The organism is Acinetobacter pullicarnis (assembly GCF_006352475.1).
In the GTDB taxonomy this organism is placed as follows: domain Bacteria; phylum Pseudomonadota; class Gammaproteobacteria; order Pseudomonadales; family Moraxellaceae; genus Acinetobacter; species Acinetobacter pullicarnis.
Genome location: NZ_VCMZ01000001.1, coordinates 3459469 through 3517139, shown reverse-complemented (window position 1 = coordinate 3517139; position 57671 = coordinate 3459469). Strand labels below are relative to the sequence as shown.

The following is a 57671-nucleotide window of genomic DNA, read 5'->3' as shown; positions in this document are numbered from 1 at the left end:
TTTTGTCAATCTACTACTCTGCTTGGGCTGGGATGCATTAAGCCTTATTTAAAGTGTTTTATCACGATGGTATCGCTTATTTTTCAACATGCTAGGTTTTATAAGCATTGATTTCTTTAGCGTTAAGGTGAGCTACAAAATGGTTATGAGGTTTGGTCTACCGCATCAACAAAGTTTCCGTTGGTGTCTCACCAAACAGTCGTTTGTAGTCTGTCGCGAATTGCGATAAATGCCAAAAGCCCCAATAGCCAGCAGCATCACCAATTGAAATCTGAGCTTTGGCTTGCTGCAACATGCGACGCACCCCATTAAGGCGCCAATATTTTAGAAACAAAGAGGGGCTTTGGCCTGTGACTGCTTCAAAATAATTTTGTAGGGTGCGTTTCGACATCTGGGTGAGCTCACAGCATTTATCCAGTGAAATCGGTTGATCTCGATGTTCAATCAAATAATGGATCAGGTATTTCACCACTTGATTGGCTTTAATTTTTGCCTGCGGTTCAATTTGTTTATTTTTTTGCCCGGCATGAATATAACGATAGGCCAAATCAATCAGGTCTGACTTTAGGTAGCTACGTGCCAGATCGGTCAGTTTTAGCTGCGTACTGCGTTGAATCACGGTAATCATTTCCATCATCTTCTGATAGAGCTGAATATTTAATTTTTTATTTTTTAGGGTATGCATCTTGCTGTTGAGTGATTGTTCTTCGAGTTCCATTAAGAGATTTAAAGGGAAGTGTAAGGCATAAAATAGAGAGTCTTCAGGCGTCTTGATGATGACTTCATTGTTGGGGTAGATACAAATAATATCATTTTCATCAATGGCTTCCCCCATCCATAAAACTGGTTGCTGAATACGTCTAAATACACCAATGCAGACCACATCGTCTTTGGCTTTGCCTTGCTGAAAAATACAAGGTGAAAGGTGTTCTTCATAGATCCCAATCTCATCTAGCCAGAAACTATTCAGTTGACTGGTAAATTTTCCTGAAGAGACCTGATGGTAGAGAAAGTCCCATTCATTGATGAGGGTGGTATGCAAAGAAAGATTATTGATATTGGAATGTGACTGGTAGCCAAACTGGGTCGTTTGATTTTGTTGTGTCATGACCATCTCCATGTGAGTGCAGTAAATTCATCCTAAATTTACATTGACGCGATTGGAATGTTAAATATTCTAAATACTTAAAGTATTCTAAAGGCTTATGGTGAAACCACCATAAGCCTTTTGTGTAAGAAAACTAAGCTTGGACTTGATCAAAGGCCGATTTCAACGCATTAATCAGCACATCACAACCCGCTTGATCAATCGTCAGTGGTGGCGCTAAACAGAGTTTGGTGCCAATCGGGCGAATCACCGCACCGGCACTGCGACAGGCTTCTGTGAGGCGTGCGGCAATATCACCTTCTGCATCAATCGGTTCGCGACTATTTTTATCTTTAACCAAATCGAGTGCAATCATTAAGCCTTTGCCACGGACTTCACCAATTAGAGGATATTGCGCTTCGAGTTTTTTCAGTTCCGTGAGTAAATATTGCCCCATTTTTGCTGCATTTTCTGGAAGATTTTCTTTTTCAACAATATCCAATACCGCCAGTGCAGCTGCACAACCAAGTGGATGCCCACCATAGGTATAGCCGTGCATAAACAAGCCTTTATGGTCGTTGTTGTCATGGAATGCTTGTTCAATGCGTGTATTTAACAGCGTGGCAGACAACGGAACATAACCGGAAGTCAGACCTTTTGCCAATACCATGATGTCAGGTTTAACTCCCCAGCCACGTGAGCCGAACATATGGCCTGAGCGACCAAAGCCAGTGATGACTTCATCTGCGATGAGTAAAATTTCATATTTATCACAGAGTTTTCTGAGGGATGGCCAAAATTTTTCAGGTGGCACAATAATACCGCCTGCACCTTGAACGGGCTCTGCAATAAAGGCTGCAACGGTATCTGCGCCATAATATAAAATTTCACGTTCAAACTGGTCAACTACCAAGCGCGCCAACTCATCTGGATCTTCGCAATTCCACGGATTACGATACAACCAAGGGGATTCAATTTGATTACATTGTTCCAATAATGGCCCGTAATTCATTTTAAAAACAGGCATTCCATTTAGAGATGTACCACCTAAGTTCACGCCATGATAGGCATTTTTCAATGACATGATGCGGGTTCTTTTCGGCTGATCTTTGAGCACCCAGTATTGACGCGCAATTTTAATCGCGGTCTCTACGGCGTCTGAACCACCACTGCCATAAATGACTTTTGCCATGTCTTCTTCGGCCGTCATTTCAATCAATTTATTGGAAAGTTGTTCAGCCAATGGGTGGCTCACGCCTGCAAATAGTTGATAGTAAGAGATTTCATCCATTTGTTTTTTAATGGCATCTTTAACTTCAGTGCGATTGTGACCGACATTGACACACCATAGGCCTGCAAAACCATCCAACATTTTATGGCCTTTGTCATCCCAAACATAAAGGCCATCACCTTTGACAATGCGCAATGGTTCTTGGGTACGCCACTCATTTGGATGAGAGAGTGCGTGCCAAAATTTGTAAGTGTTTTCAGTCTTGTTTTCAACAAATTGATTCATAGTGTCCGTCCTGAGCTCTATTTTTTTTGGTTGATCGCATGCTGTTTATCAATCGCGACTCATTTGAGCATATGAAATAAAAAGCAGGAGGGTTATCGAGATGTTGCAAATAGCGAGATAAATTTTCGCATGAAAAATGCTCTAATTTTAGTGGGGACTTTCTTGTGGTGTGGTGTGGTGCTGGGCTGATGGCTGCGGATATTAACTGCCGTGTTTGGGGAAGTGCCGTTGTAATTGTGCAGGGCTTAGGCTGAGAGCAATTAACTCCTCGGCTTCATCCGCGGCAATGGCGATGAAATCGGGGCTGACAAGAGCAGCGTGTATCAAGCTTTCACTGGCGCATTTAGCCGCCCGAGGAAAACAGGCCAAGAATAAATTATATAGTTGTTCCCATTCATCAAAATCTTGGGTCTGACTGGCAACAGCTGTGAATGCATCGGCGCAGGCCGCTTCTGCTGTACTTGGCTCAGCACTGTAAATCAAGTCTGGGCCAGACCAACGCAAGGATGCAGTGAGTTTATTTATTTTGTGAGTTGTCGTATTTTCAGCTACGCGATAGCGTTCGACCAGAGTATTGAGACTTTGCTCGGTCCCGATGGCAACACTGGGCCAATAGGCCGCGCTGCCATCACCATAGAATCCAAAAAAGAGTGCACCGTAAATCTGTTCATGCGGATGTTGCTGATGAACATCGGTGACAGCTTGAATGATTTGTTGGGTTGCAAAGGCTTCAACCATTTGCCAGTCAAATTGTATAGGACTCATGCGAGAAGGGGCTATTTGCCCATCCGCCACATTGCCAAAATACTTGCCAACACGATTAGGGCAGTCGATACATACCATGGACTAATAATGGCAATGGTGAGTAGTACCGCAATGATGCTGCCATAAATCCAGCTGCGACGTTGTTGGAGCTCCATATTCAAACGTAGACTCTGTATTTCACGCAGTTGTTTGTCATGCCAGTAAGACTGGTTTTTTAGACCATTTAGGCTATCGACCAATAGTCCCGGTAAGTCGTGTGCACCGAGTAATAAATCTGGAATTTGTTGACCAATTTCTTTGATGTTTTTGACTGGATTCATGTTGGCCTTGATCCATTCGGTCAAAATGGGTTTGGCCAGTTTCCAAATATCCAATTGTGGATAGAGATCTGTACCTAAGCCCTCAACGTGCACCAAGGTTTTTAACAGCAGCATCAGTTGCGGTGGAATTTCCAAATGGAACCGTCGTGCAATATCCATGATTTGAATGAGGATACCGGCAAAGTCCAATTGATCCATTGGTTTAGATACCATTGGTCCAACCGTACGGCGCATTTCACGAGACAGCGCATCTTGATCTGTACCGGGTGGAATCCAGCCTGCCTGATGCACAATCTGAATCAGCTGCATGAAGTTGCTGTTCATCACCGCCAATAACATGCGGGCTACGGTCATTTGGTCGTGCTTGGAGAGCTCGCCCATAATCGCGCAGTCCAAGGCAATAAAGCGTGGATTTTGCGGATGAATAGTTTCAACAAAAACGTTGCCCGGATGCATGTCAGCATGGAAAAAGTTATCGCGGAACACTTGAGTGAAGAAAATGGTTAAGCCTTTTTCTGCCAAGTCGGCACGGTCCATCCCCAAAGCATCAAAGGTCGCAGTATCTGAAATCGGCACACCGGTAATCCGTTCAGCCACCATCACATCTTTACTGTCCATATAAACTTCAGGCACATACATCATGCTGGAGCCGGTAAAGTGATGGCGCATCCGACGGGTGTTGTCGGCCTCTAAAGTTAAATCGAGTTCATTTAAAATAATATGGCGATAATTTTGAATAATCTCAGATAAATGCAGTGCGCGTGCCGCTTCAAGCCGTTTCTCTAAACTGATGCCCAGCCATTCTAAAATTTCAAAATCTTGCAGAATTTGCTGGCGAATATTGGGACGTGTGACTTTGACGACGACTTCACGACCATCATGCAAAGCGGCAGTATGCACTTGTGCAATTGATGCAGCAGCCAATGGCTGTTCATCAAAACGGGCAAATAAGGTTGTAATGTCGGCTTTAAGTGACTGTTGAATGCGCACTTTGGCAACATCAACAGAAAAGGGTTTGACTTGGTCTTGTAACAACACCAATTGCGATAAAATTTCAGGTGAAATCAGGTCGCGACGGGTTGAAAGCAATTGGCCCATTTTAATCGCCAACGGGCCCATATCTTCTAAAGCTTGTTTGAGCTTGAGTGGGTTTTTACGTTCACGGCTCGACCAAGCCGCAGGGTGCAAGCGGATAATCGCCAAAATATGCCGAGCTTTTTCTGGAAGTTCTTCCGCAGGAAACAACGTGTCGAGTCTATAGTGCGCAGCGATGCGCCAAAGTTCTAATAAACGTGAAACGTGCGGAATCATATGGGCATTTACCTAGTCTTGATTGGAGTTAAGCTGCACTTGAAGCTGTTGAATTTTAGCTTCAAGCCGATCAATGTTTTGATTGAGTTGGCGGGTGTGCTGCTGCAGATCGTCCATTTGCCAGCGTGGGGCAAATAGTCCGCTGTCTTCTTTAATAAAATCTTCTGCAAAAAATAATTTACTTTGCAAAGAACGTTTGAGGTGTTTGGGCAGGCTTTGTAATTTGCCAATTTCATGCGCCAAACTTGGGCTAACCCAACGACTTAAGTGCGCAGCCACATCAGGCTCTGCCTGTTGCATTATCCGCTGAATATCTTGCAGCAGATGGTAATCGCCTTGCACTGGAATGGTACCGACTTCATCGCTCATCAGCAGCTTAAACAAAGCAACCACATTGTTCACATGCAAGGTAGCTGTTGCTTCGCGAATAACCAAGGCCTGATCAAACGGACGTTGTTCAAAAACAGACGGTTTTTCGGCTTGACCAGTGACCGTAGGTTCTAAACGAACCTTATTGTCATCGAAGAATACATCGACAGAAAGTTGGGGTGAATCAAGGATTACGCGCAACATTTTGCCTTGCAATTGATTGAGTTGGACGCGAGTAATCGCATCCAGATCGATACCATGGTGAATTAAACGTTCTGCTGCACCAAGTGCCAAAATTGACCACATAGAACTAGACCTTAAAGTTTAAAGCCACGGTGTACAGCAACAATACCTGCGGTTAGGTTGTGATAATCACAGTTTTGGAAACCCGCCTGTTCCATCATACCCTTTAAGGTACGTTGGTCTGGATGCATACGAATCGATTCAGCCAAATACTTATAACTTTCAGCATCGTTAGCAATCAATTTACCCATAATTGGCAGGGCAGTGAATGAATACAAGTCATAGAGTTTTGAGAACGGTTCAAATACAGGTTTAGAAAACTCTAAAATCAGTAAACGGCCACCTGGCTTTAAGACGCGATACATCGCTTCGAGAGCTGCATCTTTGTCGGTCACATTACGTAGACCAAAACTGATGGTAACTAAGTCAAAGCTATTGTCGGCAAAAGGTTCAAGGGTTTCAGCATTGGCCAAAACAAAATCGACATTGCTACAGCCGGCGTCAATCAGACGATCACGGCCGACATTGAGCATGGATGCATTGATATCAGAAAGAACGACATGGCCAGTTGGACCGACTTCACGGCTAAATACTTTGGCTAAATCACCTGTGCCGCCTGCGATATCAAGTACATGTTGACCGCGACGTACACCCGACATATTAATGGCAAAACGTTTCCAGAGACGATGGATACCAAAGGACATTAGGTCATTCATGATGTCGTATTTGGCCGCAACCGAATGGAAGACTTCTGCGACTTTCTGGGCTTTATCTTCACTGCTTACAGTTTTGAAACCGAAGTGAGTGGTATCACCGACATTGCCGGTATTGGCGCCACGCGGCAGATTATATTTTGGGACATTTGCGGAAATTGGTGCATCTTGTGTGGCTTGGTCTAGGCTTTGTTGTTGGCCTTGAGCCGTCCCTTGAGGAAGGGGCTCGGTAAGGAAAGGACTCTGATTGTCTGTTTTTACAGCTGCGGGGATCGCGTCAGGCTTTTGATTTTCAGTAGACATTCAAGTCGCTCCTCAACACAAAAAATTAATTTACATTGCCATGCATCATGACAGATTCTGGCACTTTTTACAGCTTCGATGATGCAATTGTTATGAATAATATACGGAAAAATGGATTTATTCGCCGCAAAAGGGATTTGCTTGACCCGCATGTACCGCATACACGATTTGGCGTTCTTTTGCGGTGAAGTGTTGTAGGAACTGCGCCGTGGACTTCATTGGCTTCATTGCGATAAAGCCTTCTCCAATAAAATCGTACATCAATTCAAAACGATATTTGCTGGCAACGGCTTTACACATTTTAAAAGCAGTATGTAACATAAACGAGCGCATATATTTATCTAAATAGCCCCCAAGTTCATCGAGCAGATCTAATTGTTGTAGGCGAGTTTGTTCTTGGTCGAGTTTAATCAAGGTGAGGCGCATCATTTCATTGTCAATGGTTTGATCGGCAGGGTAGTCTTTAAGCAATTGCACCGCCACTTGTTCATCGAGTTGCATGGCAAGTACCGCCAGTTGTACTGATTTTAGGCCAGTTTGAATGGCATTGGCTGGAATGATTTTTTCTGCTTTGTGTGCATATTTTAATAGGCGTTCAATTTGTAGCGAGAGGTCGTCAAATTCAGGGCCACCGTATAAGCGATTCATAAAATATTGCGCCATACGTTGATTTTCACTACGTCTAAACAGGTCTTGATGGCTTTCTTGAATACGTTGCTTGAGCCAATATTGAGCCTCAAATAAGCGTACTTTTAGGACAGGATCTTGGTGATAATTAAGCTGATGATATTGTACTAAAAGATCTTCAAGTGCGGCTAGTTTAGACATTGCATTACTCAGTCTGAAAATGTGCTGACAGCATATCGTCAGTTGCAGTTGATCTCCATGGCAAATAGAAAAAAACCAAAGGAGATTTAGCCAGTGTCTGTCTAGATTTAAAACGAGACATACTTTCTGTACAGAAAAACGTCATCTGGTGGATTCAAATCGTTATAATCAAAACAAATTTTCATTTTAAATAGAATGTGTGCGCCCATGATCGAGCCAACCGAACCTTTTATGCTGATGGACCCTGTCCAGTTGACGATGGACTTAATTGAAGCACAGTACACCTTAAAAGATACCTGCGATAAAAATAACGCCAAAAGCCTGGTGGTCTTGGTTAGTGGGATTGAATTGGCTGGCAAGGGTGAAGCGGTCAAGCAATTACGGGAATGGGTTGATCCACGTTATTTACATGTCAAAGCCGATGCGCCCAATTTATTTAAGCCACGAGAGACCTATTGGCAGCCTTATGCGCGATTCATTCCAGCAGAAGGGCAGATTCAAATTATGTTTGGCAACTGGTATAGCGATTTACTTGAAACCGCAAGCCACGTGTCACAGTCCATCGATGAAACTATTTTTGATACCTATGTTGAGCGGATGCGTGCCTTTGAACAGGATCTTAAAAATAACAACTGTGATGTGATCAAAGTTTGGTTTGATTTATCATGGAAATCCCTGCAAAAACGCTTAGATAGCATTGATCCATCCGAACCACGTTGGCAAGAACTGCATGCGCTCGATTGGCGTAGTAAAAAACAATATGATGTTTTACAAAAGCTCAGACAGCGTTTTACTGACGATTGGCTGATTATTGATTGTGAAGATGAAGCAATACGGGATCAGCAGTTTGCTCAGTATATTCTGCAGGCACTCAAGCATTTACCTAAACATAAAACCAGCATACGCAGTAAATGGCAGCAGGCCAGTGTGCCTGACGTATTGGCAACCCCTGCGACCCAAGCGATGGACAAAGCCGAATACAAAGCAGAGTTGAAAAAACTCACCAAAAAAGTCGGCCTCGCATTAAGCAATGATCCACGTAATATTGTGATTGCTTTTGAAGGTATGGATGCAGCAGGGAAAGGCGGTGCGATTAAACGTATTGTGAAACAACTCGATCCACGACAGTATGAAATTTATACCATTGGTGTGCCAGAAAAATATGAATTGCGTCGACCGTATTTGTGGCGGTTTTGGACCAAACTCAATAGCAGTGGTGAGATTACGATTTTTGATCGGACTTGGTATGGACGGGTATTGGTAGAGCGGATTGAAGGCTATGCGCATCCGATTCAGTGGAAACGTGCCTATGATGAAATTAATCGTTTTGAGCGAGAGCTATGTGACAATCAAACCGTACTGATTAAGTTTTGGTTGGCCATTAGCAAAGAGGAACAAGCACTACGTTTTCAATCACGTCAACAAACCCCACATAAACGCTTTAAAATTACCAAAGATGATTGGCGTAATCGCAATCGTTGGGATGAGTACTTAAGTGCCGCTGCAGATATGTTGGAACGCACCAATACCGATTATGCACCGTGGCATGTAATTGCAACCGATGATAAATATACTGCCCGGATTGAAATGCTTCACGCCATTCTGAAACAACTCAAGGCCGTTTAACGGCCTTGAGCAGTAGCCCTCTGCTTTTTAAGCATAGGTATCTACACAAATATTTAAGAAATATATGTAGTCGAAATATGTAATCTATTTGAGCTTAATACAAGGTATTTAAGTCCTGTTTAGATTTGGAATTTGGGGCTGAATGCAAATTTCATTGAATTTCAGAAATACCCAATCTCCCCTCTTACGCCATATATGGCTCATCTTTTCCAAAGAGGGGGACTTTTTGGGGAATTCAAAGCCTAGTATATGCTACACAACGCTCCTTCCTTAGAAAAAGGAAGGTTGGGATGGATTGCTTTGAATCGTAATCCATATATCAAAAGATGTGTAGATACCTCTCCTTTTTAAGGAGAGGCTGGGAGAGGTTATTTTTAATGTGTAAGCAGAGGCCGCGAGAGGTCACTTAAACGGCATTAACTGACGGTGTTAGCATGTTGCTCGGCACGTATTTTTCGAGCCAATTTATAACATTCGTCTACATGCGTTTCTGCGACTTTTTTCATAATAAAGTAGCCCAGTCCTGCAGCCACCAATTGCCCACCCAAAGGAATAAACTTGGTCACTTGTTTGGTGACGATCTTGGTTGCAAAATTATTAATTGATTTTTTAATCGCAGTACGCGCAAGAACAAAACCTGAAAACTCAACCCCACGTTTACGCAGTTCATCCCAATGGATTTTTTTGGTAGCCGCATCGTAAACCGTGATTTGATCAGGGGCCAAGCCGAAACGTGCACTAATCTCTGGGATCAAGTAAGACAACATACTCACATCAATCACCACATCAAAAAAAGGAACGGGCACAATGGCCGCACCTGCTGACACATAAGCACGCTTTCGAACCAGGTGCAGGCATTCTTCGCGGATGCGTTCTAAGTCTAAACTTGGATCAATTGAATCAGGAATTTTATCTATTTTCATGAATATATCCATTGCCTCGGTATTATACTAAGATCATTGAAGCACAGCTTCACACATTTGATCAAAAATTTTTAAAATCACGATAAGTGAAAAGTACAGCAACAGTATCAGTTACTGTAGCTATATTTTTTATGTTTTTGTTCACGTTTAAGTTTTTCACTTTGTTGCTGGTTGTATTTTTTGCTTTATTTTCGCGAGATGTGGTTGGTTGTTTATGGGAATTCATGTCATTCAGAGTCAGCGGATAGAAGTCTTGCTGCAAGGGGTTCTGCAGATGACTGCCCGAACCTCAAGCCAACCTTTTCAGGTGCTCAATACCCAGCATTTTGTGGTGCCGACTGCTGCGGTTCAACAGTGGCTGACGCAAAAGATTTCAGAGCAACAAGGGATTAGTGCCAACCAACACTTCCATTTGGGGATTCGTGGTTTTCAATGGTCTGTCTACCAAAGTGTGCTGGAAGATAAAGATAAAGTACGTAAGGCCAATATTCCGCGCTTGATTATGAAATGGCGGATCTATCAAGTGCTCAAGAGCTTTATTGAACCCGATCAAATCAGTCTGACGACAGCGCATCCGCTGCATAGTATTGTGCAACGGATCTATGACAGTGCGGCCTTGCTCGAAGATCCGGTTGCATTAAAACTCAAAAAACAAAGCATGCTGTACTGGGTCTCTGAACAGGTCTCAAAACTGTTTAGCCACTATATGTTGTATCGCGGCTATTGCTTAAAAGGCTGTGGCAGCAACTGTAGCTGTCCCACCAATTGGTTGCAGGCGTGGGGACGCAATCAGGCGCTCAATATTGAACATTTATTTTTTAAAACCAATACCGAAGTATCCGCCTTTAGTTTGCAGCAAGCAGAACAGTTAGAAGCATGGCAACGTTGGTTGTGGCAGGAAAGTTTTGCGGCTGATTTTGCGGAAGTACAAACAATTGATACTGATTTTTGGCAGGTTATGGATGATCCCGCACAGCGTGCAGATGTGCTAGGTCGCTTACCGGCACAATTGCTGGTCTTTACTTTGCTCGATTTGGCACCGAGTCAATTGCAATTTTTGCGTCGTCTCGGTCAGTACATCGATGTAACGATTTTGCACTATAACCCATCACAAGAATATTGGGCGGACAGTGTCGATCCCAACTGGAAAAAGCAGTATGACCTTGGGGTGAAAGCACGTTTTGTCGCGAAGCATCCCAAAGCCACCGATGCCGATATTGCTCAATTTTTTGATGATTTTAATTTAAATTTTAATGCAGAAGTTCGGGAGTCTCGTCATCCGCTGCTGACCCGTTTTGGCAAGCAAGCCCGTGACCATTTCTCCTTGCTTTCCCATTTATCCGCTGGCGAGGAAGGCCAATGGGTTGATGCCTTTGTTGATGAATTTCCCGCGCATCTGTTGGGCAAGTTGCAGTCGGATATTTTGTATTTGGTTGAACCCGAAGTACATGGCTATGCACTCGATCCGCAAGATGATTCGATTCAAATTCATGTCTGCCATTCTAGTTTGCGTCAGTTGGAAGTACTCAAAGATCAATTGCTGCATTGGTTATCACAAAGTAGCGCGGCAGATCCTCGACGTGCCAGTGATGTGCTGATTTTAGTGCCCGATTTAAAACAAATCGAACCGCTGATTCGCGAAGTTTTTCCTGCGACTGCCAATCAAGTGGGCGTATTCCTGCCCGTGAAAATTGCAGGGGTGACTCAACTAGATGTCAACTTGGCATGGCAAGCGGTGGTTGGCCGGATTAAATTGAGTCAAGGTCGCTTTACGGTTGAGGAATTTAGCGATTGGTTACAACTACCTGCCAGTCAATTGCGCTATGGCTTAGACGTCGATCAAAGTGATCGGATGTTAGATTTGTTGGTCAAAGCCGGCTTTAAACGTGGACTCGATGCAGCACATTTACAGCGGAGTCTGAGTGCAGAAGACCAAGATTACCGCTTTAGTTTTAAATTTGCCTTAGATCGTTTGGCAATGGGTTTGGCAATTCCCGTTCATCAAATGTTTGAACAAACCTTGTGCTATGCCGAATTGAGTCGTGATGACTTTGCCTTGGTTGGGCATCTGATTCAAATCTATCAAGATTTTTCAGCGCGTAGCGACTGGATGATTGCTCATGAGTTGGGGCGTAACTTCGCTGTTGATCTTTGGCTAAAACGTTTGATGCAAGACCTCGTTGAGTTTGAGCAAGCAGGGGTTGAGTCACTGAAGCATTTACGTGAAATTATTAAAAAACAAGAACGCATGCTGACCTTGGCCAGTTTTTATGACGAGCATGATCAAGCTACTTTGCAACAGTTTAATTTACCTTTACCGTATTTATTAACTGAAATTGAAAATACCTTAGACAGTCAACTTGATCAGACTTTGCCGACAGGGCAGATCACCTTTAGTCAAATTGGGCAGATTCGCCCATTGCCCTATAAGTTAATGGTGATGTTGAATCTCGATGGCGGTAAATTCCCCAATCGAGATCAACATATTCCATTTGATTTGATGCATTTACTGCGACCACAACTTGGAGACCGTTCACGACTCGAAGATGATCAAGGGGCATTCTTAGATGCCATGTTATTGGCACAAGACAATTTGTGGTTATTTTATAACGGCTTTGATGTGAGTGATGGCGAAGTCCGTGAGCCATCCAGTGTGTTACAGGAACTGATCAATCATTTGGCTTTGATCAGTCAACCGCAGACACAGGCCAATGCGCAACCGTTGTCTACTGCAACGCACGCAGCACAGCATGGCGCGAATGATGCGAATCAAGTTGATCAAATGGTATCAATCAATGGGATTGAGGTACCAGTGCAAATCCAACAGTTGTATCGGGTTCATCCCTTACAACCTTTTGATCCCGCAGGCTTTGTTGCTACAGGCTTAAATCGTTATCAAGATCAATGGTTCCAGGTCGCATTACAATTACGTCAGCAAAATGCTTTGTCACAACGTGAGCCGTGGGCCAATGTTGAGCATCCCATCGAACAAGAAGCGGTCACTGTGTTGGATGCCGGGCAATGGATTCACGATGTAACATTCCCTGCGCGGCTATATTTAAAAAGTTTGGGCGTGCAAAATTTACGGGCAGAGGATATTCCTGCGCTGAGTGAACCTTTGCTGCTCGATGGTTTAAGTCGCTATAACATTCGTCATTTTTTACATCAGCAAGATGATGAACAGGCACAGGCAGCAGATGTTGATTTGCTGCAAGATCAATTGCCTGTGGGTAAGGTGCGGCACAGTGCTTGGCAAATCAGTTTGGTTGAACAGCAAAGTTTAGCGCAACGCTTAGCCCTGTATGCCACAGCGGTCACCCCAACCACGATGCGGCAATGGCGGATTGAGCCAACGGTCAATATGAATTTACGTTTGCCTACAGAAGCGACTTCGCTCTGGGTGAGCGTCGATGCATCGAGTGCACGCGCGAAGCGCCGTGCCAAGGTTTGGTTGGAGTATTTGCTGTGGTTGAGTTATGCCAATTTTAGTGATGAACAGGCGCTGCAATTACAGCGTATCGCTATTTTTAGTGATGCGACCATCATCAATACAGGCTTAACTTCGGTGCAAGCAAAAGCTTATTTGGCAGATTGGTTTACCGCCTATGCCTATGCACAGCAACAGCCTTTGGTCCTACCTGCGGCATTGTTGCTGCATCTGGCTGAAACAGGCAAGACACTTGAGTGGGAAAGTGATGCCTTTGGTCAAAACAGTTTGAGCAACTTTGCTGATTTACTCAAAGTGTGGAATGCCGATGCTGCGAAGTTTATGAGTTCATTTTCAGTTGAAGACAATGAAGCGACCAAGTTTCATCGAGACTGGCAATTTATTTTACAAGAGCAAGATGCAACGGCCCTGTTAAATAGCGCCTGCGCTCAATTTGCTTATACCTTGTATCAACCAATTTATCAGTATCAATCTGTGGCCGAGGAATAAGGCATGTCTACCCAAAAAGTGTCTACTCAGCCGATTGAAGATATGCAGTTTTCGGGCTTGCATTGGATCGAAGCCTCTGCCGGAACCGGTAAAACCTACACCTTATCGAGCTTAATGGTACGGATTTTCTTAGAGAAATATCTACCGAAACAAGTGATTGCCACCACCTTTACCCGTAAGGCAGCAGCCGAACTCAAAGCGCGTATTCGTACGCGATTGGTGGATACTTTGCGTTATTTGGATGCCTGTCGAACCTTGACTGAGCAACAGGTGTTGGCAAAGGCAAAGGTCGAGTCTGATCCTTTGTTTGCCAAAGTGTTGCAGAGCTTTGCGCATCAAATTGCTTATGCCTGTGAGCGGTTAAAGTTGGTTATCGATCAACTGGACGAACTTTTTGTTGGAACGTTGGACAGTTTTAGTCAAAAGTTATTGCGTGAATTTTCTTTTGAAAGTGGCAAAATCGAACGAGCCATCATTACCGATGATGCCAAGCGTTATACCCAGCAATTGATTCATGATGTATTGAGACAGTGGATTCAACAGCAACCGCAAGCCAGCATTGACTATCTACTGCTGAATAAAAAACTAAAGTCGCTGGATGCTTATGTCGATGTAGTGGAAAACAGCTTGAACTTTGCCTCAGCAAAATTTCAAGAAGTGCCACAACCTGAATTAGACCTCGATAAATTTGAACTTGAGATTCAGCGTTTAACCCAACTGGAGTTGAGTGCCGTTGATGGCTTATCTGCTTACTATTTGGCGGAAGGCGAATACTTTAAGGTTGTTGCTAAAAAATGGCGTGATGGCAGCAAAATGCAAGTGTTGTTACAACAGCATCTGCCCACCTTTATTGCCGCCTTAGCAGCGCAAGGGGTTTATGCTTTATTCGCGGCACAACATGCCGATACCATTAAGCAATTAACCGACCTTTCGACCAAGAAAGTACTGAATAAATGCGCGGAAGATATTGTTACGACCTTTGATGATCACATCATTATCAAGACTTTGAGGCAGTTTTTTGAACGCCTCGCGGCACTAACCACAGATCTAGAGACTTTAGACAGTGCGCTGCAATATCACTTGGCCAATCAAGTTAAAAAGCGCTTACCCCAATTGCTACAGCAGCAAGGTGAAACCACCTTTGCGCAGCAAATTCGAACCTTGGCAGAAGCACTAGAAGGGGAGCAGGGCCAAGTCTTTGCCAGTTTTGTACATGCCAAATATCCACTGATCTTAGTCGATGAATTCCAAGACACCAACCAAGACCAAGATGATATGTTGGCGCAAATTTGGCGTCAGCCGAAACGGGTGCAGCAGGGTTGTATGATTATGGTCGGTGACCGTAAGCAGGCGATTTATGGTTTTCGTGGTGGCGATATGCTGACCTTTTTAAAAGCACATCAAGATGTGTTTGGCAAACATGGTCAGCAGTATCATTTGGTACACAACCACCGTTCTGTGCGTGAGTTGGTTGAAGTGGTCGATGCTCTGTTTCAGCGGCAAATGGATTTTGGTGAGCAAGTCGAGTACACGCCAGTACAGGCAGGCAGTCGGCCACATCCTGCCCTCGTTGATGAGGGCGTGAACAATCCAACGCCTTTACGCTGGGTACAGCTGGAAGATAAAGCCACTGAGGCAGAACAGGTGGCTTGGAAAATTCGAAGCCTACTCAATCAAGGGCGACTTGGACGGTTATATTTTGCAGAGAAAACTGGCGACCGTGCCTTGGGTGAAAACGATATTGCAGTGCTGTCTAAAAACCACAATGATCTCGATAAAGTTCAGTTTGCATTAAATTTTCTTGGGATACGAGCCAATCGACCCTCGAAAAAAAGTGTGTTTGAAAGCCAAATTGCCAAAGATGTGGGGGCGGTGCTGGCTGCAATTTTGCATCCTTATGATGAGGCTAAAGTGAAGCGTGCTTTACTCAGTCGGCTGATCGGCTTTAACCTAAAAATGTTAATTCAGCTCAACACGCAAGCCAGTGGGTTAAGTGACTATATTGAGCAGTTTGATCAGATTCGTGAGCAATGGTTAAAACAAGGTTTTTTAGCGGCTTGGCAGACATTACTCAGTCGCTTTAACGTTTGGTCGGTTTTGGTTGAACAGCCCAGCCGTGACAATGAACGGGTGGTGGTCAATTTACGCCATGTCACCGAATTACTCAGTCAGCACAGTGAGCAGTATTCGGGAGCGCAAAATCTCTATCATTGGTATTTAAAACAATTAACCAAACCAGCACAGCGGGAATGGGAACTCGAACGTAAGCTCTCAGACGAGGCAGGCGTGCAGTTGCTTACCATTCACCAATCGAAGGGCTTGGAATTTAAAATTGTATTTTTGCTTGGGGCCGATAAGGCATTTCGAGAAATGCATAAGACCCTGAACTTTTCAACAACTGAAAGCCTGAACCCAGAAACCGGCCAAGTCGAGTTACAGCGGATTGTTGCCGTCAACGATAAGAACACACTCAATCAAGCGGATATTGATCAACACAATGCGCGAGTGGTGGCCGAGCAGCATCGACTCTGGTATGTGGCTTTGACCCGTGCCAGTTATCGCGTTTATGCCATGCTACAAGATCAAGAGGGCAAGTCCACCACAGGCTTGGCCTTTTGGCGGGGTCATGCTGCGGACAGTTTTGAGCATGCTTATAGTGCACTAGAGCCGTTGCTATTAGAACGTCCAGTGCAAGTTGCAGCACAACAGCTTGAGGTCTTGGTGCCGATCCAAGCCTTAGCACTACCGCAGCAACGCTTTTATGCGCGAGGCAAAACCAGTTTTAGTTATTTAGCACAACATTTAACGAGGCAGCAAATTCAAGATGCTTTGGCTGTGGCTGACCAAGACCTACAAGGTGCTGAAGATGAAGTGCATTTTCCAGCGACTGTACCGGGATTCGTCACCAATCATCACACAGCCAATCGACAAGATAACGTTGATCTGCAAGCGGATGATGCACAAATCAGTTGGATTCAGGCCAATTTCCCAATGGGAACTGTCGCAGGTAATTTTTTACATGAAATGTTTGAGCAGATTGATTTTCAAGATCAAAGCTTGTGGCCGTTGCTGATCCATCGTCGTTTTAAAAATGATTACAGTTTGCTGTGGCAAAGTTTGTTTGAAAAGTTTCAGACCGCTTTTCCAGAACAGCAGGAGGGTGTGGAAGAGCATTTAATTCAATTGTTAATGGCATGGTTTGATGGTGTGCTAAAAACACCGTTACATGCAGGCTTTCAGTTGCAGCAGCTTAACGCTGCTGAGTACTTGTCTGAATTTCCATTTTATTTGGCCTTGGCCGATCATCGCTTGGCGACGCAACGTATTCATCAGCTTTTTGCCGAATATGATCTGCATATGCCCCTGTTTAATGAGGCAAATTCAGCACGTTATTTAAATGGTTCAATCGATTTAGTCTTTTATGATGGTCAGCGCTATCACATTGCCGATTATAAAAGTAATTTCTTGGGGGGGGCACAGTCCGATTATGATCAGCACGCAATCCAAGAAAGTATGACCTATGCCAGTTATTGGTTGCAGGCTGCCTTGTATTTGGTGGCATTGCATCGTTACTTAAAACTGAATTTACAGGATTATCACATCGAACGTGATCTGGGTGGCGCGAGCTATTTATATTTGCGAGGCATGCATGCAGATGCGGCATTGGGCTATTTTTATTGGCAACCGACCGCTGAATTTGTACTTCGGCTTGACGCTATTCTAGGCTATTTTGCTGAGGATAAATACGTTGATAACCCGGTATAGAATGTAAGAAGTTGATATAAATCAAATCACTATATTGTGGGTAAGTTTGTTGAAAAACCTGTAGATAACTCTGAGGATAACTGTGTGGAAAATAAGCAAGATTTAGACCTTCAGATTCCTGCGTGGATTGAAATCTGGAGTCGATACTTACTCGCGCAGTCACCAGCATCTTCAGGATGGCATGGTGCAGCGACTGATTTAATTCATCAGATTTTACTTGCAACGACACGTGGCGAGAGCTGTATTGCGGCGACAGAAAGCCAAATACTTGCGTTGCAGCATCTCGCGGTGGAGCAGTATAACGCATCTGCTGAGGTTGCGCCTTTTGTTTATGACGATCAATTTGTATATCTTTATCGCTATTGGCAGCTTGAGCAGCGTTTAGCCAAACAAATCATTCGGATACAGCAGCAAGAAGTCGATATTGTCGATACAAAAAACTTTCAGCATTTACTCAGCGATCCACAGCAAAAAAGTGCCTTAGAGATGGTGGCCAAACAGGCTTTGAGTATTATTACAGGTGGGCCGGGTACGGGGAAAACCTATACGCTGGCACGGATTATCGCGGTATTGCATGATGCCAATGCAGACTTGCGGATTGCAATGGCAGCACCGACAGGGAAAGCGGCCCAGCGCATGAAAGAGGCACTACAACATTCATTTAATGATGAAAAGCTGACTGAGCTGGGTTTGATGGATGAGGGCTTGAAGCAACAAGAAACCTTGACGATTCACCGTTTACTGGGCTTGGGCCATCATGGTGTGGCACGTTTTCATGCCAAACAACCTTTGCCCTTTGATGTGATTGTGATTGATGAAGCTTCAATGTTGGACTTGCAATTGGCTACCTTGCTGTTGGAGGCAATTTCACCCCAATGCCGATTGATTTTATTGGGGGATGCACAGCAATTGGCCTCTGTCGATGTCGGAGCGGTATTGGCAGACTTGCAGCAGCTTGAGCTCCTACGAGACAACCGTGTGAATTTGATTACCAGTCGTCGTTTTAAAGCGGGTGCTTTAATTGGTCAGATGGCCGGTTTTATCCAAGCACAGCAAAATCCAGACTTTGACGCAGACCAGATACTAAGGGATTTTGCGAAAGCCGTTGTGCCCGCAACCCAACTTAATCGTGTGCCTTTAAGCGTTGATATGGATGATGTGATTCAACTTGAGTACTTAGAGCAACTGTATGAAAAAGAGAGTGTTAACAACTATCAAAAGTTGAGCTGGGGATTTCGTGATTATTTTGAGCAGCTTGACCGTTATATTGCCAATCAAGATCCGTCGATAGAATTAGATGCCTTGGTTAAGGCCTTTGATCAATATCGAATTTTGACACCGATCCATTTTGGGGGATTGGGTTTGGCTGCATTGAACAAGGCGATGGAAGCTCTTTTTTTAGAGCAATATCCCTATGTGAGACATGGTGATTGGTATGTGGGGCGGCCTGTAATGATTACAAGTAATGATTATCAGCTTGGACTCTCTAATGGTGACATTGGTCTGTGTTTGCCACATCGGAGTCAAGCGCAGCAATATGAGGTCTATTTTCCAAGTTTGGATTTATGGTTTGCTGCAACACGTTTGCCAAAATCGATTCAAACGGCCTTCGCAATGACAATTCATAAATCGCAGGGTTCAGAGTTTAAGCATGTGGCTGTTGTTTTTGATTCTAGTTCAGAAAAGCTTTTAAGTCAGGAACTTATTTATACCGCAATAACGCGAGCAAAATCTGTTGTGAGCTTATTGGTGGATAAAAATACCTTTGCGAAGAGCTTATTTGTGAAGACTTGTCGCACCAGTGGCTTAGCAAAAAAGATACAGCAGGACGCTAAACGGTGAGTAATTAAGCTAAATTTCTATTTTGTAGGAAATTGCTTACAAGGATACGAGAGATTTACCCATAGAGTGGATAGGATCTTTTTGAGATCATGTGTTTACATAATAAATAGCTCGGCAAGGAACGTTGAGTTAAATCGCAAAATGAAAACAATTTAAAATCGAGAGATTGCGAGCTTACAAGTATGTAAGTAATAAAGATGAAATTTACAGCCGCTAAGCCTTGTAGTTTTGGGAGAGACTACAAGGCTTTTTTATGTTCAAATTTCGGAGATTGTTAAGAAAATATTGTTAATAACCAGTTAACTTTATGTACAGTTATTGTTTACATAACGCTACTAAAGTGGCTAACTTTTTTTAAAAAAATATGCCAATATGTAAACATAATAAAAATGTGAATAAATCACTTTATACTAATGATTGTCTAGTCCTGAAATAGGTTGACAGTTTTATGCAACGAATTGCTCTCTATTTCTAAACTCGATTATAGACGCCTGATGCACTGCATCAGGCGTTTTATATCCTAAAGATAAATGTGGTCTCAAGCTATTATAGGCTTCAATTGATTCGGCAATTATTATTCGGGCTTGCTTTAAATCTCGTGGCTTCTCTAGCAGAAACTCCTGTTTCAAGATTCCATTTACTCGCTCCGCTAAAGCATTTTGATAACAATCATAACCGTCTGTCATTGAACAGGTAATACCTTCAACCACATGAATATTTTGATAATTATCAGAACAATACTGAATACCTCGATCCGAGTGATGCACTAGCTGCTGATCTGTCTGCCTTGATTTAATCGCTACCAATAATGCTTTTGCTACATGCTCTGTATGTAGGCTCTCATGCACATAATATCCAACGATTTTACGTGAGAAAGCATCTGTGATCAGGCTTAAATACACTGTTTGTTCATGTGTAGGAATATACGTTATATCAGCAACCCACAACTGCTCACTACCCGTTACAGCTACTTGGTTCTCACCTGCTTTAAGTACGTTAGGGTGTTTTCTAAAACGGTGATGACTATTCGTCGTTTTGTGATACGAACGCCTGAGTTTAATGAGCATATTTGCACCACGCAATATATCGAATAAACCATCTCGCCCAAGCTTGATTTTTAAATCTTGAAAGCGCGATTTAAGTAAGAAATATAATTTACGTGTCCCTAATCGGGGTAATTGCAACCGCTGACTTATTACAAGTTCTACCACACTATTAGCCATTTTCGCCTTAGCTTTAAGGCTTTGAAATTGTTTGTAATAGGCTTGGCGGCTAATACCATAATGGCGGCAAGCGGTATCAATACTCATCGCTTTTTCGGCTTTGAGGTTTTGGACAGCTTGCCTAAAGGCTTTTTTATCAGTGGATTAGGGTACTCTGTACGAATAATTCTGACGACTTCTTCAAATAGCATAGCCTTTTGTTGTGCTTCAAGAAGTTGCACTTCTAATTCTTTAATACGTTGTTCTGGAGTAAGTGGTTGATTTTTCATATTAGCGGCACTGTTTTTATTAGATGTAGCTCCAAGCGTACACCAATCCATAGAGCCATGCTTTCTTAACCAGTTACGAACAGTTGAATGACTCTGTATGCCGTAGCGCTTAGCAGCTTCAATATAAGTCATCTCGCCACGTTCAATTTGGGCGACAACACTCAATTTAAAAGACATGCTGTAATCGCGTTGAGTACGCTTAACGTATTGGTTCATTTGACACTCCTGAGCTAACGCTCTGTTGTGTCAACCTATTCTAGGACGGGACAGATAAATAAAATTATAAAAACTATTAATTAAGAAACTACAGCGCACGAAAGGCCCTTAAGCTTGCTTAAGGGCCTTTTCTTATGTCGGGAATAAAGAGTTAAACAATCAAAATAAAAGTATTTCCACCTTATTTGAGTTAAGTGTGTTGAATTTCAGGAGATCGATTAACAAATAAACGATTACTTCTGGTTAAAAATTGAGTTATGATCGCGCCTTTTTAGTTTTATGCATTATTTGAAAAAAGAGCTTGACTCGACTAGGTGTTGAGACACATCGACAGGGTGTTGAAACAACAGAATTAGAGATACGCTTTTGGAGCAGATACAGTGCCGTCGAGATCCAGACTAAATTTTTGCATTTCAGCATGGCACTTTACCTTTCTTTTAAAATCACTCTGAGAAACTGCGTTTATTGAACAGATTCCTTTTCGGAGTGTTCATATGAGTTCAACAAATATGCAATGCATCTTTTGCAATCTTGCGGTAGTTCCTTTAAAATGGCCGAATGCTGTAGTGATGCACGGCAGTCAACGCGGTTTTTGACCAAATTGATTTTTATCAATCATTAAATATTAAGCATCTCGGAGAAATCGAATGGCTTTAACTAACGCAGATCGCGCAGAAATCGTTGCTAAATTCGCACGTGCAGAAAACGATACAGGTTCACCAGAAGTTCAAGTTGCTTTGTTAACTGCTCAAATTAACAGTTTGCAAGGTCACTTTAAAGATCACAAACATGACCATCACAGCCGTCGTGGTTTGATCCGTATGGTTAACCAACGTCGTAAATTGCTTGATTACCTTAAAGGTAAAGACGTGTCACGTTATACAGCTTTGATTGCTGCACTAGGTTTACGTCGTTAATTCGATTTAAACTTTTAATTTCATCATATGCCTATGCAGTTGCTGAAAGCAGAAGTTTACCTAGCATTGACTAGGTAGTTGAGAAGGGGCGATTGTTCGCTCCTTCTTTGTGTTTTTAAAACGTGTTTTTATAAGTTATCTAGTGAGGTCGGCTTCTAAGCTTTGTTATTTTGATGCTTGTCTCCGGCAAAAAATGCCAAAGCTTAGGGGTCTCCACTAGAAAAAAATCAGGAAATACAATTACATGTCTATGTTTAATATTATTCGTAAAGAATTCCAATTTGGTCAACATCAAGTTGTTTTAGAAACAGGTCGTGTTGCTCGTCAAGCGAATACTGTTTTTATTACCATGGGTGGTGTGACTGTATTGGTTGCAGTGGTTGCTCAACCAACGGCTAAAGCGGGTCAAGACTTTTTCCCATTGACTGTAAATTATCAAGAAAAACAATATGCAGCTGGTCGTATTCCAGGTGGATATGGCAAGCGCGAAGGTCGTGCATCTGAAGCTGAAACTTTAATTTCACGCTTAATTGACCGTCCAATTCGTCCATTGTTCCCAGAAGGTTTCTATAACGAAATCCAAGTAACCGCAAGTGTGGTTTCTTCTGACAAAACCATGGATGCAGATATTGCTGCGATGTTAGGTACTTCGGCTGCACTTTCAATTGCAGGCGTACCTTTCCGTGGTCCAATCGGTGGTGCACGTGTTGGTTTGATCAACGGTGAATATGTTCTTAACCCAAATCACGAACAGTTAAAAGAAAGTGAACTTGATCTTGTGGTTGCAGGTACTGAATCTGCAGTATTGATGGTTGAATCTGAAGCGAAAGAGCTTTCAGAAGACCAAATGCTAGGTGCTGTACTGTTCGGTCATGACGAAATGCAAATCGCTATTCAAGCGATTAAAGAATTTGCAGCTGCTGCGGGTGCAAAACAATCAACTTGGGTTGCACCAAGCAAAAATGAAGCTTTACTTGCTCAGTTAAAAGATGCATTTGAAGCAAAAATTTCTGAAGCTTATACCATTGCAGTCAAACAAGACCGTTATACCGCACTTGATGCTTTACATGCTGAAGCAATGGCGCAGTTTGCTCCTGAAGGCGCTGAAGCGGGTGTGGCTGACGAAGTAAACGAATTATTTGAAGATCTAAAATACCGCACTGTGCGTGACAACATTTTGTCAGGCAAGCCACGTATTGACGGTCGTGATACCACAACTGTCCGTGCATTAGATGTACAAGCTGGGGTATTGGATCGTGCACACGGTTCAGCATTGTTTACCCGTGGTGAAACTCAGGCACTTGTGACTGCAACACTCGGTAATACCCGTGACGCGCTCATGGTTGATACCTTATGTGGTACAAAAACTGACAACTTCATGTTGCATTACAACTTCCCTGCATACTCTGTAGGTGAAACAGGTCGTGAATCTGGTCCTAAACGTCGTGAAATCGGTCATGGTCGTCTTGCACGCCGTGGTATTCAAGCCGTTCTTCCTGCTGCTGACCGCTTCCCGTACGTGATTCGTATCGTATCTGATATCACTGAATCAAATGGTTCGTCTTCAATGGCGTCTGTTTGTGGTGCATCACTTGCGCTTATGGATGCGGGTGTACCGTTAAAAGCACCTGTTGCAGGTATTGCAATGGGCCTCGTCAAAGAAGGCGAGCGTTTTGCCGTACTTTCTGACATCTTAGGTGATGAAGATCATCTTGGTGATATGGACTTTAAAGTTGCTGGTTCTGCCAATGGTATTACTGCGCTTCAAATGGACATTAAAATCGAAGGTATTAACGAAGAAATTATGGAAGTTGCATTGAATCAAGCTTATGCAGGTCGTATGCATATCTTGAACGCAATGAACCAAGTACTTTCTCGTGCACGTGCTGAAATTTCTATGCACGCACCGACCTTTGAAGTGATTAACATTAATCCAGACAAGATCCGTGATGTTATTGGTAAAGGTGGTGCAACCATCCGCGCAATCACTGAAGAAACCAAAGCTGCGATTGATATTGAAGACAACGGTACCGTTCGTGTCTTTGGTGAAACCAAAGCTGCAGCAAAAGCCGCAATTGCGAAAATCCAAGCATTAACTGCTGAGATTGAACCAGGTACGATCTATACTGGTAAAGTGATTCGTATTGTTGAATTTGGTGCATTTGTGAACATTATGCCGGGTACTGATGGCCTATTGCATATTTCACAAATTTCAAATGAACGCGTTGCAAACGTAACTGACGTGTTAACTGAAGGTCAAGAAATTAAAGTTCAAGTACAAGACGTCGACAACCGTGGTCGTATTAAATTGAGCATGAAAGATATTGAACAAGCTTAAATCCTAAGCTGAGTTCAAACTTAGCCCAAGATTACTTGTACCGAAAAAAGTCCGCTTGATGCGGACTTTTTTTATGGCATCATGCGTGTAAGCGGATTAAACGTATTTTATATTTATGCAAACCTATTATTTTTATCAAGATACGACAGATCATTATACTTATATTCAAAAAACGGCCAGTCGAGATCAATCCCCGATTTTTATTTGGATTGATTGTACCCGTGAAGATGTGGTTAACCGTGCTGAAGCATGGCAGCAACAGATTCAGCAGGCCAGTGGTCTGTGTTTAAATGAATTGCATGTGCAGGATATTTTAAATCTTGAACATCCCTGTGTCTTCGATGCAATCGAAGACTACAATTTACTCATTTTTCGTAAATTGATTACCCGTGACGACCATATTACTGCGGACGCAGCCGAAGAACATGAGCGGATCTTTGGTCTGGCAACCTCACCTGTGAGTTTTGTGATTACGCCAAATACCTTGGTGAGTGTGCGTGAGACGGGCAATAAAGCCATGGAAAGTTTTATTGCTCGTATTGAAATGATTGTGAGTCGTGAGATTGAACAACAAAATAAACCACGAAAATTGGCGAGTTCACCAATCGATTTAACCCTGCGTTTACTCAATAGCATGGTCGATGAATATGTCGATATTCGGGTGCCGTTGACCAAACGCGTTGAGTATTGGCAGCAGGCCTTGTTGCAAGGGCATCGACGTTTTAATCAATGGCATCAACTGTTACAAGAAAATATGGCTTTTCAGCAAATTGAAAATCTATGTGAAGAGCAGATTGAGGTGATCCAAGAGTTAAGCGATGAAATTATTGACAATGAACAGCATCATCGGGCCAAGAAAAATCTAGAACGTGCTGATATTTTATTGATGCGAATCCACGACTTAAGCAATCATATTGAACGTATTCAAAAGCATACGGCTCGATTTAGCAGTGCAATCAAGGCTGCGATTGAATTGCATTTTTCTGCGATTTCTAATCAGACCAATGAAAATATGCGTATTCTCGCAATTATTACTGCAGTTTTTGCACCACTCACCTTATTGACGGGAATCTATGGCATGAACTTTGAGTTCATTCCAGGGCTTGCTTCACCGCATGGTTTTTGGATTATGCTGGGCTTAATGTTGTTAACGACAATGCTGCTGATTTACTACTTCTATCGTCGTCATTTGGTAGGGCGTGGTGAAAAAAGCGTGATTGATTTGTTGGCACAAAAGCATCCCAATCAACGTGTTAATCTTTTGTGGTTTTTGGACTATGAGCCAATCAAACATACCATGCAGGAGGTCAGTAAGCTGACCAAGTTAAAATGATTGGATGAACAGAAGCAGGTTGAACAAATTAACCCGATGAATAAATTGGGTCATATCTGCTGATCCGAAAGATAAGCTGATATGACCCAATTTGAGCAATAGATTAAAGTAATGCTAGATTTGACTCAGGTTTAGTCTGATTGCTGCACAGCGTCAACGTTGCCGTGCTGCGCTTGTTTGAGCAAGGCATACAGTTCATCTTTGTACTTTAATTTTTTGCGTTTCAGCGTTTCGATATCATCGTTGTCGTTGATGGCATGAACGGGATTGAGTTCTAGATGGGTGATCTGTCTATCGAGCACATCGTGAGATTCGAGCATTTTGGCGAAATGCGGATTGGATTGTCTGAGTTCTGACATCAATTCGCTATATTCTGGAAACATATTTTTGAGCTTTTTGTTCATGACTTTGATGTTCATTGGATCATTGCACCTCGTTCACTGTGTTCACTTAAACATGCGTAGAAAACAACCATAATGGCAGGCGATTTTATAACCTGCCAGTTAATTTAACATAAAGTTTCGAATTGTTTTTTATTTGTTCTGACTGTACCGCGTTTGTTGTCTTAATTGTTGAAGTTCATCAATTAAGTCCATCATCATGGCAACTGCAGCAAAGCTTGCCTCAAAATCACGTTGTAGACGATAGGCACGGCGCGCCCGAGCAATGTCTTCGGCATGGAAGTGTTGTGTGGCTTGTTGGCTACGTGTAGGCAATATTTCATATTCAAGTAGTTGTAAAACCCATTCAGGATTTTGACCACAGACTTGAGCAAAATGGTGTAAGTCAAAGAACTGCTGCTCATCTAAAACTTCAGCGTCAAAACGTCCTTCACAAACAATTTCACGATAATGTAATTGGGTCATGATGCGACTCCCTTATGACTTACGTGGATTGAAATGATTGAAACTTTCAGCCAACTGTTGGTAGGCCTGTTGTTCTGCCTCGGTATTGGCTGCGGGAATCACAATATTCAATTTGAGATAGAGATGCCCAGGTGTTTTACTTGGAATACCTTTGTCGACCAAACGCAGTTGTTGGCCATTTTTGGCTGTCTTGGGTAGCGTGACATTGACTTTACCTGCGGGACTGTCAATTTCAATGCTTTGTCCGAGTGCGATTTCCCAAGGCGCGACGTTAATGGTGTAATGCACATTGGCACCATCCACGTGAATTTTATCGGTTTCTTTATAGTTTATTTCCACATAGAGGTCGCCATTTTTGCCCCCTTGTACGCCCTGTTGCCCTTGATTGGCGAGGCGAATCTGTTGCCCTTGCTTGATCCCTTTGGGAATTTTGACCTCTAAAGTCTTACGTTGCATCTCGACTTCGCCCATTGGGGTATAACTTGGAATTTGTAGGGTAAATTGTTGGGTTGTACCATGATAGGCGACCTCAATCTCAACCTCGATGCGGACATGTTGGTCTTCACCTGCATAGGCTTGCTGACTTGATCTGCCTTGGGAAAAGTCTTGCGTACGACCACCGCCAAAGCCTGCACCAAAACGTCCAAATAGGTCTTCAAAACCGCCAAAGTCACCGCCCCCGTGAGAATAACTGTGGCGTTGACCAGCACCAGAAAAACCATCAGCACCCGATTGTCCAGCATAGTTGGCTTGTGCATGCGGGTGATCTAGTGAAAAGTCATATTCTTTTTTCTTTTCAGCGTTACTTAAAGTGTCATAGGCGACATTAATCGATTGCATCTGTTCTTCTGCATCAGCTTCTTTACTTATGTCAGGATGGTATTTTCGAGCAAGTTTACGATAAGATTTTTTGATTTGTTCAGGACTAGCATCACGACCAACAGCTAGGACTTCATAATAATTTTTTGCCATGTTGAAGTGTCACATTAAAACAGTTGTTTTGATTATTGGGCAAATTGGGAACACTTCATAGTCTTAATAAGCGGTGATTTTGTTTCAATTTTTAACGCAACGGTATCTTAAATGATCATTAAAGTGACATGCAGCTTACTTTGAAAGTGGGTCAAATTTCCCAAACTGAGACAGCCATACAGGTCTTGGCTTGTATTTACACTGTTCAGTTCGGGGCATTACCGCCTAATTAGCTCAGGTGTTGGCCAAATAAACCGAGGGCTTCTTCAGCGCTGAATTGATAGTGGCTGTTACAAAATTGACAATCCATTTGGATCGGGTTTTGTATATCTAGTGTTTCTTTGACTGCATTTACGCCAATTTGAATCAATGCATCTGCACAACGTGCTTTGGAACAGGTGCAGGCAAATTTTAATTGTTCAACCTCGGGCAGACGCACGTCTTCTTCGTTATATAAACGATAGAGAATTTCTTGGGCATCCAGTTCAATCAATTCATCTGCTTTTAGCGTTTCAGTGAGTAGATTGATTCGTGGCCATAGATCGTCATCAATCAGCTGTTGTTCTTCTTCGCTGTTGCGTGGCAGCAATTGAATCAGTAAACCGCCTGCACATTGTGTGGTACTGGCCAACACAATCTTGGTCGGAATCTGTGCCGATAAGTCGTAGTACTGCATGAGGCAGCCTGCCAAGGTGGCCTTATCTAAAGGTACAATTCCTTGATAGCGCTCGCCTTTTTCAGGTTCGATGTTGATAAACAATACTGGACTGACCAAGGTTGCAAGCACGGTCGAACTGTCCTGAGCATGGTCAAAGCGTGGATCGGCTTCATAGTCGGCCAACGCACGTATTTCACCCAAATGGTTACATTCGGCCATGGCCCATTTAAAGCTGCCTTCAGCCTGAATCTGTAGGCTAATACGGCCTTGGATTTTCAGTGTACTGGCCAACAACGCAGTGGCTGTAAGCATTTCTCCGAGCAGGACTTTAATGGCTTCGGCATAATCGCGCTGTGCCAGAATGGTGTGTAGGGCTTGTTCTAAATGGACGACTTCACCACGAATCGGACAGTTTTCAATATAAAAGCGTTGACGTAAATCAGACATAATATTCTCCAAATCTTGGTATTGATGGAGTCAATCCTAAAAAACACAAGTTAATCTTGCTCGTTTCTGCGAATATCCAGTCGATCTCTGCTCTGCACATTGAATTCATTCGGTGCAGGTTCATCTAAGTTGTGCTGCGGGTCATCTGCATCTGCATCTTCTTCATCATCGCTTCCGGCTTGTTGTCTGAGATGCGCCTCGGTGGCTTGCGCATCATTTTCAAATAATTGTTCGAGCTCATTTAAAAAGCCCTTATAGCTTTCGAAGACTTTTTGTTCATCGGTATAGATACGTTGCTGCTGTGCCAGCATCTGCTCATCATAATCACGGAAAAGTTCAACACTTTTAGCAGCATGTGATTCAGTGATCCCCAGTAAGCACAGGGCACGGTAGGCCATGCCCAAAGACGAAAGATAGGTTTCACGCCAAATATGACTAATGCCTAAATCTCGCAGCAAATGGACATGATAGCGATCACGTGCACGGGCTAAAATGTTGAGTTCAGGATAATTCAAGCGGATATGACGGGCGATAACCATCGAATCTTCGACATCATCAATCGCCAAGATAAACACTTTGGCGGTATGGATGCCTGAGGATCGGAGTAACTCAGGTTGCGTGGCATCGCCATAATACAATTTACCGCCATAGCGTCTGACAAAATCAATGCGTTGTAAATTGTTGTCGATAGCAGTAAAGCGGAGGTGTTGCATATGAGCCAGTCGAGCGATAATTTGCCCAAAGCGTCCAAAGCCAGCAATGATAATCGGTGGATGCTGATCTGGGATATCGTCATAGGCTGCATCGACTGGTTGTTCAATGCGAGGGACAATATAGCGCGAAACCAACCAGTAGGCGATTGGGGTGAGCACCATAGATAGGGTCACGATCAGGGTTGCAGGTTCAACGAGCGCTGCACTCAACACCTTCTCACTTTTAGCGACATTCATAATGACAAAGGCAAATTCCCCACCTTGTGCCAAACAAGTAGCGAGCATCAGGCTGTCACGCCAATTGTTGTTTTGGTAGCGTGCAACTCCAAGAATTACCAAAGCTTTGATTAACATCAAGGCAATCGCCCCACCGATAATCAGGAGTGGCATTTCCTGGAACAACGACAACTGGGTGGTCATGCCCACGGTCATAAAAAATAGACCGAGTAATAAGCCCTTAAATGGGGTAATGCTGGCTTCAATTTCATGTCTAAATTCAGAGTCGGCCAATAGCACGCCTGTGAAGAAGGCACCTAAGGTGGTGCTAATCGCCAAGGTATCCATCAGCAGTACCACGGCCAAGACGATGAATAGGCCCACAGCAGTAATCAGTTCTGTCGCACCACTTTTGGCCACAAAGCGAAAAAATGGACGCATTACATAGCGGCTAAATAAAAACAATCCAGTAAAGGCGGCAATAATGGCCGCGAAATAAGCAATCCCATGATTGCTGCTTTGTTGATGGATCGCCAGCAGCGGAATCACTGCTAATAATGGAATTGCTGCGATATCTTGAAACAGTAAAATTGAAAAAGAGCGTTGCCCATAATTGGTGTTGAGTTGTTGTTTTTCGGAGAGTAATTGCAAGACAAAAGCAGTGGAAGAAAGTGCCAAGGCGAACCCAAGCACAAAACTGACACTCAGACTTTGTCCAAGCAATAGCCACATCAGTAACATGAGTACGGCACCAGTGAGCAGTACTTGTGCACTGCCACTGACAAAAATTGAGCTGCGCATTTCCCAAAGACGTTGTGGGCGAAGTTCAAGACCAATTAGGAACATCAATAAAATAACCCCGAACTCCGCCAACTGCATAATGGCGGCAGGGTCATTGGCAATATTGAATACGCTTGGGCCGAGAATAATTCCCGTCAATAAGTAACCCAATACCGTGGCAATGCCTAGTTTTTTTGCTAAAGGCACAATGATCAGTGCGGCAGCAAGAAATAAGGTAGTTTGTAATAATAATGACATGAACTTGCCCTAAACCTAAATTCATTTACCAAGCATTCTACACAACAGCCGTGAGGTATGTCTGCGCTGCTGTTATTGCTAGATCTTTTATTGCTAAATCTATGTTTTGATATTACATATAGGCCAACATCAGGTGATTTATTAAATGAACATATTTAATTTAATTCAGCTCTTGAGGATCGATATCAATCGAAATTTTTAAATCTGATGGTTTTTCTTTGAGTAGCTGTTGCCACCAATGTCTGAGATAAAAATGCATTTTTGCCCGCTCTGCCGACAATAAAACCATATGCGCTTGATAGCGACCTGCTTTACGTTCCATTGGTGCCGGAATCGGTCCCCAAATATCAATCAGCGGCAGTGATGCTGGCGGTAATGGGACAGGTGTGGATTGTTGTTGTAATTGTTGTGACATCTGCTTTAGAAATTGCTGATTATTTTCTTGGCTTCTCGACTCACAGCGCAACAATGCGGCATAACGATAGGGCGGTAATAATGCCTGTTGTCGTTCAATCAAGGTTTGCTTGGCAAAAGCGCGATAGTCTTTGTGAATCAGAGTGAGTAATAGGGGGTGATCAGGCCTGTGGGTTTGTAAATAAACATCACCTTTCTTTTCACCACGACCTGAACGACCTGCGACTTGAACGATCAATTGTGCGGTTCGTTCTGGCGCTCGAAAGTCAACACTGAGCAGCCCAGCATCAATATCTAAAATCGCAACCAAAGTGACGTAGGGAAAATGATGCCCCTTGGCCAACATTTGTGTGCCCAATAAAATGGCCGATTTATTTTGATGAATTTGTTCCTGAATTTTCTGCCAACTGCCAACCCGACTGGTCGAGTCGCGATCAACCCGAATAATGAGTTGATCTGGAAATAGTTCTTGTAGACTGGCCTCAACTTTGGCAGTGCCCATCCCAATCGGTTTTAAACTGGTGTGATGACATGCAGGACAGGCGCTGGGTAAGCGCTGAATGGTACTGCAATGGTGGCAATGCAAGTGGCTATAGGGTTGATAATGTAAGGTGAGATGCGCATCGCAATGTGGACAATTGGCTTGCCAAGCGCATTGTTCACACAGCAACACGGGTGCATAACCGCGTCGATTGAGAAAAATAAGCACTTGTTCTTTGCGCGCTAAGCATTTTCCAATTTCATCTAACAATTGTTGGCTCATGCCATGCTGTTTTTTTGCGATTTTCAAATCGATAACATGCATCTTTGGCATGATGGCATTACCGGCACGTTGATTGAGCTCTAAGCAGGTCAACTTGCCTTGTTCAACCAAATGATAACTGTCGATGCTTGGGGTGGCTGAGCCTAAGATAATGGGGCATTTGGCCAATGCAGCACGGTATAAACCGACATCGCGGGCATGGTAGCGAAAGCCTTCTTGTTGTTTAAACGACAGATCATGTTCTTCATCTAAAATGATCAATCCCAAATTTGGCATCGGGGTATAGATGGCAGAACGGGTGCCTAAAATAATCGCGGCCTTTCCCGTTTCTGCATATTGCCATGCTTGTAAGCGTTTACTGTCATTGAGGCCCGAGTGCAGTAAAGCAATATGACAATGAAAACGTGATTGGAAACGATCAATCGTTTGTGGGGTTAAGCCGATTTCAGGCACCAAGACCAAAACCTGTTTGCCTTTTTTAAGGACTTCTTGCATCACTTGTAAATAGACTTCCGTTTTACCACTGCCCGTTAAGCCATCGAGTAAAAAGGCTTGGTATTTATTTTGTGCTTTTAAAATTTGTTGAATGGCCAAGCGTTGATCGGGATTGGCAGTGAGTGGCATTTGTGCCATTTGCACCGGAGGGGCACTGAAATCTTGTGGTTTTAACGCCGTATCAATCAGGCCTTTTTTTTGTAAAGCTTTTAATGTGCTGTTTTCAATGCCGCTTAAATTTAACAGATGTTCTGAGGTGCCTTGAGGATGTACACTTAATAATTTATAAGCATTGCGCTGTTTTTCGGAGCGTTTAAGTTCATTTTCTGCACTAGGTTTGAGAACATTCCAAACGGTGGCCAACAAGTTATAAGGTTTACCTTGGCGCAGTAAGCTTGGTAACGCGGTTTGTATAACCTCACCCAATGGAAATTGATAATAATTTGCAGACCATGTCAACAAACTTAAAACTTGTTCATTTAGAATCGCACGATCATCTAACAGCGCATCGATGGCTTTAAGTTGAAAGCTGCTATTGAGTGGAACATCAGTGGGAATTTTTTCGACAATGACACCAATCAGATGTCGACGACCGAAAGAGATTGCAACACGTGCGCCAATGTGTGCTTGTTGATATTGTTCGGCACTCAGCTTGTAATCAAAACAATCGTAGAGATGCACAGGCACCGCAACACGAATGCGGTAAATGGGGGAATTTGGATCTACAGAATTTGGCATATTCAATTAGGGGCGCATTAAAGTGAAATCATATCGAGATCAGGGTGGGCATATGTTAGAGTGTTGGCGGTTGAGAATAATGAAGAATATGAATGATTTTTATGGTCATAATCAACTCTTTCAACAAAAAAACTTAAACGATTAGAGCATTATTATGCCTGCATATCAATTTACAGCACTGGACGTCTCTGGCAAGCAACACAAAGGTGTGCTTGAGGGAGATTCTGCACGTCAAGTTCGACAACAATTGCGTGATAAGGATTGGACGCCGCTCAGTGTCGCTGCGGTTGAGCAAAAAGAAAAAAATACAGGTTCTTCATTTTTTCAGAAAAAATTTACAGCCTATGATTTGGCGCTGATGACGCGACAATTATCGGTCTTGGTTGCCGCTGCAATTCCGCTTGAAGAAGCACTGCGCGCCGTGGCGAAGCAGAATGAAAAAGCCCATGTTCAAAATCTACTGCTCTCTGTTCGCAGTAAGGTTTTAGAAGGGCATACCTTGGCACAAGGCATGCAGCAAGGTGGACGTTTTCCAGATTTATATATCGCCACCATTGCTGCGGGTGAGCGTTCGGGCCATTTAGATTTAATTTTAGATCAGCTCTCGGATTACACTGAAAATCGTTTTGCCATGCAAAAGAAAATACAAGGGGCAATGATTTACCCAATTATTTTAATGCTGATGTCTTTTGCGATTGTGATGGGACTGATGACTTATGTGGTCCCCGATATTGTCAAAACCTTTGATCAAAGCAAACAAGCTTTACCGTGGATTACGGTTGCCTTAATGAAAGCCAGTGACCTGATTCGACAAACTTGGCCATTTATGTTGCTGGGTTTAGGAGTCATGACGGTATTGTTATTGCGTTTTTTAAGAAGTGCTTCTGGTCACTATGCGTTTGATCGTTTGGTGCTCAAATTGCCATTATTCGGTAAATTATCGCGTGGTATAAACTCATCACGTTTTGCCAGTACCTTGTCTATTCTCACGCAGTCTGGTGTGCCATTGGTCGACGCATTGAAAATTGGTGCAGCCGTCAGCAGCAATTGGGTCATTCGCGATGCAATCAATATTGCAGCAGAAAAGGTGATCGAAGGTGGAAGCCTAGGAACGCAATTAGAGCGTTGTGGTTATTTTCCACCAATGATGGTACAAATGATTAAAAGTGGTGAAACTTCAGGTGAATTGGATCGTATGTTGTCACGTGCTTCTGATATGCAAGATCGTGAAGTGACCGCATTTATTTCAACCCTATTGGCACTGTTAGAACCACTGATGTTGGTGTTTATGGCAGCGATTGTATTGGTGATTGTGATTGCGGTAATGCTCCCAATTGTGAATATGAATAATATGGTTTAGCGCTTAGAACTCAATATTTTGTAAGACATTTTTAAAGAGAGACTTTAAATGCAAAGGAAGATCTACCCAGGTAAGCAATCCGGATTCACACTTATTGAGGTCATGGTGGTTATTGTGATTTTAGGTGTATTGGCTGCATTAGTGGTTCCCAATGTAATGGGACGTGCTGATAAGGCAAAAGTGGATACCACAGTACTTACATTAAAGTCTGTTGCCGGTGCCTTAGATCAATATAAAATGGATAATAATCACTATCCAACGGCACAAGAAGGTGGGTTAGATGCGTTAATTCATCAACCTGCAACGGTTAAAAGTTGGGTGCCAGGCGGTTATATTAAGGGTGGCTATCCGAAAGACAGTTGGGACAATGATATTCAATATGTAAACCCTGGTTCTGAAGGTCGTGCCTATGATCTATATTCTTTTGGCGCTGATGGTAAGACCGGTGGTGAAGACAGCAATGCAGACATTTTCTATAAACCTTAATTGTTAAATATTTTTCTAAATGGAAGTGTTTAATTAATCACTTCATTTTAATTGGTTAATATCAATAAAGTGAAGTGATAATGGTTTTTAATAATATTGGCTAGTAAAAAACTATAATATAAGTACCTGTATTTATTTGATTTTGGTTTTTATTTTTGTTTGATATTAATAATAAGAATTATTCTTATATTTGATGGTTACAATAAAGTTAAACTGTGAATTAAAATAGACTTCTTATTTGTTTAAAATCTCGCATAATAGGCTCAATGTGCTGAATTTGGTCGGGAGGATAATATGAAGGCATTAATATGGTCAGATGAAGTTAATCAATTACATTGGTCAATGCTTAAGTCTGTCGTTTTCATTTTAGCCTTATTGCCAGCCAACGATTTCTTATTACAACTTTGGCAAAGCACAGAAGGCAGCAGCCAGATCTTTATTGGATTTACCGTAATCAGCGTGTTTAGCGCATTAAGTATTTTAGGTTTTATTTTTGCACTGCTGGCCTCAACATTAAAACTGACCGAAGAGCATTTATTTTCTGTGGTTGAGCGTCGTGTATTACAGGTTTATCGTTATATTCCAATGTTATTGCTGATGGTTATTCTGTCTTATTTGGCGACTCAGATTTAATAAGATTCTGCGCGATACAACGGAAGCGTGCGAAATAAATAAAGCGTCCAGCAACGTGTTGCTCGACGCTTTTTTGTTGTGGCATAGAATAAATGTGATGTGTAATGAATGGCGGTCTGGCACATTTTTTAGGCTTTTAAAACAGAATTAGAATCCGTTACAATCATGAGGTTTTATAAATACTTGGAATGCACATGGAACTGATTGAGTGGAATGATTTTTTGAAAGTTGAGTTACGTGTTGGGCGTATTGTTCAAGCAACGGTTTTTGAAAAAGCGCGTAAGCCTGCTTATATTTTACACGTCGACTTTGGTGAAGAACTTGGGGTGCGAAAATCTAGTGCTCAAATTACCAAACTGTATCAACCAGATGAACTGATCGGGAAGTTGGTGGTCGCTGTGGTTAATTTTCCAAAAAAACAAATTGGCCCAATTCAATCGGAGTGCTTAGTGACTGGCTTTCACAATGCCGATGGGGATGTTGTGTTATGCGTACCTGATTTGGATGTGCCACTTGGGACTAAACTACTTTAAATCGCATTATATGGATTGGAAGAGAAGTTTGATTCAGCTCTGAAGCTGAATCAAATTGGTATTGGATAGGTCTAGCTGATTGTGCATCTTGAAAATATTGGGTCGTGATGGATTAACGACGAGATTTAAATGAAACGTCGATGACACGTGGTCGATAAAACCAGCCAAGCAATAATAATAAGCTTGAGAACATTAAAATCGGCCAATCACTGAAACGGCTATACCAAGTTTGACCTTGCATGGCTGGGAGTTCACCTCGCAGTACCGCAGGCTGATCGATTGGTGCTTGTTTTACAATATGACCATTTTCATCGATAAACGCAGTAATACCCGTATTGGTGGCACGAATAATCCAACGACCATTTTCTTTGGCACGCATTTGCACCATCTGTAAATGTTGCCAAGGTCCTGCCGTTCCTGTGAACCATGCATCATTGGATACGGTGACCAAGAAATCACTATTTGCAGCATTACGACGGGTTAGATTTGGATAGGCAATTTCATAGCAAATTGCCGCAGCCAGCGGATGACCTTTGATGTCGAGTGGTGCTTGTTCGGATGAACCGCGACTAAAACTACTCATGCTCGGATCATTTTGCATGGCAGGTAGTACCCAACTGAGCAGACCATGAAGTGGAATATATTCGCCAAAAGGAACCAAACGTTGCTTTTTATAGAGGCCGTTGGTATCGCTGCCTGACGCCATTAGACTATTAAAAAATACGGGTGTTTGTTGTGTCGCCGAATCGTTTAAATCCCAATATGGAATACCCGTTACCCACGCTGTATTCGATTGTTTGGCTTGTTGATTCATCGCCTGTAAAAAACCAGGAATATCGGTTTGAAACATTGGGATTGAAGATTCAGGCCAGACAATCAGATCACGGCCCCATTCGCTTTGACTCAGTTCAGTGTAAATCTCCAGCGTTTTGCCTTGATATTCTGTCAACCATTTCATGTCTTGTGGAATGTTGCCCTGAATTAAAGACACCGATAATGGCTTTTCATCTTTGGCAGAAACAAATTGGAGATGTGACGCACCCCAAGCACCGAGCAACAGGATTGCCGCGGGAACAGCCCAGAAAATCCGTTTGTTGAGAATCTCAACCAAGGCACAGGCCAAGAGAATGACCACAAACGAAACTGAAAACACCCCAAATAATGGTGCATAGGCATCGAGTAGACGCTCACTAAATGCATAACCTGCAAACAGCCATGGAAAGCCTGTGAATACCCAAGTTTTTGCCCATTCAAACAGCACCCAAATGGGTGCGAAAGTGAGCGGTGTTTCTGGAAAGAAACGTCGATAAAGCCAAGTTTGAATCGCAGTAAACAGGCCCATGACCAGCGCCATGATGACAATGAGGAGCACGCTTAGGATAGCGTTGGTTTCACCATAGACATGAATTGAGGTATATAACCAAAATGCACCGACAAACCAAAGTCCAAAACCATATGCCCAGCCAATAGCGAAGGCTTGGCGCGGAGCGCGTTGTCTTAAGCAGGCATAGAGCAGGGCAGGAGATAGAATGGCCAGCCACCACAAATAATAGGGAGCCAAAGCCAAACTAAATACAGCACCTGAAATTAGTGCGATCAGAACTGGATAGATCAGGGGTAATGGCTTTTCTGAAGCAGAGATTTGCAGCAACTTGTCAAAATACTGTCTCATTGACGTGTAGCTCTAATCAAATGAATACTGCGTGCATCGGCTTCTTGAATGGTAAATTGCCAATTATCGAGTTCAACCATTTGGCCTTGTAAATCACTGACCAAACCGATTTCTTGGAGAAGCAATCCACCAACCGTTTCAACTTCATCATCTGAGAAGTCAGCATTGAGTGCTGAGTTGAAATACTCGATTGGCGTTAGTGCTTGTACCAACCAAGTATTGCTGGTGTTGGCTGGATCGGGAACAATAAACTGGCCTTCTTCGTCGGCATTGTCATGTTCATCTTCAATTTCACCGACAATTTCTTCGAGGATATCTTCTAAGGTCACCAAGCCTGAGGTCGTGCCGTATTCATCAATCACGATTGCAATATGATTTTGCGTATTTTTGAGCATGCGCAAAACCTGATCGGAACGCGCACTTTCAGGCACATATAACGGTTGACGCATCAGACGGCGAATATCAATTTTGGCACTGCCTTCAGAAAGGAAGGGAAGCAGATCTTTGGCCAATAACATCCCGACCACATTGTCGGGTTGATCCGAAGAAAACACCGGAAAACGTGAATGTGCAGACTCAATGAGTACATGCAAAATATCAAGTAATTGATCATCTTCTTGTAGACTGACCATCGCTGTACGCGGGGTCATGACTTCACGAATTTTGGTTGCTGGCAGGTCTAAAACCCCTTCGAGCATTGCAACTGTATCGGATTCTAAAAAACGACGTGAATCTTGTACTAATTTTAGTAGTTCGTCGCGAGTTTCTGGTTCGACTTTAAGCCATTTTCTTAAGCCGCGCATACCCCACGACGGGCTTGATTCCTCGTGCATGATCTTTCCTAAAGACACTTAAATTGGATAAAAGTATTTTTATAATACCGCATAAAATAGAGAAGTCTATCTCTAAGCTTAAGTGTTGTGGTCAATCTGGCAAAGCGGATTTCCACATCTTTCAATACATGGCTGAATAAATCCCAAATATGTTAAGATAAGCGACCTTTTTATTCGAGTGTAATGATGTCAGTTCAGGATTTAACACCGCATATTCAGCTTAACACCCGTGGTTTACGCTGCCCTGAGCCGGTCATGATGTTGCATCAAGCCATTCGTAAATCACAGTCAGGTGATGTGGTTGAAGTATTCGCCACTGACAACTCAACTTCATGGGATATCCCTAAGTTTTGTGCACATTTAGGTCACGAATTATTATTACAAGAAGAATTACTCGATGCCGATGGCAAAAAAGAATTTCACTACCTGATTCAAAAGGGCTAATGGGTTTAGTCTGAGAACATAAATGACTGGCAGAAGCCATATTAAATAAAGAATGGAAGCCTAGCTTCCATTTTTTATGGATATTCTCTTATTTCTAAAGTATGGCATCTGGTTCCTAATCTCAGTTTTCCCTTTTGTGGTGTAGACAATAAAGCCGATTTGTCAGGATGTTCAGCTGGCATTAACCCCAAGTGCTGCAATACAAATGTAAGCATCCGTTAAAATTAAATAATTTTATGATGAATAGTATATTTTAGATGCAATCAATTGGGTTTAAATAGAAAGGGAATCATCATGTTAGCACTTGTCACAGGCGCATCTTCTGGATTTGGATATAGTATTGCCAAAGAATTAATCCGTCAAAACTATAAAGTGATTGGCGCTGCGCGAAGAGCAGATAAGCTAGAAGTGATTAAAAACGAATTAGGCGATAATTTCTGTGCGCTGCCTTTGGATATCTGTGATACATCGGCGCAGATCGCGGATAAGCTGAATCGCCTTCCATCAGAATTTGCAATCAGTCAAATTGATGTATTGGTGAATAATGCAGGTTTGGCCTTAGGGCTAGAAGCGGCTCAGCATGCAAAACTCGATGATTGGTACACCATGGTGGATACCAACATTAAAGGTTTAATGACCGTTACCAGCATCATCCTACCTTATATGGTGGACAAGCATTCAGGCTTAATTATTAATATGGGCTCTATTGCAGGGACATATCCATACCCGGGTGGCAATGTGTATGGTGCAACCAAAGCCTTTGTTGCGCAATTTAGCCTAAACTTAAGAGCAGATCTTGCTGGCACTGGCGTGAGAGTGTGTAATATCGAACCTGGATTGTGTGGCGGAACAGAGTTTTCAGAAGTCCGTTTTAAAGGGGACTTAGAGAAAGTTAAAACGTTATATGACAATAAAAATCCAATTTTGCCAGAAGACATCGCCAATACCGTAGCATGGGTTGTTTCGCAACCGAAGCATATTAATATCAATAGAATCGAACTCATGCCAACCTCTCAATCATTTAGCCCATTAAAAGTGACTGAAAGTACCAAAGCCTAAGCCATATTTATCGTTTTCCAAGCACATAAAATTAACCCCTCAAATGAGGGGTTAATTGTCTAAATTAAAAGGTCTTCAATTACATGTTTGGATAGTTCGGGCCACCGCCACCCTCAGGCGTTACCCAAGTGATGTTTTGCGATGGGTCTTTGATATCACAGGTTTTACAATGAACACAGTTGGCCGCGTTAATTTGGAAGCGCTTAGAACCGTCATCATTTTCCATGATTTCATAAACACCGGCAGGGCAGTAACGCTGTGCTGGCTCATCCCATTTTGGCAAGTTCACATTGACTGGAATTGAAGCATCGGTCAATTTCAAATGCGCTGGCTGATTTTCTTCATGCACGGTGTTTGATACAAACACAGAAGACAAGCGATCAAAGGTAATCTTGCCATCGGCTTTTGGATAGTCAGGCTTAAATGTCGCAGCATCAACTGTTTTGAGTACACCAAAGTCAGTGCTTAGATCATGTAAGGTGAAGGGCACTTTAAAGACGTTTTGATCGATAAAGTTAAATGCACCGCCCATCCATAAACCAAATTTATGCATGGCTGGACCAAAGTTACGTGAACGATGAAGTTCTTCTTTGAGCCAACTGTTGTCAAATTTAGTGGTATAGCTGGTGAGCTCTTTGGCGAAGAAATCTTCACCTTCAGCGACACGTGCATAACCGACTTCACCGCCTTTTCCAACACCAGCAGCAATTGCTTCAAATACCGCTTCAGCACATAACATGCCTGATTTCATTGCGGTATGTGAGCCTTTGATTTTTGCAAAGTTTAAGAAACCTGCATCATCACCAATCAGGCAGCCACCTGGGAAAGTGAGTTTAGGTAAAGCATTTAAGCCGCCTTTGACCACTGCACGTGCACCATAAGAAATACGTTTACCACCTTCTAAATACTGTTTAATCAGTGGATGGGTTTTCCAACGTTGCATTTCCATAAATGGATACATATGTGGATTTTCATAAGATAAATCCACAATCATACCCAAGGTCACTTGGTTGTTTTCAGCATGGTATAACCACCAACCACCCGTAGAACCAGTTTCCGCCAAAGGCCAACCTGCGCCATGCATTGCCAAACCAGCTTTATGTTTGGCTGGATCAATTTCCCACAACTCTTTAATACCGATCCCGTAATGCTGCGGATCGACATTTTTATCCAGATTGTATTTGGCAATGAGGCGCTTGCCCAAATGACCGCGGCAACCTTCTGCAAATAACGTATATTTGGCATGCAGTTCATAGCCAGGAGTGAAGTTATGCGTTGGTTCGCCATCTTTACCAATGCCCATGTCGCCAGTTTGAATACCTTTAACTGAACCATCTTCGGCATAAAGTACTTCGGCAGCAGCAAAACCTGGGAAAATAGAAACCTCAAGTTCTTCTGCTTTTTGACCTAACCAACGCACGACATTACCCAGTGACACCACGTAGTTACCATCATTGTGCATGGTTTTAGGCACCATCCAATGCGGTGCTTCTTTTGAGGTGGTGGCGGAAAGTAAGAAATGGGTTTGGTCTTGGGTGACTGGTACAGTTAATGGTGCCCCAAGTTCTTTCCAGTCTGGGAACAGTTCATTCAATGCACGTGGTTCAAGCAATGCACCAGAGAGGATATGCGCACCTACTTCAGAGCCTTTTTCCACGACACACACGGATAAATCGGAAAGATTGTTTTCAATTGCTAATTGACGAATTTTAATTGCAGCTGAAAGACCAGCAGGGCCTGCGCCGACAATAACGACGTCAAACTCCATCGATTCACGTTCGATGTGTTCCATGTAGGACTCCTCATATTGCGAAGGGTGGCGACCGTATAAGATGTAATCGGTGCTGCCATGAGTATGCTTAATTCTGAGGCACAAATTAAATTCGTACCGAGTATATTATTGGCGCTAGTATAGTTTTAAACCATGCGCTCGCCAATTGGCTAAGTCATAATAATTTGACGTCAGCTAGGCATAAACTGTGGTAAAACAAAATAATTCACCTTAAGAGGCGAACCATATGCCAGGTTCTGATGATAAAAACTTAATCGACATTGCACAATACCTAAAAAGTGCACAACAAGGTCACAAAAGGTCAATCCCCCCTTTAGCACAGTGGCAACCAAAGCATTGCGGTAAAATGGATTTGACGATAAAAGCCAATGGGGAATGGTGGCACCAAGGTCAATTGATGCGTCGGCAGGCGATGTTAGACCTGTTTAGTTCAGTGTTATGGAAAGAACAAGATCGGTTTTATTTAAAAACACCTGCTGAACAAATTGAAATTGAGGTTGAGGATGAACCGTTATTGGTTAATCAGGTTGATCAAATTGAGTTGAATGGTCAGTGCTATTTGCAAATGATGACAACCAATCAAGATGTCATTATTGTCGATGCTGAACATCCGATTTTTATGCGGGAATATCAAGCTGAATTAAGACCTTATGTACATGTCCGTATGGGATTAAATGCCTTGATTCAACGTCAGACGTTTTATCATTTAATTGGCTATGGCACGTTGCAAGAAAATCAACAGGGTGAAACGGTTTTATTGCTGCGTAGTGGTGATTTGCACTTGCAATTAGGCACCTGAGGTTTAAGCTTATCCTCACATTCTATTGCTTACTCTGCACTTGCTATGATGACTGATCCCGTTGCTTTACCGTGTTTAAAAGATCCAATGCCGCAAGCATCGGCTGATGCACCGATCGGTATTTTTGACTCGGGTGTGGGCGGGCTGTCGATTGCGCAAGAAATTGCAGCATATTTACCCAATGAGCGAATTATTTATTTTGCCGATACCGCCAATGTGCCTTATGGTGCGCGTCAAGACGATGATATTCGGCAACTGACGGCACAAGCGATTGACTGGTTATATCGCCAAGGCTGTAAAGCCGCAGTTGTGGCCTGTAATACCGCATCGGCATTTAGTCTTGATCACTTACGTGCCCATTATGGCGACTGCTTTCCCATCATCGGTTTAGTGCCAGCCCTTAAACCCGCGGTATTGCAATCTAAAAATAAAGTGGTTGCGGTATTGGCAACGCCTGCAACCTTCCGTGGACGCTTAATTCAAGATGTGATTCACAACTTTGCCGAACCTGCGGAGGTTCAAGTGCTGAGTTTAACCTGTTTGGATTTGGTGCCTTGGATTGAAGCTGGACAAGCCAATAGTCCCGATTGTTTGCAGTGCTTAGAGACCTTGCTACAACCAGTGGTTGAGCAAGGTGCAGATTATTTGGTATTGGGTTGCACGCATTATCCCTTTTTAAAACAAAGTATTCAGCAATTGTATGGCGATCGTCTGAACTTGATTGATTCTGGGCTCGCGGTTGCACGTCAAACAGCACGGGTTTTAATTAAACATGGGTTACGCGCGAAGGCTGAAGAAATTCCAGAAATAAGCATCCAGTGTTTTGTTAGTGGCCACAACATGGCACAACTTCAGCCTGTATTACGCCATATGCTTCAGCCTGAAGTCTCATGGTCAATTCACGATATTGTTGCTAGAATAACTGAAAAAATCGATTAAGAACCGCATCTTTGTGGTTTTAATCAATCATTAATATTTTCAGATTGACCATTACCGACGAGACTTAACCGGCTAATGTACTGATTGACTTAGGGTGAGCTATGCTCGATAGGCGTTATCAGGTATTTATAACCACTTCAGGAAAAGAGATGCAACCTGAGCGCGCTGTCGTGGTGCAAACCCTGATGGGGATGGGCTTTTTTTCTTGTGGGCTTGAGTCTAGAACACCACTGAGTTGTGCGCATGCAAGACGTCAGATTGATGAGTGTGACTATGTTTTGCTGCTGCTCGGTAGTCGATATGGTGAACAGTCGGTATCTGGCATTGGCTATATGCACTTAGAATATATATATGCTGTCACCAAACAAAAACCAATCGTTGTATTTATGCATGCTCATCCCGAATTCCGTGCTGAGCAGCTGCAAGAGTGCTGTGAAAAAGTAAAAGAAAAGTTCAACGATTTTAGACAACAACTACAGAATGAAGTAGAACAGATCGCCTATTTCAAAAATCTAAGAGATTTGGAGTTGGGTATTCGATCAAATATGACGCAAATGATTGTGCGTTATCCGACCTTGGGATGGGTGCGTCCGCAAAACCTACAGGTCTTACATGATGAAATTGATCTCTTAAAGGTTAAGCTTGCTCATGCGAAGTTACAGCAAGATCAGTCTTTGGTTGATCAATATCTAAATTTGCCACAAGTGTCGATTGACGAAATTTTTAGTTTTGATTATCGGATGCATGCTTATCAAGAGCAGCATGTCAGAGAAATTGTGGTTATGAAACAAACCACTTGGGCTGAATTACTACACCTACTTTCACAAGACTTTCAGCACCCTTTTCCAGAAGCTTATTTTTCAAAGTTATTGAATGACTATCTCGCTCGCAAAGCCTTGGTCGATGCACAAACGGAATTACCACGTGTACATGCGATTGCCGGTGTGCAAATTAATATTCGGGCGCTTTATACCATCAAACAACAAATGTGCCAAAATCAATGGATTGTACCTGTTGGGCGCGATGATCGACAGCGTATGCTTTGGCAAATCACGCGAATTGGACAGGCATTATTACGTGATTTAGGTCGGGTTGGTCAGCCTTAAATAGTGCGATTACATGTAGGGAAAGCCGTTGCAATACCGGCATTTCTTTTGAATAATTTCTGGTACAACAGGTGCAGTTTCTCGTTATTTGTGTCGTGGCTATGGATCAAGTATGCTAACGAGTTGCCACATTGATAAAGTGAAAAAACATGTCAAAACAACGTATCTTAGTGATTGTGGCAAACTTAGGAACGCCAGATGCACCGACGCCCGCTGCAGTACGTCGCTTTCTAAAAGAGTTTTTGTCCGATTCACGTGTGATTGAAATTCCCAAATTATTATGGAAAATCATCCTGCATGCTTTTGTGCTGCCGTTTCGACCGAAACGTGTTGCCGAGGCGTATGCGCAGGTGTGGTCAACAGACTCACCGATGCGAGAAATCCTATTCGCACAAGTACAAGCCATTCAGCAACAATTTGATGCCGTCGATCAAGCGTTTGAGGTTGAGGTGGTTGCTGCGATGACCTATGGGCAGCCTGGTTTTCGTGATGTATTACAACAGGCTTCTGAAAAAACGCCTGATCATATTATTTTATTGCCTTTATTTCCGCAGTATTCAGCAACTTCAACTGCACCTTTATACGATAAATTGGCGACATGGATTAAGACTCAGCGTAATCTGCCGGGGCTGACTGTGATTCGTGATTATTATCAGCATCCTTTATATATACAGGCTTTGGCTGAAAGTGTGCGTCAATATCGCCAACAACATGGCAGTGCTGAAAAACTATTAATGTCTTTTCATGGCATTCCTCAACCGTATGCAGATAAGGGCGATCCCTATGCCGATCGTTGTCGCATCACTGCCCAGAAATTGGCGGATGCTTTGGGCTTAGCACCTGAGCAATGGGCGATTAGTTTTCAATCTCGCTTTGGCAAGCAAGAGTGGGTAAAACCTTATACCGATCAAATACTCAAAGATTGGGCTGCGCAAGGTGTCGCTTCAGTACAGGTGGTGAGTCCCGCTTTTTCTGCCGATTGCCTTGAAACATTAGAAGAACTTGCGATTCAAAATGCAGAATTCTTTGTTGAAGCGGGCGGTAAAGATTATGCTTATATTCCTGCATTGAACGATCAGGCTGAACATCTTGAGTTGTTGTTTAAATTGGCGCAAGTGCATGTTGATGCAGTAAAATTTAGCTTAAGCACGCATATTTAAAACCACCTGCTTAAAAGCATGAATAGACGATGAGATTGTTATGTTGCAAGTGAAAATCGTACCCGTAACCGCATTTGCACAGAATTGTTCAATTGTGTGGGACAGTGAAACCAAAGAAGCGGTACTGATTGATGCTGGTGGCGAACCAGAGAAGTTAAAGCAAGAAGTTGAGGCATTAGGTCTAAACGTAAAAGCACTGTGGTTGACCCATGGCCATTTAGACCATGCTGGTGCTGTCGGTGCCTTGGCCAGAATTTGGCAAGTGCCGGTGATTGGGCCGCATCGTGAAGATCAGTTTTGGCTCGATATGATCCAAGAGGTTTCAGCACGCTATGGTTTTCCAGAGCCTGAACCCGTCAATGTCACGCAGTGGCTAGAAGGCGGTGAAACCTTAAGTTTAGGTGATGAAAAGTTTGAAGTACGCTTTGCGCCAGGTCACACTCCGGGGCATGTGATGTTTTATAATGCGAAATATCAAGTGTTGTGGACAGGCGATGTACTGTTTCAAGGCTCGATCGGGCGCACTGACTTTCCACGTGGTAACCATCAGCAATTGATTGATTCAATTCACAGAGAATGCTTTAGCCTACCAGATGACACTCAGTTCATTTCTGGGCATGGTGGCATCAGTACCATTGGTGAAGAGAAACGTTCAAATCCTTTTGTGTCTGGAAAAGCGGGTTAAATAACCTCTCCCTAAAAAAGGAACCTCTCCCTAGCCCTCTCCTTGAAAAAGGAGAGGGGATTAAGTCAGCTCTCCCTAGCCCTCTCCTGCAAGGAGAGGGGAGCAAAACAGTATTTGTTGACCCTACAGAAACTTATTCAGGCTCATCTGCCGATGAAGCTGAATCTTGAGTCGGAAGCTTATAATCTTCATTGGCCCAAGCCCCTAAGTCGATCAATTTACAACGATCTGAACAGAAAGGGCGAGCAGGATTGTCTTCCCAAGTTGCGACTTGTCCACAACGTGGGCAAGGAAAAGTACGTGGCATAATTGCTCCAGATGGGTAGATACGCGAGATAGAATTAGGCAACCGCACAGGGAATTGATAGACTTGCTGCGATTTTTTCAATAGTTTGATCTGATTATGCCGATTCGTCAATTTCAAGCACAGCGTATTCATGCACCGCGTCAGTTTCAGCCGATTGCTGAACAACCGATTTGTATTGAAATTGGGGCTGGCAAGGGCAAACACGCTTTACTGTTTAGCCAACAACATCCTGAATTGAACTTAATAGCGATTGAACGCACCCGTGAAAAGTTTTTGGCGATGCAAAAACAGCATCATTTAGAAGGATGTAGCAACTTAACCGTGGTGCATGCTGATGCCATTGCTTGGACGGTACATGCACTCTATCCAGCGCAAGCGCAGCAGATTTTTATTTTATATCCCAATCCAGAACCACATAATCCGGCGCAACGTTGGTTGAATATGCCATTTTTTGAGTTTCTGATCTCACGTTTGGCCGTCAATGGTACGATTACCTTGGCCAGTAATATTCCAGAATATATCGCAGAAGCAGAACAACAATTACAGCAAGTGTGGAAACTGCCGTTTGAAAAACAAGTGATTGCAGCCGACTCAGCGCGTACGCATTTTGAAATAAAATATTTGGAACGTGGTGAGCTGTGTCAACAGCTGATTATTCGCAAGCCTGCACATTACTGCACGCGCTTTGATGCGCTGCAGCCATTGCACGGCAAAACGCCAACTGAGCCAGCAAGCACTGAGCAGACTGATGCCAAGTAACGCAACAGGGCTGAAACGGATTGCCATTGTCGGGGCTGGACCTGCAGGATTGATGGCCGCTGAACGCTTAAGTCAGTTTGATTATGAAATCCATGTGTTTGAACAGAAGCCTTCTGCTGCCCGTAAGTTTTTGATGGCTGGAAAAACGGGACTGAATATCTCACATGCTGAACCTTTGCCGCAGTTTATCCAGCGTTATGATGCAGCTGAATGGCTCGCGCCGTGGATTGAAGCCTGTGATGCGGTCTGGATTCAAGCGTGGATGAAAAACCTAGGGGTTGCATCCTATGTGGGGAGTTCGGGGCGGGTTTTTCCCATCGAGATGAAAGCTGCACCATTATTACGTGCTTGGTTAAAGCGCTTGCTTGCTCAGCAGGTACAATTTCATTATCGTCATCAAGTCGTGGGACTTAAGGGCAAAACCCTCAGGCTTAAGTCGTTAAAGACAGATGCTTTAGAGCAAGCATATAATCTTGATTTTGATGCGATTGTTTTGGCAACAGGTGGTGTGTCTTGGCCGCAGTTGGGTAGCGATGGTGCATGGCAACAGTGGTTATCATCCGATGAAATTAGCCCGTTTCAGGCCAGCAATGCTGGGGTTTGCCGGTCTTGGTCGAGTTTCATGCAGCCCATTTTTGGACAGCCCTTAAAACGCGTCACCGCTTGGGTCGCAGGTCATGAAAAAAGCATTGGCGATATTGTGATTAGTCATTATGGTCTGGAAAGTGGTTTGATTTATAAACAAGGGCGGGCATTGCGTCAGCAACGGCAAGCAATTGTGCAATCACAAGGGTCAACCGAGCAGCGCATGCCAAACATGACCCTGTATTTGGATTTGTTGCCAGAATTAACCGAGTCACAACTGCTGAAAAAAATACAGCCACAAGCCAAGCAGTCCACGGCCAATCTTTGGCGTAAGGCGGGGCTAGATCCAACCAAATCTGCGCTCTTACGTGAATTGATCGATAAATCAAAATGGTCAGACAGTGCCTATATGGCCAAACAAATGAAGCAATTGAAAATTGAACTGACGGATTTCCGCCCCATCGAAGAGGCGATCAGCTGTGCTGGTGGCGTGCAGCAACAAGCACTAGATGCAAACTTACAGCTCAAGTCCAATCCACGCGTATTTTGTTGTGGTGAGATGCTCGATTGGGATGCACCAACTGGCGGCTATTTGCTTACTGCTTGTTTTGCAACAGGTCGTGCTGCAGGTGAAGCGGTACATCAATACTTAGAGACAGCATAGCGGCATAGCGCATTCAGTTAAAATGCGCTGTGCTATTTTAATTTGATCTGCTATTTTCAATGTTCCAAATTGAGAGGGCGCAGGGGATGTCAGCAATAAAAAAATATACAGGAAGTTGTTTGTGTGGCGGTATTCGCTATGAAATTAATGGTGAGATTGGGCCGATCATTCAGTGCCATTGTCAACGTTGCCGCAAAGCCAATGGTACCGCCTATGCCAGTAATGCACCGATTAATGTTCGTGATTTTAAAATTACCCAAGGTGAGCAACTGCTGAAGCAATATCCGTCTACACCCACAACGATTCGTTGTTTTTGCAGCGAATGTGCCTCACCCATTATTAGTATTAAAGCGGATACCCCAGAAACCTACCGTTTGCGGATTGGAACCTTAGATAGTCCATTAGAACATGGGCCGACACAGCATATTTATGTTGCTTCTAAGGCCGAATGGGAAACGATTACGGATGATTTGCCACAGTATGCAGAACGTCCATAAGGATTGAGAGGGCCGTCCTCACAATCCAAATCCTAAGCTGAACCAGATTTGGTTCAGCTTATTTTGCAGTTAAGGCTTCACCTTCAAATTCCACACCATCCCAACCATTGAGCATAAATTGACGGATATTTTGATGGTCTGTTGCTGCTGGTGTTGCCAATACAGATTGATAATGTTCTGCAAATAAACTCAAGGTCTGGGCTGGATTAAGACCTTGTATTTTGGCAAATGTTAGCACTTTGGCGCTGCCTTGATTTTCAGTGGCGGCATTGTGTTGCAGACCATTTTTAAATGCAGTCGCAACATGTTGATAGCGTGCATCAATAAAAGCCAAAACATCAGCAAATTTTGCTTCGCCAGTTTCGAGTTGCTTTAATAAATCCTGTGACATGACTTGATATTCCAACAATTAAATAATATTTGCATCATAACCAATATTCCCAAGATGTAGAAACTGATCCACGCTTTAAAAAAGAGTGGTCTTGGACGAGGTGATAAAATATGTTCAAATAGTGCCTCGATAATTTTTGAACAAAAATAACCAATGGTATGAGTCGTCATCAATTTAAATATGCCCAACATCACTTCTTTTTTCGTACCATGGCATGGTTGTTTCGTTTTAGCTGGATTCTAAATTTACGCCGTTTGATCTTCCGCTATATCCCATATTTACGTATGGAAAGCCAAGCTGCAGAGACTGTTTATATGTCATGGTTGGTGGATTATGATCGAGTCAAACAGCGCTTCCCTGAACCGATACAATTGTGGCAAAAAGACGGTAAGACTATTTTTAGTATTTTATTTTATCATCACCATGATTTTGGGCCACATTGCATTGGACGGTTACGTAAATTATTTGGCTCACCCAAACAGAGTAATTGGCGTTTTTATTTAGCACCGGATCAGCTTGAACATGCGGTGGTGTTTGAGCAAATTATGGTAGATAACTTTGTTTATGTATTGGGTGGGCGATTACTCAGTGATGCGATGCCGGCACAATATGATCCGAATTTTGTGCATCAAGTGAAGCAGCAACAAGACCAATTAACAATACAGGTGAAGATTGAAGTTGATGCGACTTATCAACTAGAAGCTAAATTAAATCAAGCAACTGAAACTGCTTTACCCGAGGTTTGGCAACAAATTTTTCCGACATGGCAGGATGCCATTGAGTTTTTTGTACCACAGCAGCATGTTTGGGTGGAACGGGTCGATCAAGCTGTAAAACTCTCGCAAGCCGATATTCGCATTGATACTGATTTTGATCGTATCAAAACCTTGCAACTTGAACAGCTAGACTGCCCGCTATTAGCAGAACTGGGCGTGGATTTAAGTGTACCTGCCTTGTGCTTTTATATTCCAAACTTGGATTTCCATGTATTGAATGAACACTGTTCGATTCCAAAAACCAAACTAGATTGAAAAAGACCTCGATAAAAATCGGGTTAAAACGGAGCTTGATGGTAGAGCTGCACGGATCCACTACCATTAAAAAGCACAGTCTGAAGTGAGCAAAAATCCTTTAAAGGTAGCGTAAATTAACTTATCCTAATTGAAATTGTGGATAAATCGCGGCTTATACACATTGTTGTATTGCTCGGTTTAGGTGGAATTAAATTGGGTCATGTCGTGGTTCGCTGAACTGATAATGATGAGGTAAATCCAATAATGAGTTGGTTATGGGTCGCATGTGGTGGGGCAATTGGCGCGACGATTCGTTATGCGTTGAGTTTGGTTTTGGCCAAACCTCAAAATCTATTTCCATGGCCAACATGGTGGATTAATCTGACAGGTTGTTTATTGGCAGGTATTTTCTTTGCACTGAGTCAGCGCTACCCAGTATTGCAACAAGAAACACGTTTGTTTTTGATGGTGGGCATTTTGGGTGGCTACACCACTTTCTCAAGCTTTGGCCTAGAAACCTTTTTACTGCTGAAACAAGGACAGCTCTGGATTGCGTTGGCCTATGCACTGAGTAGTGTGGTGGTCGGGGTGATTTTTTTGGTATTGGGTTTTTATCTATGCCACATGCTGCTACAACTAAAATAAGTGCATTCTTATAAAAATCTAATCGTTAAAACTGAATATGTAAAAGCCAAGTGAATAAAATACCATAAAATATCCCCGCAAATACTGTCAGCATTTGCGGGGATATTTTATGGTATTGCAGGTATTCGTGACTGCAATTTAGAATCAGTGCTGAGCGGGTGGTGGTAATAATGCTTCAAAAGTATCCGTTAAATCATCATGCACTTTGAGATGAATCAGATTCCAATAGTGGCCTGAAATGGTACGGTTGACCATCAATGTATCGGGTGATGGTTTAAATACATCCCAGTATTTTAATGATTTTTTGACTAAATGCATGCCGTCGTGATGCGATGAGTTTTCGGCAAAGTCGTAATAGGTCGTGAGGGGGCGCAAGAAGACTTCTAACCATGCATGATACAGTTCTGCAGGAAATTTATTCTTTTCAGCCAGTGCATCTAAGGCAAGTAAATGATTTTCAATGGTGGCAATATCACCCTGACGGCCAGCCTGCACCAAGGTTTTAAAATGTGCCAAGATATCCGGTGATAAAGTTTTAACTCCACCAAAATCATAAATCACCACACTGCCATCTTGACGGAAAGCAAAGTTGCCCGGATGTGGATCGCAGTGAAAACGTTTTAAGAAAAACATTTGCTGGCCAAGGGCTTGGATGAGGCGACGCCCCAATTGATTACGCAGTTCAAGATCCCAGGTACTGGCCGTTTCGATACTGTCGCCTTTTTCTAGGCTGAGGGTCAAAATTCGACGACTAGAATAGTCGGCATAGACCCGCGGAATAATAATTTTGCTGTCGAGTGTTTCATGGAAGGTACGAAACACCGCTAAGTGCTGTGCCTCAATCTCATAGTTGAGTTCTTCATGCAAACTGTTTTCGATTTCTTGGAATAAACGATCTTGTAACTTCTTATCGACTTTTAATACACCCATCAGGCGTAGTGCTAAACGGACTTGTTTTAAATCACTTTCACAGGCTTGGTCCACGCCCGGATACTGTACTTTAACCACGACTTCTTCACCATTTGGCAAGGTGGCACAATGCACTTGACCAATGGATGCTGCGGCAAAGGGTTGTTCATCAAAGCGTGTGAAAATTTGATCTAGGGGCTTGCCCAGCTCTCTTTCAACTTGCTGTTTAATATCAGCAAAAGGCATTGCGGGTGCTTGACGCTGTAATTTAGCGATGGCTTTAGCCACTTCGGGTGGAAAGATATCTTTATATTGCGAGGCAATTTGTCCCACTTTCATGACCGCACCTTTCATTTCACCCAAGGTGTCAGCGATCTGGAGTCCAATATCTTGAAAAAGCTTGCTGCGTGATTGATTCTTTTGTTCTTCATCAGCGTTGAGATTACGAATAGAGTTAGACACCGTTTTGGTTGCAATACTCGCGGTCATACTGGCGAGCTTCAAGAAACGCCGACTCGGTGAACTGCTATTTTTTGCCATTCGTTGTAATCCTTAAACTTCAATCCAGTTTGCTTTTCGATCATAGGTGACAAATCGTAAGCTGCCTAGCGCTAAATGTTAATGACTTGTAATCTCTTGAATAAAAGCAGAGTGCGTTAGCACAAGTATAGCCTAATAAATTGGATGCAGGATTTGAGTTGATATTGGGTATGATCACGCTGAAGGGCAGAAAAGCATCCTTTGATTAGATGGGGTAGATCTAATTTAAGGATGCTTTTCAGGCTTTAATTTTTATATTTGCTGTACTTTTGGGGGCTAGAATTTAGTTTTTATATTTGGAGAATCGATAGCCCTGATCACATGCTGCGGTCAGTACCACCAAAAGTGCCGCGAGGGTTAAGATTACAATCACGCCTGTGGTTGAGTGGGTTGGAGATGCTGCAACCAAACCTAAAGCACCGAGTGGCGCAAAACCACCAGCGATTGCTGTGCCTAATTCACGTCCAGAACTTACGCCTGTTGAGCGATTTTCAACTGGAAATTGACGACTTAAGAACGAACCCTGTGGTGCAAACATCATTGGCGCTAAAATACCTGTTCCAATGGCGACCGCAATATAAATCGAAATATCATTGCCGGTTTCAAGTAGTTTTACAAAAGGATAGGCAAACAGTAAAGATAGACCACCCCCCAGCATCAATACTTTTTTACTGTTCCAGCGATCACATAACCAGCCAAAGAATGGAATGGTACAGATTGCCACTAAACTCGCGATGGTCACAGAAAGTGAAGTAACGTGTGCACTCACGCCTTTGAATTGAGTTAAATAAGCAAGTGAGAAAGTTTTAAAGATATAGCTCAACGCGTTATAGCCAATTGCAATGACGAAGACCACCACTAAGCCTTTCATATTGGTTTGCATAATGTGTTTGAACGGGTTGTATTTTACCTTTTCAACTTTTACTTCTGCATAATCTGGTGTTTCAGGGAGGCTTTTACGTACCCAAAGGCCGACCAGTACCAACACAAAACTTAGGATAAATGGAATTCTCCAACCTCCATTGATTAAGAATTCATCTCCATTCAACGTGAGTAAGAAAACCGTTAAAGATGAAAGCAGTAAACCCAAGTTTAAACCCAGCGCAGGCCATGCACCTTGACTGCCTCGTTTTTCTTCAGAAGCATGTTCGTAGGAGGTAATTGCTGCACCCGCAAATTCAGCGCCTGCCCCCAATCCTTGAACAATACGGAAAAACACCAACAGCACAGGTGCCCAAACGCCAATCGTGTCATAGGTTGGGATTAAACCAATGGCTGTTGTACACACACCCATCAATAGGAATGTGACAAAGAGCATTTTTTTACGACCGAATTTATCACCAAAATAGCCGAAAAATATGCCACCAATCGGGCGCGCAATGAAACCAATTGCAAAGGTTGCAAAGGCTTGCATGGCTGCCGTGCCGGGATCAGAAGTATCAAAAAAGACTTTTGCAAATACAATAGATGCCATGGTGGCGTATAAGTAGAAGTCATACCATTCAAGCATTGAGCCCACGATTGTGGCTGTGGCCACTTTCCTTAAGCGTTTCTTTTTTTCGATTTCAGTCTCTATCGTGTTATTCATTTCAACCTCCTTGATTATGTCTTGATTAGTGACTCATTACTTCTCGAACGATATATTCCGCAATCGCCAAAGATGATGTCGCGCCTGGTGAAGGGGCATTGCGAATATGGGTAATATTTCCTTGTTTACGAATAACAAAATCATCGACGAGTGAACCATCTGATTCCATTGCTTGTGCACGAATACCGCGTGTTGCAGGAGAGACTGAAACACTGGCGAGAGAAGGCACATATTTGGCTGCTTCTTCAACAAAATTGGTTTGACTTAAGACTGTGCGTAATTCACGCATGGCAGCAGGCATATTTTTGGCAGAAAATTTCCAAAAACCTTTGTAGGTCAAGAAGTCATAAATGTCTGAGAAATTGAACTTTTTACCGCTATAGTTTTCACGGCCGAACGAAATAAAGGCATTTGGTCCAATGGTCATTTGACCATCAATGCGTTTAGTAAAATGTACGCCCAAAAATGGGTAGTTTGGATCTGGAACAGGGTAGATCAGACCTTTGACATGATTTTTATAGTTTTCATCAATCACATAATACTGACCGAAAAATGGCACAATTTTAGGTGTTTCAATATCGCCCGAATTGGCAGCAAGACGATCTGATTGCAGGCCAGCGCAGGTCACGACACGGTCAAATGTACCGCTATAATGATCATTGTCATCGAAGTGAACTGTGATTTTATTGTTTTGCTCTGTCAGGTTGCTCACCTTGCGACCGAGCACAATTTTTCCGCCTTTTTGCAGGATTTCTTCCGCAATTTTTTTAGCAATATCCCCATAACTGACAATTGCAGTGCGTGGTGAGTAAAGTGCACGTGTACCAATACAATTTGGCTCAACATCTTGAATTTCTTCACCGCGAAGGATGCGGACATCAGGCACTTTATTGGCCAATGATTTTTGATAAATCAGGTCTAAGCGGCCTTCTTCTTCTTTGGCTAAGGCAACAACCACCTTTCCGCATTCGTCATAAGCTACGTTGTTTTCAAGGCAGTATTGCTGTACCAGTTCTGCACCACGACGGCATAAACGCGCCTTTAAGCCACCTGGTTCATAATACAAACCTGCATGGACCACACCCGAGTTATGACTGGATTGATGCATGGCCACATCAGTTTCTTTCTCAAAAAGCGTGACCTGTGCTTCTGGAAAATCTAAAAGCAATTGACGCGCCACAGAGAGTCCATTGATTCCACCACCGATGATGGCATAATGGTTGTTAGACATATAATTTCCCTTGTTAAACAATATGAAACTGATCCAAAAGCCAAGAACATTGACAGAAGAAGCGTTTGAAATTCTGCAGGATGCAATTATCAACAATCATCTACAGTTCAATGTGCTTTATTCAGCCACCGAGTTGGGTCAGATGCTGGGCGGCATCTCGAGAACACCTGTTCGAGAAGCAGCTCAAATGCTTGAAAAGATTGGAATTGTTAAAATTGAAAAAAACAAAGGTATTCGAATTTTACCGACATCTTTTTCAACAATGATCGAATCTTTTCAAATCCGCTTAATGCTTGAAGTCCCTTTGATTCGCAGAGCAACTGAAGTGCGCACGCTAGACGATGTAGAACAACTCAATCAGATTTTTGCAGAGTTCAAACAAAAAGCCACATCAGGAGATATCACCGGCACTTTAAAGGCTGACAGAGATTATCATTTGGCACTTTTAGAGATTGTTGGTAATCAAAAAGCGATTGATATTATTAGTAATACGCGTAACCAAGTATTGATCGCAGGTTCGGCTACGATTCCTCATTCGAGAAACTGCTTAGATACCTTCAATGATCATCTTGAATTACATCAGGCATTTATTCATGGGGATTCAGAAAAAGCAGCGCTTTTTATGAAGACACATATCATTAATACCGCGACATTACTTATTCACCAAGAATCAGCGAAACGACAAAACTGGTCAGAATTAAATACGGATAATTTCCTGAACTGGATTTAATTTTTATTCTTACATGTTGCATGCAACATGTAAATAGGCTGAATTTAAAATATTGTGACTCGAATAGAAACAGTATTGTCCGATGCTGGCTGGTTTTTTTCTTAGGCATGAGGATGGTCTAAGGATGAGGTCATATTTAAATATTATATTTATCAGCAACTTGTATGAGTAGTATTGGTGCTAATCGGTATTGGTATGATTGTTTTTCTACGGTGATGCATTGTATACAGCAGCCCTTTCCCGCAATGGGAATAGGGCTGCTTTAGGACTTAATGTTGTTGCTGTGAGAGACGTTTATTGTTGCTATATAAGCGCGATAGCAACAACACACAAGCGACGCTTAGACCAACAATTAGCCCAACCCAAACACCGCTTGCACCCATTTCGGTATAGCGTGCCAAATAAATCCCAACTGGGAAAGCAATCACCCAGTAGGCGAACATGGTGATCCACATCGGGGCTTGAGTATCTTGCATACCACGCAAACAGCCAGCCGCACTCACTTGCCACGCATCCATTAACTGATAGGCCATCGCAAATAACAGCAGATACATGGTGACTTGGCCAACTGCATTGTCATCGGTATATAACGCAATGATTTCTGGACGGAAGAACCAAATCAAGGACATGGTTAAAATAGCGAAAACAGTGCCCATCACTAAACCGAGCTGTTGCACTTTTCGCATTGCGGCCCAATTTTTCTCACCATAATAAATCCCCACACGAATGGTCAATGCAATTGCCAGAGACATTGGGATCATAAACAGTTGTGAGGTGACCGACATCGCGACTTGATGGGCTGCGACAATGGTTTCTCCCAGTGGGCTGAGCACAATTGCGGCGGTACTGAAAATACTGACCTCGAAGAAAATCGCAAGACCAATCGGAAAGCCAAGCCATAGAATCCGTCTGACCCAATAAGCATCAATTGGTTCCCAATGCGTGAAAATCGGGGTTTTTTGATAGCGTTCGGCTTTTGAGATGTAGCTTGCCAAGGTAATTAGCATCAACCATTGTAAAATTGAAGTGGCAAAGCCACAGCCTGCACTGCCTAAGGCGGGAATCGGGCCCCAGCCATGCATGAACACTAAATTCAGTGGAATCAAGAGCACTAATGCAATAAGACTAATTGCCGTGACGGGGCGAG

48 protein-coding genes (1 of these 48 running past the window's edge) are annotated in these 57671 nt (G+C 42.9%); 24 read left to right on the top strand and 24 right to left on the bottom strand.

All coding sequences use genetic code 11. The features are described from left to right. Positions 1-157: 157 nt before the first annotated feature. The 7 genes from FD716_RS15740 to FD716_RS15710 form a co-directional block, all read right to left on the bottom strand. A complete protein-coding gene (locus FD716_RS15740) occupies positions 158-1108 on the bottom strand; it encodes a helix-turn-helix domain-containing protein (protein ID WP_171477061.1) in 951 nt (316 codons plus the stop codon). A gap of 133 nt (positions 1109-1241) precedes the next feature. Further along, positions 1242-2603: an aminotransferase class III-fold pyridoxal phosphate-dependent enzyme gene (locus tag FD716_RS15735; RefSeq protein WP_139853194.1), complete on the bottom strand. Its 1362-nt coding sequence runs from the start codon at positions 2601-2603 to the stop codon at positions 1242-1244. Positions 2604-2804: 201 nt separating this feature from the next. Beyond that, the gene (locus tag FD716_RS15730) at positions 2805-3368 is read right to left on the bottom strand and encodes a DUF4303 domain-containing protein (protein WP_171477060.1); all 564 of its coding nucleotides are present in this window, start codon (positions 3366-3368) and stop codon (positions 2805-2807) included. A gap of 11 nt (positions 3369-3379) precedes the next feature. Further along, complete coding sequence (locus tag FD716_RS15725; RefSeq protein WP_139853192.1) at positions 3380-4999, bottom strand: ABC1 kinase family protein; 1620 nt, start codon at positions 4997-4999, stop codon at positions 3380-3382. Positions 5000-5011: 12 nt separating this feature from the next. Then, positions 5012-5674, bottom strand: coding sequence for a ubiquinone biosynthesis accessory factor UbiJ (locus FD716_RS15720; protein WP_139853191.1), 663 nt, complete (start codon positions 5672-5674; stop codon positions 5012-5014). 11 nt (positions 5675-5685) lie between these two features. After that, entirely contained in the window at positions 5686-6627 is a 942-nt protein-coding gene (gene ubiE / locus FD716_RS15715) for a bifunctional demethylmenaquinone methyltransferase/2-methoxy-6-polyprenyl-1,4-benzoquinol methylase UbiE (protein ID WP_139853190.1), read from the bottom strand. Positions 6628-6744: 117 nt separating this feature from the next. Next, a complete protein-coding gene (locus FD716_RS15710; protein WP_139853189.1) occupies positions 6745-7455 on the bottom strand; it encodes an FFLEELY motif protein in 711 nt (236 codons plus the stop codon). A 207-nt stretch (positions 7456-7662) separates the two neighbouring features. Here FD716_RS15710 and pap point away from each other — a divergent pair, with 207 nt between their 5' ends. Then, on the top strand, positions 7663-9081 hold the full coding sequence (pap, locus tag FD716_RS15705; RefSeq protein ID WP_139853188.1) for a polyphosphate:AMP phosphotransferase: 1419 nt from the start codon (positions 7663-7665) through the stop codon (positions 9079-9081). Positions 9082-9497: 416 nt separating this feature from the next. Here the strand turns inward: pap and FD716_RS15700 are convergent, their stop codons facing one another. Next, positions 9498-10004: a hypothetical protein gene (locus tag FD716_RS15700; RefSeq protein WP_139853187.1), complete on the bottom strand. Its 507-nt coding sequence runs from the start codon at positions 10002-10004 to the stop codon at positions 9498-9500. 214 nt (positions 10005-10218) lie between these two features. On the opposite strand from FD716_RS15700, the gene FD716_RS15695 reads away from it, so the two are divergent. The 3 genes from FD716_RS15695 (at position 10219) to recD (ending at position 19548) form a co-directional block, all read left to right on the top strand. After that, a complete protein-coding gene (locus FD716_RS15695) occupies positions 10219-13941 on the top strand; it encodes an exodeoxyribonuclease V subunit gamma (RefSeq protein WP_139853186.1) in 3723 nt (1240 codons plus the stop codon). Between the two features lie 3 nt (positions 13942-13944). Further along, positions 13945-17706 carry a UvrD-helicase domain-containing protein gene (locus FD716_RS15690; protein ID WP_139853185.1) on the top strand — a complete coding sequence of 1254 codons (3762 nt, stop codon included), beginning with the start codon at positions 13945-13947 and terminating at the stop codon, positions 17704-17706. Between the two features lie 84 nt (positions 17707-17790). After that, positions 17791-19548 carry an exodeoxyribonuclease V subunit alpha gene (gene recD, locus FD716_RS15685; RefSeq protein ID WP_215895471.1) on the top strand — a complete coding sequence of 586 codons (1758 nt, stop codon included), beginning with the start codon at positions 17791-17793 and terminating at the stop codon, positions 19546-19548. A gap of 446 nt (positions 19549-19994) precedes the next feature. On the opposite strand, the gene FD716_RS15680 is transcribed toward recD, so the two are convergent. Then, positions 19995-21256, bottom strand: a protein-coding gene (locus FD716_RS15680) for an IS3 family transposase (RefSeq protein WP_139852498.1) whose coding sequence is annotated in 2 segments (ribosomal slippage) — positions 19995-20917 and positions 20917-21256 — 1263 coding nt in all. Because the reading frame shifts where the segments join, the coding sequence is not laid out codon by codon here. Between the two features lie 647 nt (positions 21257-21903). On the opposite strand from FD716_RS15680, the gene rpsO reads away from it, so the two are divergent. The 3 genes from rpsO (at position 21904) to FD716_RS15665 (ending at position 25844) form a co-directional block, all read left to right on the top strand. Further along, a complete protein-coding gene (gene rpsO, locus FD716_RS15675; RefSeq protein WP_139853183.1) occupies positions 21904-22173 on the top strand; it encodes a 30S ribosomal protein S15 in 270 nt (89 codons plus the stop codon). 250 nt (positions 22174-22423) lie between these two features. Further along, positions 22424-24511 carry a polyribonucleotide nucleotidyltransferase gene (gene pnp / locus FD716_RS15670; protein ID WP_171477114.1) on the top strand — a complete coding sequence of 696 codons (2088 nt, stop codon included), beginning with the start codon at positions 22424-22426 and terminating at the stop codon, positions 24509-24511. Positions 24512-24626: 115 nt separating this feature from the next. Continuing rightward, positions 24627-25844, top strand: coding sequence for a magnesium transporter CorA family protein (locus FD716_RS15665; protein ID WP_139853181.1), 1218 nt, complete (start codon positions 24627-24629; stop codon positions 25842-25844). 131 nt (positions 25845-25975) lie between these two features. Here the strand turns inward: FD716_RS15665 and FD716_RS15660 are convergent, their stop codons facing one another. From FD716_RS15660 to FD716_RS15635, 6 genes are all read right to left on the bottom strand, one after another. Next, on the bottom strand, positions 25976-26263 hold the full coding sequence (locus FD716_RS15660; RefSeq protein ID WP_171477059.1) for a YdcH family protein: 288 nt from the start codon (positions 26261-26263) through the stop codon (positions 25976-25978). Between the two features lie 114 nt (positions 26264-26377). Next, the gene (locus FD716_RS15655; protein WP_139853180.1) at positions 26378-26710 is read right to left on the bottom strand and encodes a chaperone modulator CbpM; all 333 of its coding nucleotides are present in this window, start codon (positions 26708-26710) and stop codon (positions 26378-26380) included. Positions 26711-26722: 12 nt separating this feature from the next. Continuing rightward, positions 26723-27682, bottom strand: coding sequence for a DnaJ C-terminal domain-containing protein (locus FD716_RS15650; RefSeq protein WP_139853179.1), 960 nt, complete (start codon positions 27680-27682; stop codon positions 26723-26725). Between the two features lie 229 nt (positions 27683-27911). Further along, entirely contained in the window at positions 27912-28787 is an 876-nt protein-coding gene (gene hslO, locus FD716_RS15645; protein ID WP_139853178.1) for an Hsp33 family molecular chaperone HslO, read from the bottom strand. A gap of 50 nt (positions 28788-28837) precedes the next feature. Beyond that, positions 28838-30754 (bottom strand): monovalent cation:proton antiporter-2 (CPA2) family protein, encoded by a 1917-nt coding sequence (locus FD716_RS15640; protein ID WP_139853177.1) that lies wholly within the window; start codon positions 30752-30754, stop codon positions 28838-28840. 160 nt (positions 30755-30914) lie between these two features. After that, positions 30915-33164 carry a primosomal protein N' gene (locus FD716_RS15635; protein WP_139853720.1) on the bottom strand — a complete coding sequence of 750 codons (2250 nt, stop codon included), beginning with the start codon at positions 33162-33164 and terminating at the stop codon, positions 30915-30917. Positions 33165-33318: 154 nt separating this feature from the next. On the opposite strand from FD716_RS15635, the gene gspF reads away from it, so the two are divergent. From gspF to FD716_RS15615, 4 genes are all read left to right on the top strand, one after another. After that, positions 33319-34524 (top strand): type II secretion system inner membrane protein GspF, encoded by a 1206-nt coding sequence (gene gspF, locus FD716_RS15630; RefSeq protein WP_139853176.1) that lies wholly within the window; start codon positions 33319-33321, stop codon positions 34522-34524. A 48-nt stretch (positions 34525-34572) separates the two neighbouring features. Beyond that, complete coding sequence (gspG, locus tag FD716_RS15625) at positions 34573-35010, top strand: type II secretion system major pseudopilin GspG (protein WP_139853175.1); 438 nt, start codon at positions 34573-34575, stop codon at positions 35008-35010. 294 nt (positions 35011-35304) lie between these two features. After that, a complete protein-coding gene (locus tag FD716_RS15620) occupies positions 35305-35643 on the top strand; it encodes a hypothetical protein (RefSeq protein ID WP_139853174.1) in 339 nt (112 codons plus the stop codon). Between the two features lie 194 nt (positions 35644-35837). Next, entirely contained in the window at positions 35838-36176 is a 339-nt protein-coding gene (locus tag FD716_RS15615; protein ID WP_139853173.1) for a tRNA-binding protein, read from the top strand. A 112-nt stretch (positions 36177-36288) separates the two neighbouring features. On the opposite strand, the gene lnt is transcribed toward FD716_RS15615, so the two are convergent. Together lnt and FD716_RS15605 are read right to left on the bottom strand one after the other, a co-directional pair. Further along, positions 36289-37848, bottom strand: coding sequence for an apolipoprotein N-acyltransferase (gene lnt, locus FD716_RS15610; protein WP_139853172.1), 1560 nt, complete (start codon positions 37846-37848; stop codon positions 36289-36291). Continuing rightward, entirely contained in the window at positions 37845-38681 is an 837-nt protein-coding gene (locus tag FD716_RS15605; RefSeq protein ID WP_139853171.1) for an HlyC/CorC family transporter, read from the bottom strand. Before FD716_RS15605 ends, lnt begins: the two co-directional genes overlap by 4 nt. Positions 38682-38867: 186 nt before the next feature. On the opposite strand from FD716_RS15605, the gene tusA reads away from it, so the two are divergent. After that, positions 38868-39125 (top strand): sulfurtransferase TusA, encoded by a 258-nt coding sequence (gene tusA / locus FD716_RS15600; protein WP_139853719.1) that lies wholly within the window; start codon positions 38868-38870, stop codon positions 39123-39125. Between the two features lie 294 nt (positions 39126-39419). Beyond that, the gene (locus FD716_RS15595) at positions 39420-40184 is read left to right on the top strand and encodes an SDR family NAD(P)-dependent oxidoreductase (protein WP_139853170.1); all 765 of its coding nucleotides are present in this window, start codon (positions 39420-39422) and stop codon (positions 40182-40184) included. A 79-nt stretch (positions 40185-40263) separates the two neighbouring features. On the opposite strand, the gene FD716_RS15590 is transcribed toward FD716_RS15595, so the two are convergent. Continuing rightward, the gene (locus tag FD716_RS15590; protein WP_139853169.1) at positions 40264-41976 is read right to left on the bottom strand and encodes an electron transfer flavoprotein-ubiquinone oxidoreductase; all 1713 of its coding nucleotides are present in this window, start codon (positions 41974-41976) and stop codon (positions 40264-40266) included. A gap of 226 nt (positions 41977-42202) precedes the next feature. On the opposite strand from FD716_RS15590, the gene FD716_RS15585 reads away from it, so the two are divergent. The 5 genes from FD716_RS15585 (at position 42203) to FD716_RS15565 (ending at position 46665) form a co-directional block, all read left to right on the top strand. Beyond that, positions 42203-42775, top strand: a complete 573-nt coding sequence (locus FD716_RS15585; RefSeq protein WP_139853168.1) for a DUF1285 domain-containing protein — start codon at positions 42203-42205, stop codon at positions 42773-42775. Positions 42776-42823: 48 nt separating this feature from the next. Then, the gene (gene murI, locus FD716_RS15580) at positions 42824-43714 is read left to right on the top strand and encodes a glutamate racemase (protein ID WP_139853718.1); all 891 of its coding nucleotides are present in this window, start codon (positions 42824-42826) and stop codon (positions 43712-43714) included. Positions 43715-43815: 101 nt separating this feature from the next. Beyond that, positions 43816-44820 (top strand): DUF4062 domain-containing protein, encoded by a 1005-nt coding sequence (locus FD716_RS15575; protein WP_139853167.1) that lies wholly within the window; start codon positions 43816-43818, stop codon positions 44818-44820. Positions 44821-44969: 149 nt separating this feature from the next. Next, positions 44970-45980, top strand: coding sequence for a ferrochelatase (gene hemH / locus FD716_RS15570; protein ID WP_139853166.1), 1011 nt, complete (start codon positions 44970-44972; stop codon positions 45978-45980). 40 nt (positions 45981-46020) lie between these two features. Next, a complete protein-coding gene (locus FD716_RS15565; RefSeq protein ID WP_139853165.1) occupies positions 46021-46665 on the top strand; it encodes an MBL fold metallo-hydrolase in 645 nt (214 codons plus the stop codon). Positions 46666-46798: 133 nt separating this feature from the next. On the opposite strand, the gene FD716_RS15560 is transcribed toward FD716_RS15565, so the two are convergent. Further along, positions 46799-46972 carry a DNA gyrase inhibitor YacG gene (locus FD716_RS15560; protein WP_139853164.1) on the bottom strand — a complete coding sequence of 58 codons (174 nt, stop codon included), beginning with the start codon at positions 46970-46972 and terminating at the stop codon, positions 46799-46801. Between the two features lie 96 nt (positions 46973-47068). Between FD716_RS15560 and FD716_RS15555 the strand changes: the two genes are divergently transcribed. The 3 genes from FD716_RS15555 to FD716_RS15545 all read left to right on the top strand — a co-directional run bounded on the left by FD716_RS15555 (position 47069) and on the right by FD716_RS15545 (position 49477). Next, positions 47069-47731, top strand: coding sequence for a class I SAM-dependent methyltransferase (locus tag FD716_RS15555; RefSeq protein WP_139853163.1), 663 nt, complete (start codon positions 47069-47071; stop codon positions 47729-47731). Then, positions 47721-48980, top strand: a complete 1260-nt coding sequence (locus FD716_RS15550) for a TIGR03862 family flavoprotein (RefSeq protein WP_139853162.1) — start codon at positions 47721-47723, stop codon at positions 48978-48980. The genes FD716_RS15555 and FD716_RS15550 overlap by 11 nt, the downstream gene beginning before the upstream one ends. 86 nt (positions 48981-49066) lie before the next feature. Next, positions 49067-49477 (top strand): GFA family protein, encoded by a 411-nt coding sequence (locus FD716_RS15545; RefSeq protein ID WP_139853161.1) that lies wholly within the window; start codon positions 49067-49069, stop codon positions 49475-49477. A 58-nt stretch (positions 49478-49535) separates the two neighbouring features. On the opposite strand, the gene FD716_RS15540 is transcribed toward FD716_RS15545, so the two are convergent. Next, on the bottom strand, positions 49536-49868 hold the full coding sequence (locus FD716_RS15540) for a HopJ type III effector protein (RefSeq protein ID WP_139853160.1): 333 nt from the start codon (positions 49866-49868) through the stop codon (positions 49536-49538). A 158-nt stretch (positions 49869-50026) separates the two neighbouring features. On the opposite strand from FD716_RS15540, the gene FD716_RS15535 reads away from it, so the two are divergent. Then, a complete protein-coding gene (locus tag FD716_RS15535; RefSeq protein ID WP_139853159.1) occupies positions 50027-50899 on the top strand; it encodes a DUF2071 domain-containing protein in 873 nt (290 codons plus the stop codon). 246 nt (positions 50900-51145) lie between these two features. Then, positions 51146-51526 carry a fluoride efflux transporter CrcB gene (gene crcB / locus FD716_RS15530; RefSeq protein WP_139853158.1) on the top strand — a complete coding sequence of 127 codons (381 nt, stop codon included), beginning with the start codon at positions 51146-51148 and terminating at the stop codon, positions 51524-51526. A 144-nt stretch (positions 51527-51670) separates the two neighbouring features. Here the strand turns inward: crcB and FD716_RS15525 are convergent, their stop codons facing one another. From FD716_RS15525 to lhgO, 3 genes are all read right to left on the bottom strand, one after another. Further along, on the bottom strand, positions 51671-52975 hold the full coding sequence (locus tag FD716_RS15525) for an ABC1 kinase family protein (RefSeq protein WP_139853157.1): 1305 nt from the start codon (positions 52973-52975) through the stop codon (positions 51671-51673). Between the two features lie 283 nt (positions 52976-53258). Further along, entirely contained in the window at positions 53259-54563 is a 1305-nt protein-coding gene (locus FD716_RS15520) for an MFS transporter (protein ID WP_139853156.1), read from the bottom strand. Between the two features lie 25 nt (positions 54564-54588). Beyond that, on the bottom strand, positions 54589-55794 hold the full coding sequence (lhgO, locus tag FD716_RS15515) for an L-2-hydroxyglutarate oxidase (protein WP_139853155.1): 1206 nt from the start codon (positions 55792-55794) through the stop codon (positions 54589-54591). A gap of 22 nt (positions 55795-55816) precedes the next feature. Here lhgO and FD716_RS15510 point away from each other — a divergent pair, with 22 nt between their 5' ends. Further along, the gene (locus tag FD716_RS15510) at positions 55817-56524 is read left to right on the top strand and encodes a GntR family transcriptional regulator (RefSeq protein WP_139853154.1); all 708 of its coding nucleotides are present in this window, start codon (positions 55817-55819) and stop codon (positions 56522-56524) included. A 269-nt stretch (positions 56525-56793) separates the two neighbouring features. Here FD716_RS15510 and FD716_RS15505 read toward each other — a convergent pair whose 3' ends face one another. After that, a protein-coding gene (locus FD716_RS15505; protein ID WP_139853717.1) for an MATE family efflux transporter crosses the window boundary here: on the bottom strand, positions 56794-57671 show its 3' portion. 424 nt of this gene lie beyond the right edge of the window; the window shows 878 of its 1302 coding nt (coding positions 425-1302); the start codon falls outside the window, past its right edge — the gene reads right to left on this strand; the stop codon is at positions 56794-56796.

Coding starts and splice junctions, on each gene's coding strand:
- FD716_RS15695 (WP_139853186.1), top strand. CDS start 10,219: ATGGGAATTCATGTCATTCAGAGTCAGCGGATAGAAGTCTTGCTGCAA.
- FD716_RS15525 (WP_139853157.1), bottom strand. CDS start 52,975: ATGGCAAAAAATAGCAGTTCACCGAGTCGGCGTTTCTTGAAGCTCGCC.
- FD716_RS15560 (WP_139853164.1), bottom strand. CDS start 46,972: ATGCCACGTACTTTTCCTTGCCCACGTTGTGGACAAGTCGCAACTTGG.
- gspG (WP_139853175.1), top strand. CDS start 34,573: ATGCAAAGGAAGATCTACCCAGGTAAGCAATCCGGATTCACACTTATT.
- FD716_RS15690 (WP_139853185.1), top strand. CDS start 13,945: ATGTCTACCCAAAAAGTGTCTACTCAGCCGATTGAAGATATGCAGTTT.
- pnp (WP_171477114.1), top strand. CDS start 22,424: ATGTTTAATATTATTCGTAAAGAATTCCAATTTGGTCAACATCAAGTT.
- FD716_RS15590 (WP_139853169.1), bottom strand. CDS start 41,976: ATGGAACACATCGAACGTGAATCGATGGAGTTTGACGTCGTTATTGTC.
- FD716_RS15585 (WP_139853168.1), top strand. CDS start 42,203: ATGCCAGGTTCTGATGATAAAAACTTAATCGACATTGCACAATACCTA.
- FD716_RS15550 (WP_139853162.1), top strand. CDS start 47,721: ATGCCAAGTAACGCAACAGGGCTGAAACGGATTGCCATTGTCGGGGCT.
- FD716_RS15635 (WP_139853720.1), bottom strand. CDS start 33,164: ATGCCAAATTCTGTAGATCCAAATTCCCCCATTTACCGCATTCGTGTT.
- FD716_RS15710 (WP_139853189.1), bottom strand. CDS start 7,455: ATGTCTAAACTAGCCGCACTTGAAGATCTTTTAGTACAATATCATCAG.
- FD716_RS15735 (WP_139853194.1), bottom strand. CDS start 2,603: ATGAATCAATTTGTTGAAAACAAGACTGAAAACACTTACAAATTTTGG.
- FD716_RS15510 (WP_139853154.1), top strand. CDS start 55,817: ATGAAACTGATCCAAAAGCCAAGAACATTGACAGAAGAAGCGTTTGAA.
- FD716_RS15545 (WP_139853161.1), top strand. CDS start 49,067: ATGTCAGCAATAAAAAAATATACAGGAAGTTGTTTGTGTGGCGGTATT.
- FD716_RS15650 (WP_139853179.1), bottom strand. CDS start 27,682: ATGGCAAAAAATTATTATGAAGTCCTAGCTGTTGGTCGTGATGCTAGT.
- FD716_RS15720 (WP_139853191.1), bottom strand. CDS start 5,674: ATGTGGTCAATTTTGGCACTTGGTGCAGCAGAACGTTTAATTCACCAT.
- FD716_RS15640 (WP_139853177.1), bottom strand. CDS start 30,754: ATGTCATTATTATTACAAACTACCTTATTTCTTGCTGCCGCACTGATC.
- FD716_RS15665 (WP_139853181.1), top strand. CDS start 24,627: ATGCAAACCTATTATTTTTATCAAGATACGACAGATCATTATACTTAT.
- FD716_RS15535 (WP_139853159.1), top strand. CDS start 50,027: ATGAGTCGTCATCAATTTAAATATGCCCAACATCACTTCTTTTTTCGT.
- lhgO (WP_139853155.1), bottom strand. CDS start 55,794: ATGTCTAACAACCATTATGCCATCATCGGTGGTGGAATCAATGGACTC.
- hslO (WP_139853178.1), bottom strand. CDS start 28,787: ATGTCTGATTTACGTCAACGCTTTTATATTGAAAACTGTCCGATTCGT.
- FD716_RS15520 (WP_139853156.1), bottom strand. CDS start 54,563: ATGAATAACACGATAGAGACTGAAATCGAAAAAAAGAAACGCTTAAGG.
- tusA (WP_139853719.1), top strand. CDS start 38,868: ATGTCAGTTCAGGATTTAACACCGCATATTCAGCTTAACACCCGTGGT.
- FD716_RS15595 (WP_139853170.1), top strand. CDS start 39,420: ATGTTAGCACTTGTCACAGGCGCATCTTCTGGATTTGGATATAGTATT.
- rpsO (WP_139853183.1), top strand. CDS start 21,904: ATGGCTTTAACTAACGCAGATCGCGCAGAAATCGTTGCTAAATTCGCA.
- FD716_RS15725 (WP_139853192.1), bottom strand. CDS start 4,999: ATGATTCCGCACGTTTCACGTTTATTAGAACTTTGGCGCATCGCTGCG.
- FD716_RS15555 (WP_139853163.1), top strand. CDS start 47,069: ATGCCGATTCGTCAATTTCAAGCACAGCGTATTCATGCACCGCGTCAG.
- FD716_RS15605 (WP_139853171.1), bottom strand. CDS start 38,681: ATGCACGAGGAATCAAGCCCGTCGTGGGGTATGCGCGGCTTAAGAAAA.
- murI (WP_139853718.1), top strand. CDS start 42,824: ATGACTGATCCCGTTGCTTTACCGTGTTTAAAAGATCCAATGCCGCAA.
- ubiE (WP_139853190.1), bottom strand. CDS start 6,627: ATGTCTACTGAAAATCAAAAGCCTGACGCGATCCCCGCAGCTGTAAAA.
- gspF (WP_139853176.1), top strand. CDS start 33,319: ATGCCTGCATATCAATTTACAGCACTGGACGTCTCTGGCAAGCAACAC.
- FD716_RS15540 (WP_139853160.1), bottom strand. CDS start 49,868: ATGTCACAGGATTTATTAAAGCAACTCGAAACTGGCGAAGCAAAATTT.
- FD716_RS15740 (WP_171477061.1), bottom strand. CDS start 1,108: ATGACACAACAAAATCAAACGACCCAGTTTGGCTACCAGTCACATTCC.
- FD716_RS15620 (WP_139853174.1), top strand. CDS start 35,305: ATGAAGGCATTAATATGGTCAGATGAAGTTAATCAATTACATTGGTCA.
- FD716_RS15730 (WP_171477060.1), bottom strand. CDS start 3,368: ATGAGTCCTATACAATTTGACTGGCAAATGGTTGAAGCCTTTGCAACC.
- FD716_RS15575 (WP_139853167.1), top strand. CDS start 43,816: ATGCTCGATAGGCGTTATCAGGTATTTATAACCACTTCAGGAAAAGAG.
- FD716_RS15615 (WP_139853173.1), top strand. CDS start 35,838: ATGGAACTGATTGAGTGGAATGATTTTTTGAAAGTTGAGTTACGTGTT.
- FD716_RS15655 (WP_139853180.1), bottom strand. CDS start 26,710: ATGACCCAATTACATTATCGTGAAATTGTTTGTGAAGGACGTTTTGAC.
- crcB (WP_139853158.1), top strand. CDS start 51,146: ATGAGTTGGTTATGGGTCGCATGTGGTGGGGCAATTGGCGCGACGATT.
- pap (WP_139853188.1), top strand. CDS start 7,663: ATGATCGAGCCAACCGAACCTTTTATGCTGATGGACCCTGTCCAGTTG.
- hemH (WP_139853166.1), top strand. CDS start 44,970: ATGTCAAAACAACGTATCTTAGTGATTGTGGCAAACTTAGGAACGCCA.
- FD716_RS15700 (WP_139853187.1), bottom strand. CDS start 10,004: ATGAAAATAGATAAAATTCCTGATTCAATTGATCCAAGTTTAGACTTA.
- lnt (WP_139853172.1), bottom strand. CDS start 37,848: ATGAGACAGTATTTTGACAAGTTGCTGCAAATCTCTGCTTCAGAAAAG.
- FD716_RS15660 (WP_171477059.1), bottom strand. CDS start 26,263: ATGAACATCAAAGTCATGAACAAAAAGCTCAAAAATATGTTTCCAGAA.
- FD716_RS15565 (WP_139853165.1), top strand. CDS start 46,021: ATGTTGCAAGTGAAAATCGTACCCGTAACCGCATTTGCACAGAATTGT.